This window comes from Flavobacteriales bacterium TMED191 (assembly GCA_002171975.2).
Classification (GTDB): domain Bacteria; phylum Bacteroidota; class Bacteroidia; order Flavobacteriales; family TMED113.
Map to the genome: position 1 here is coordinate 1 of NHIO02000029.1, position 52,374 is coordinate 52,374.

Below are 52,374 nucleotides of genomic sequence, written 5' to 3' on the forward strand. Positions count from 1 at the left end.
ATAATATTTTGAACATTTTTATTAAATATACCTGATGGTACAGTGTGTAGTACGTGTTTTTTTTTATTTATATAAATTGTGTGACCTGCATTTGGTCCTCCCTGAAATCTAGCTATTATGTTATATTTCTTACTTATAAAATCAACAATTTTACCTTTTCCTTCATCACCCCATTGTAGGCCTAATAGTACATCAACACTCATTTTTCACAGTTTTCTTTATTACAATTTCCAAACACATTTAATGAATGGCTTTCTATTTGAAAGTTAGTTGTTTTTTCAATACCAGATAAAATATTTTGAATTCTTGGGTCACAAAACTCATTTATTTTTCCACAGTCATTACAAATTAGATGATCATGCTGTCTTTTTTGTAGTGATTTTTCATACAAGATTTTATTATTATTGAATTGTAATTGTTTAATTAATTTGGCTTTAACAAATATTTCTAAATTATTATATATAGTTGCCTTACTAATCTTTTCTTTTTTATTAATAAAACTATATAAATAATCTATATCAAAATGAGTATTTATTTTATATATATATTTAAGAACAATATATCTTTCAGGAGTTTGCCTTAAATTCTGATTTTTTAAATATTGATTTAATAATGTTTTTTCGTTCATAAATTATTCATTCAATCTGTTAACGGTTTTTACTCCGTCTATTTTCTGTATTTGTCTCATTACTTTATTAAGATGAGTATTATTCTTGACTAAAAGTGTGATTCGTCCGTAAAATAAACCATCATTGCTGTTAAAATTAACTAATTTCATATTAACATTCATATGACTTGATATAATATTAGTTATTTTATTTACAAGTCCAACAGAATCGATCCCTTTTATTTCTATTAAGGCGTCAAAATCAATACTATTAATACTTTTCCATTTACAATTAATTATTCTATAAGAAAAATTAGCACGAAGTCTTATTGCATTTGGACATGATACGGAATGTATTTTAATTCCATCTTTTATTGTAACAAAACCAAATACTTTATCGCCAGATATGGGTTGGCAACATGATGCAATTTTATAATCTAGAACCTCATCTTCTTCTCCAAACACTAATAATTTATTCTTTTCTTCTTTAATAGTTGGAGACGTTTGTTTGTTTTTTCTAATAAACTTTGATTTAATAAAATCATACCAACTATCTCTGTTGTTTTTAAACTCTTTGAGTTGTTCATTAGAGATTTTCCCAATTCCTAACCTATAAAATAATTCCAAGCTGTCATTTAATTCAAAATATATTTGTAATTCGTTAACAGTAGATTCAGAAAATATAATTTTTAAATGTTTTAATTTTCTTATTAAAATTTCCTTACCATTATTTGCAATTTGTTTTTTTTCTTGTTTTAAGGAATTCTTTATTTTATTTCTTGCTTTTGCAGTTACCACAAAATCTAACCAATTTTCTTTAGGAGTTTGTTTGCTAGAATTAATTATTTCAATTTGATCACCACTTTTAAGTCTGTGACTTAGTGGAACAAGTTTGCCATTTACTTTTGTTCCTAAACAACTTTTCCCTAAATCAGTATGAATTTGAAATGCAAAATCCAAAGATGTAGCACCATTTGGAAGAGTTACTAAGTCACCTTTTGGTGAAAAAACAAATATTTCTTCTGCAAAAAGATTTAGTTTAAAATCTTCAATAGTTTCTTCTGCTGAAGTTTTATCATACTCTAGTGTGTCTCTAACTCTGTTAATCCAACTGTCTAAATTCTTTTGAGTTTTTTTATTTGCATGCTTATTTTGTTTGTATTTCCAGTGAGCAGCGTAACCTTTTTCTGCTACTTCATCCATTCTGTTGCTTCTAATTTGAACTTCAACCCACGAACCATCAATTCCCATAACAGTTGTATGTAATGATTCATAGCCATTAAGTTTAGCATTGGAAATCCAGTCTCTCAGTCTGTCAGGGTTTGGTTTGTAAAAATCGGTAACAATAGAGTAGACTTTCCAGCATAATTCTTTCTCTTTTGGAATAGGACAATCTATAATAACTCTGATGGCAAATTTATCAAAGACCTCCTCAAAATCTATCTCTTTTTCTGTCATTTTTTTTCTAATTGAAAAAATTGATTTGGGTCTTCCTTTTATTGAGCAATTAATACGCTCAATTTTTAATTTTTCTTTAATAGGTCGGATAAATTTTTTAATGTATTTTTCTCTGTTATTTTTTGTTTCATTTAGTTTTTTCGAAATATCAAAATAAATATCTGGGTCTGTATACTTCAAGCTAAGGTCTTCTAGTTCAGTTTTTATAGAATATAATCCTAAACGATGAGCAAGTGGTGCATAGAGATATAGTGTTTCAGAAGCAATTTTTTGTTGATTTTTTAAAGTAAGATAATCTAATGAACGCATGTTATCTAACCTATCAGCAATTTTAATTAGAACTACGCGAATATCATTAGAAATAGTTAAAATCATTTTTCTAAAATTTTCAGCTTGAAGTGAAATTTCAGCATCAACAACTCCAGATATTTTGGTTAGTCCATCAATGATTAACTGTACTTGTTCTCCAAATTGGTCTTTAATGTCAGTAGAAGTTATTTCGGTATCTTCTACTACATCATGTAACAGACTACAAATAATAGAGGTAGATCCTAAACCAATATCTCGAGCAACTATTTTTGCAACAGATATAGGATGAGTTATAAATAGATCGCCCGATTTTCTTCTTGTGTCACTATGTGCTTTTATTGCCAAGTTGAAAGCTGCTCTAATACGCTTTTTTTCTTGAGTGTTGATATTAGGATTTAAATTGCGAATCAACGACCTATATTGATTAATAATAATTTTTTTTTCTATTTGTTCATTATTATTTTTCATGCTTTATTTAGATAAAATTGATTACTTAATCAATAACTTTATTTCTAACTTCTCCAAATCCAATTTTCACGTCTTTATTTTTAGCAAATCCTTTCATTATAACTGTGTCATTATTTAATAAAAATTTTCGTATTGTTCCATTATTTAATTTTATTTCTTGTGTCCCAGCCCAGGATAGTTCTAACATAGATCCAAACTCACTTTTATCTGGACCAGATATTGTTCCTGAAGCCATCATATCTCCAGCTTTAATATTGCATCCGTTAATTGTATGGTGAGCCAGTTGTTGACACATATTCCAATACATATATTTAAAGTTTGAGGATGAAACCTTAGTTGGAGATTCATTATTAGGCTGAATAAAAACGTCAAGTTTAATATCATAGTTTTTAGGACCTGTAAATTTTAAATATGAAGTTACCTCTGGTTTTTGTTCTTCTCCATAAATTTTAAATGCTTCTAAAGCATCTAGAGTTACAATCCAAGGAGAAATACTAGATGCGAAACTTTTACCTAAAAATGGACCTAAAGGGACGTATTCAAACTTTTGAATATCTCTGGCTGACCAGTCATTAAAAAGACATAGGCCAAAAATATAATTTTCTGCTTCTGAAGTGGAAATAGATTGCCCCAAGGGTTTTCCTTCACCAGTAATAAATCCCATTTCCAATTCAAAATCTAATAATCTTGTTGGAGATAAAGTTGTTTGATTAGTTGATTTGTCAATTATTTGACCTGACGGTCTTTTTACATTTGTTTCAGAAATTATAATTGAGGATGATCTCCCATGGTATCCTACAGGGATATGTAGCCAATTTGGTAATAATGCATTTTCTGGATCTCGAAACATTTTGCCTACATTTGTTGCATGATCTTTACTTGAGTAAAAATCCGTATAATCACCAATATTGACCGGTTTTATTAGTTGAATATTTTCGAGCTTAAATAGTGTTTGTTCTTTATGGATAAGATTATGTTGTAACTCAGTATTGTTGATATCAAATATTGTGGCTATTTCATCTCGAACTTCTCTCCATATTTTCTTTCCTTGCTTTAAAAATTTATTTAAACTTTTATGAAAAGTTTTGGGAATTAATTTTGTTTCTTTAAAATATCCAAGTTCTTCTAGTTTAGTTAAACTTATAACAGTGTCTCCAATAATTGAAGCTAAATGTATTTCGTTATTATTCAGTTTAAATGCACCAAAGGGAATATTTTGAATTGGAAAATCTGAATCATCATTATATTTGATCCAGGATTTTCTATTAATGTCATTTGCTTTTATCATCCTATTATTATTTTAATGAAAATAAATATATTTAAATTTTATTTGAATATCGAAAATTATGAAAAACTTAGATAAAGATATCTTTTCTTTAATTGAAAATGAACAAAAGCGTCAAATTCAAGGAATTGAATTAATAGCTTCAGAGAATTATGTTAGTCAAAATGTGTTAGATGCAGCAGGTTCAATTTTAACCAATAAATATGCTGAAGGATATCCCGGTAGAAGATATTATGGTGGATGTCATATTGTTGATAAGATTGAAAATGAAGCAATTAAAAGGTTAAAGATTTTATTTAATGCTGAATATGCAAATGTGCAACCTCACTCAGGTTCTCAAGCAAATAGTGCAGTTTATTTAGCATGTTTACATCCAGGAGACAAAATCCTTGGTTTTGACTTATCTCATGGTGGGCATTTAACACATGGTTCGCCTGTCAATTTTTCAGGAAAATTATATAAACCTTATTTTTATGGTGTAAGTAAAGAAACTGGACTAATTAATTATGCTCAATTAAAAGAAACTGCTCTCAAAGAGATGCCTAAAATGATTATTTGCGGTGCATCTGCCTACTCAAGAGATTGGGATTATTCGTTTTTTAGGAAGTTAGCTGATGAAATTGGAGCAATTTTATTAGCTGACATTTCACATCCATCAGGATTAATTGCTAAGGGCTTGTTAAATGATCCTCTCGATTTTTGTGATATAATTACTACAACTACTCATAAAACTCTAAGAGGTCCACGTGGTGGTGTAATAATGATGAAAAAAGATTTTGAAAACCCTTGGAAACGAACAAACAAAAAAGGTGATCTTTTGATGATGTCAACAATTTTAAATTCTGCAGTTTTTCCAGGTTCTCAAGGAGGTCCATTAGAACATATTATTGCAGCTAAAGCAGTTGCCTTTAGAGAGGCATTACAAGATGATTTTTTTCAATATATGGTTAGGGTTCAAAAAAATGCAAAAAGATTATCAGATGGTTTATCTTCTTTAGGTTATGATATTGTATCAAATGGAACAGATAACCATTGTATTTTAATTGATTTAAGGTCTAAAAATATTACAGGCAAGGATGCGGAATATGCTCTTGGTATGGCAGATATTACTGTAAATAAGAATATGGTTCCCTTTGACACTATGTCTCCATTTATTACTTCAGGTATTAGAATTGGTTCAGCAGCAATTACTACAAGAGGAATGCAAGAAAACGATATGGATAAAGTTGTAGAGTATATTGATGAAGCAATTACGCTATTTCAAAACAAAAAAACCTTAAGTGATTTATGTAAAAATATTAATACATTTATGAAGCAGTTTCCAATTTTTAAATATTAATAATTATGAAGTGTGGTATAGTTGGACTACCTAACGTAGGCAAATCAACATTGTTTAATTGTTTATCAAGTGCAAGAGCAATGGCAGCAAATTATCCTTTTGCAACAATAGAACCAAATGTTGGTATTATTCCCGTTCCAGATAAGAGATTGGATCAATTAGCAGATTTAATAAAGCCTCAAAATGTGCAACCTGCAATAATTGAGATTGTAGATATTGCGGGCCTTGTTAAAGGGGCTAGTAAAGGAGAAGGTTTGGGTAATAAATTCTTAGCTAATATTAGAGAAACTAATGCAATTATTCATGTTTTACGTTGTTTTGAAGACACAAATATTACACATGTTGATGGTTTGATAGACCCAGTGAGTGACAAAGAAACTGTTGAACTAGAATTACAACTAAAAGATTTAGAGACTCTTGAGAAAAAGAAAGACAGTCTAAAACGTCTTGCAGCTTCTGGTGATAAAAATGCTAAAAAAGATGTTGATATTATAAATCTGTATTACAATCATTTATTATCAGGTAATTCTGCGAGAACTTTGGATGTGGTAAATGATGACTGTGTTGTCGATTTAAACTTACTAACTAATAAACCAGTCTTATATGTTTGTAATGTTGATGAAGCATCAATAAAAGGTAATACTTTCACCAAAATGGTTGAGCAATCAATTTCTAATGATGTTGCAGAAATATTAATTATTTCTGCTGCAATAGAAGCGGATATTAATGAACTTGAATCATCTTCTGATAAAAAAGAATTTTTAAATGAAATTGGATTAGAAGAACCAGGCGTAAATAAAATTATTCGTTCTGCATATTCTTTATTGGGATTGCAAACTTTTTTTACCGCAGGAGAGAAAGAGGTTCGTGCATGGACTATTAAACAAGGAGCATTTGCTCCACAAGCTGCCGGAGTAATTCACTCAGATTTCGAAAAAGGCTTTATTAGAGCCGAAGTTATTTCTTATGAAGACAGACTAGCTTATGAAACTGAGCATGCTTGTAGAGAAGCTGGTAAAATTGCAATCGAAGGTAAAAACTATCTTGTGAAAGATGGTGATGTAATTCATTTTAGATTTAATGTATAATAATCTTTATTGTTTTCATTGTTAATAAGTTTTAAATGTTCCATGTATGTTTAATTTTTATTCTTTTGTAGATTTAAATCTATATTTATAATAATTCATAAATTTCAATGCCTCAACATCAATATACAGAACAAAGTATTAAATCACTTGATTGGAAAGAGCATATTCGTATGCGTCCAGGTATGTATATTGGAAAACTCGGTGATGGAAATTCTCATGATGATGGCATTTATGTTTTACTAAAAGAGGTACTAGATAATTCCATGGATGAGTTTGTAATGGGGTTTGGTAAAACAATTGATGTAAGTGTGAGAGGGCAAAAGGTAATTGTAAGAGACTATGGAAGAGGAATTCCACTTGGTAAGGTAATTGATTGTGTATCAAAAATTAATACCGGTGGTAAGTATGACACAAAAGCCTTTAAAAAGGCAGTAGGTTTGAATGGTGTAGGAACTAAAGCTGTAAACGCATTATCAGAATATTTTAAAATCCAAAGCAATAGAGATAAGAATACAAAGCTTGCTGAATTTGAGCGTGGAAAGATAGTCAATGATGCTCAAATTACCGAAACTTCTCAAAGAAATGGTACAAGGGTTGCATTCATTCCTGACACAAATATATTTGGTCAGTTTCGATTTTTAGATGATCATATTGTAAGTATGATTTGGAATTATGTTTATTTAAATCCTGGTTTAACAATTGTTTATAATGGTGATAAGTTTTTTTCTGAAAATGGTTTACATGATTTATTAACTGCAAATATTGAGTCTAAATTGAATTATCCAATAATTCATTTAAAAGGTGAAGATATTGAAATAGCTTTAAGTCACTCAATTCAAAAATATGGTGAAACATACTTTTCTTTTGTAAATGGACAACACACTGCTCAAGGTGGCACTCACCAATCAGCATTAAGAGAGAGTATTGTTAAAACTATTAGAGAATTTTATAAAAAAAATTATGATGCTTCTGATATTAGACAATCAATTATTGCTGCAATAAGTATTAAAGTTATGGAGCCAGTCTTTGAGTCACAAACAAAAACTAAATTAGGTTCTGCTGATATGGGGGGGGCTTTACCTACTATAAGAACATATGTAAATGATTTTATTAAGACAAGTTTAGATAATTTTCTTCATAAGAATCCTGAGTTATCAGATTTGTTGCATAAAAAAATCCAACAATCTGAACGTGAAAGGAAGGAATTGTCCGGTATTAAAAAAATCAGCCGAGAAAGAGCTAAGAAAGCCAATTTGCATAATCGTAAATTAAGAGATTGTAAAATCCATTATAATAATTTAAAACAAGACAGAAGACTTGAAACAACCATTTTTATTACTGAGGGTGATTCTGCTAGTGGTTCAATAACAAAATCTAGGGATGTCCAAACCCAGGCTGTTTTCAGTTTAAAGGGAAAACCATTGAATTCTTATGGTTTAACAAAAAGAATAGTTTATGAAAATGAAGAGTTTAATCTATTGCAAAATGCTTTAAATATTGAGGAGGATTTGGATAATTTGAGATATAATAATATTGTAATCGCAACAGATGCGGATGTAGATGGTATGCATATAAGACTTCTTTTAATTACATTTTTTCTACAATTTTTTCCTGATTTAATTAAAGAAAAGCATTTATATATTTTACAAACTCCTTTGTTTAGAGTTCGTAACAAAAAGGCAACAATTTATTGTTATGATGAAAAAGAGAAAAAAGAAGCTGAGGATAAATTAAATGGTAATCTTGAAGTTACAAGATTTAAAGGTCTAGGAGAAATTTCCCCTTCCGAATTTAAAGCATTTATTGGACCTGATATGAGACTTGACCCAGTTGTTTTAAAAGGGGAAACAATTGATGATTTATTAAAATTTTACATGGGAAAAAATACACCAGATAGACAAAGCTTTATAATTGATAATTTAAAAGTTGATGATACTTTAAATGAAAATTAATGATGGATAATGAAAATATAGTTGAATTTTCAAATAATGATGATATGTTGGTTAAACTAGTCCCCATTTCTGAAATGTATAAGGGTTGGTTTTTAGACTACGCTTCTTATGTTATTCTTGAAAGATCAGTTCCTCTAATTTACGATGGTTTAAAGCCTGTTCAACGTAGAATACTTCATTCTTTAAGAGAGCTTCATGATGGTAGATATCATAAGGTGGCAAATATAATTGGTAATACAATGAAGTATCATCCTCATGGTGATGCTTCAATTGGCGATGCACTTGTAAAAGTAGGTCAAAAAGAACTCCTTATTGATATGCAGGGGAACTGGGGAAATATTACTACAGGTGATAGAGCTGCTGCCCCTAGATATATTGAGGCTAGATTAACAAAATTTGCATTAGATGTAGTATTTAGTCCAAAAGTAACAGATTGGCAATCTTCATATGATGGTCGTACTAAAGAACCAACTTCTTTACCAATTAAATTTCCTCTTCTTTTAAATCAAGGTGCAGAAGGAATTGCTGTTGGTCTCTCTACCAAAATTTTACCACATAATTTTATTGAATTAATTGATGCTTCTATATCTATCCTAAAAGGCAAGGGGAAACGTATTTTTCCTGATTTTTTAACTGGCGGTGTTGCAGATTTTTCTGATTATAACGATGGAAAAAGAGGAGGAAAGGTAGTTGTTAGAGCTAAAATTATTAATTCTGAATCTAATGTTTTAAAAATAAATGAGATTCCTTACAATACTACTACTACTAGTTTAATTGAATCAATTTTAAGAGCAAACGAAAAAGGTAAAATAAAAATTAAAAAGATTGAAGACAATACAGCTGAAAATGTTGAGATTTTAATTTATTTACCCTCTGGTGTATCTGTTGATAAAACAATAGATGCTTTATATGCATTTACAGATTGTCAAGTTTCGATTTCACCTCTTTCTTGTGTGATTTTAAATGATAAGCCCGTCTTTTTGGGTGTTAGTGAAATCTTAAAAATATCAACAGATAATACTAAGAATATTTTACTTAAAGAACTCCAAATTAAATTATCAGAATTAGAAGATAGGTGGCAATTTTTATCTCTTGAGCGGATTTTTATTGAAAATAGAATTTATAGAAAGATTGAAGAGTTAACCTCTTGGGATGAAGTAATTCAAGTTATATATAATTCCATAATTCCTTATGAAAAAACATTAATAAGAAAGGTTACTAATGATGATATTGTTCAATTGACTGATATTAAAATTAAAAAAATCACAAGATATGATTTAAATAAAGAACAAGAAAAGATCAAATCTATTGAGTCATTAATTAAAATCACTAAAGAAAACATCCAAAATATTACAGAATATTCAATTAGTTATTTCAAAAATATTAAGAAGGACCATAGTAATGGAAAACAAAGAAAAACCGAAATTAGGATCTTTGATAAGATTATAGCAACAAAAGTAGCTATTGCTAATCAAAGGTTATATGTTAATAGAAAAGATGGCTTTGTTGGAACATCTTTAAGAAAAGATGAATTTGTTTGTGAATGTTCGGACATAGATAATTTAATTGTCTTTAAAAAAGATGGAAATATGGTTGTTACAAAAACAGCTAATAAATCTTTTGTTGGAAAAGATATTATTCATGTAGCTGTTTTTAAAAAAAATGATGAGAGAACAATATACAATATGATTTATCGTGATAATATTTCTAATAAAACATATGTTAAACGTTTTCCTGTTAAAGGTGTTACAAGAGATAAGCAGTATTTGCTTGCTGGTTCTGGAAAGTCAACAGTTTTATATTTTACAGCAAATAAAAATGGGGAAGCAGAAGTAGTTTCAATAATTTTACGGGCAAAGTCTAAATTGAAAAAATTAAAATTCGATATTGATTTTAAAGATATTTTGATTAAAAATAGATCAGTACGTGGAAATATAATAACTCAGCATAGCATTAATAGAGTTGAATTAAAAACTCAAGGAATATCTACTTTGTCAGGTAAAAAAATATGGTATGATAATTCAATTAATAGATTAAATGAAGATGAAAGGGGTGAGTTTTTAGGTGAGTTTATGGCTGATGATAAAATTATTATTGTTTCCTCATCTGGTTATTTTGATTTTGTATCTTATGACCTTTCTACCCACTTTCCAGAAGATATGGTATTAATAGAAAAATTTTCTTCAAATAAATCAATTACGGCAGTATATTTTTATGGCAGTAAAAATCAATTTTATATAAAAAGATTTACTCCTGAATTAAAAACAAAGAAAGTTTACTTTATTGATCAAGGCAAAGAAAGTTATTTAGAATTTATATGTTCTGATTCAAAACATGGATTAGAATTGTCATTTCTTAAGCCTAGAAATAAGAATGCTAGAGAAAATCAAATTATTAATCCAATAGATTTTATTTCTATTAAGGGAGTAGCAGCTGTAGGAAATCAATTATCAAAACACCCTGTAAAAAAGATTTCTAAAGTTAAATTAGAAAACATTGAGCATATTAATAGTGAAGTAGAAGATGTTAGTTTTTCTCATAATGATAAGAATGAAATAGATAATGTTAACAAGGATGATTTAAATTCGAAAGGTGGTCAAATACAGATGAATTTTTAATTTATTTGTATTTTATAACTTTTAAAAATGTATATTAAACTATAATTTTGATAAAATGGGTAGTAAAATTAAACAAAATATTATCGCACAAATTTATAAGTATTGTTTTGGCATTTTATGTTTACTGAGTTTTTCATTTCCTAGTTTAATACTTGGTCAACAAATTCCTTTACATAATCAGTATATTTATAATCCATTAATTATCAATCCCTCATTTGCAGGTGTCAGTGCGATTTCTTCTGTAAATTTAACTAGTAGAAGCCAATGGATAGGTTTTGCTGATGGCATTAATACAATTTCTTTGTCTGGTAACTATGCATTAAGTGAGACCCAAGGTGTAGGTGGTACTTTATTTCAAGATAATACTGGAGCAATTCGAATCACTGGTTTAGAGTTGGATTATTCTTTTAAATTTCCTTTAATTTCTGATTACAACCTTTCATTAGGTTTAGGCTTAGTTCCATATCAGTATTTGTACAATGCAGATTTAGTTAATCATAATATGGAAGGAAATTTAAATAGTGATCTCCAATATGATCCTGCTCTAGATAATTCAGAGAAAAAAACGAATTTAGATGCTAATTTTGGTTTATTTATTTATAATGACTTTTTATATGCAGGCTTTTCTGTATTAAATTTATTACAATCCTCTCCGTTATCAAATGTAGGTAATGGACCTCCCAATCAACTAGTTCGTCATGTATATGCTTTATTAGGTTATAATTATTTTAATACTAGTTCCAAGATTGGCTTAGAGCAAACTATTTTAATGCGTAACACCTCCTATTCGGGTGCACAATTTGATTTTAATATTAAGGCTAGCTTTAATGAACTTTTTTGGTTTTCTTGCGGCTATAGAACTAATAAAGAAGTATTAGCTGGATTTGGTGTAAAGTATGGTAGATTTGGTTTTGTTTATGCAATTGATATAAATAATGGACCGATTGGTCAATTTTCAAATTCTTCTCATGAGTTTGGACTTGTTTTTTACTTGAATAATACTAAGTTTTTCAATTGGAGTAATGATATCAATTTACAATATCAATAAGTTTCTAATCGATATCTAGGTTTTATATCAACTTTTAAATTCGTAAAATCTTTCATTTGATATTTGTAATGACCAGCAATTGCAATCATAGCACCATTATCTGTAGAGTATTCTTTTTTTGGTATATATATATATACTTTGTAGCGTTTTTTTAATAATAGTATTTCGTTTCTAAAACTTTGATTTGCAGCGACTCCACCAGAAATTGCGATGTTTTTTACATTGAATTTTTTTATTGCTAATTCTAATTTCTCAATAAGTACTCTGATAATTGTATGTTGTATCGAAGCACACAAGTCTGATTTTTTTGTTTCTAAAGAATTATCACTATTAACTTCTTTTTCAATTAAACGTTTAATATTAGTTTTTAATCCACTAAAACTAAAATTTAAACCTTTTACTTGAGGTTTTGTAAAATGAAAAGCATGTGGATTCCCATTAAATGCGTTTTTTTCAATTTCAGGTCCACCAGGATAGTCTAGTTTTAACATTTTCGCACATTTATCAAATGTCTCACCAGCAGAATCATCCAATGTTTCACCTATTAGTTTAATATTATTTACGTCTTCAACATATACTAATTGCGTATGCCCTCCTGAAACAGTTAGACAAATTAGGGGGAAATCAGGTTCATTGTCAATACAATTTGCTAGTACATGTGCCTCCATATGATTTACTTCAATTAAAGGTTTTTTTAATGCTAATGATAGACTTTTAGCAAATGAGCTACCTACGAGTAATGAACCCATTAGTCCGGGTCCTCTTGTAAAAGCAATCGCATTAATCATGTTTAGAGAAATTTTAGCTTTTTTAAGCGCTAAAATTAAAGTTGGTATTATATTTTTTTGATGCTCTCTAGATGCGATTTCTGGAACAACTCCGCCATATTTTTTGTGAACTATTTGGTTAGACACTATATTTGATAGTATTTTTTTGTTTTTTGAAATTGAGATTGATGTGTCATCACATGATGTTTCAATACCTAAAATAATAATATCTTTATTAACTTTGTTTATCATAATATAATATCATTGAATATAAACCTACAAAAAATATTATTCGCATCTTTATTTTTATTTTTAATAATTATTTTAATTATTAATAATTCTTTTTTTCAAAAAAAAATTATTGAAAATTATTTTAATCAGTTATCTATTGAAAATAACAGTGTTATTAAACTAGATGAGATTCAATATGATTTATTGAGTGGTGGTTTGTATGCAGATTTATCTTTATTTGAAGAGAAAAAAAATGATACTATATTACATGTTCCAAATTTATCTTTTAAGTTATCATTACTTGATGTATTTTTTTCTAAAACTATAGTAATAAATAAAATATTAATTGATTCCCCTAGCTTTAATATATTAGAAAAATCTAAAAATAATAAAAAATCACTTTTCACCTTTCTATCTAAAATTAATTCACTTAATAGAGATATTACTATATCTGAAATTAAGTTTAATAATACTTGTTTGTCAAGTATTTCAACAGGTCAAATGACTTGTTTAGACTTAAAACTTAGTGATGTCAAAATTAATGATATAGATTTTTCTATTCAAAATATTTTAATTAAACATAATGATTTATATATAAATACAGATCTTCTTCTTCGGGACTCCATTCTTTTTTTTCAAATTGATAGTGCTTTAATTAATACTGATGAGAAACTATTTAATTCCTTTAGTTTTAAGGATTCTGTTTTCAATTCTTCTTATATAAATTTTTCTGGTGATTTAAAACTCCTCAATGACTCGATTGACTTTAAAGGGAATTTATTTACAGAAAATAGTAATTTAGATATACATGTCACTAAAAATTACAATGAGATTCGTCTTAATTTTTTAAACATAAAATTGGGCTTGATAGATTTTAATGTCTTACCCAAACATCAAAAATTTTCAAAAAATATAATTTTTCAAGGAAGTTGCGTATTTAATGATTACGCGTCCAATGAGTTTAAAGGATACGGAACTATAAATATGGATTACGGTGAAATCACTTATTTATTTAACAAAGATTCTTTAAAAACAACTAATTTACACGTTGATTTAAAGGATTTTAATTTAGGTGGTTTAATTGATAATGATCTTTTTAGTCTGACTAACTCTCACGCTAAATTTAAGTTTGTTGATAATCACATTGATGATTTTTCATGTAATATATCTAATATATATTATAATGATTACAACTACAAAAATATTGTTTTAAGTGCATATTTAGATAATCAAATTTATAATATTTTTGGAAAAATCTCTGATGATTTGGTTAATGCTCAATTTTCAACATCTTTAAATAAATCTATAGCAAATAATTCGTTCAACTTTTCAGAAATATCAAGTATTGATGGATTAATTAATTATGCAAATTTAAATGCACTAAAATTTCCAGTTAATAGGTCTTTAGATTTTATATCAACAGAATTTGAAGTTAATAATATTAATATAGATAGTTGGAGTTCAAATATTAAACTAAAGAATTTTAAATATAATTTTGATAATCAAATTAAATTCATTGATTATTTTGATTTAACAATTCACGAGAAAAGTTCTAATTCTATGAAACTTAATTTAGTTTCATCAATTGGTAATATTATTATAGATTTTAAAAAGAAAAATAATCATCTTGCAAATTTATATTGTGATGTTAATCTTTCAAAAGCATCTGTTGTTTCAGAAATATTTTCAAATCAATTTCAATTTGATGATATTTTAAATTTGTCTATTTTATATGATGATTTTAATTTATCGCATTTTAATTTAAAATCACCTAAACTAAATTATTTAAATACAAATTTTTATAATGTTAATGTATCATCACATAATAATAATGATTTAAACATTGTTTGTTCGATTGACTCAGTTGTTTTTTCAGATAAATTATCCCTTAATGATTTTTCTTTATTAAGTGATATTACTAATAATAGTAAAGGAAATTATAATCTGACATATTCTGAAGAATTAAATAAAAAGAAAGGGGTCATCAAAGGAAATTTTGATATTTATGACAGTAATTTGGTGTTTTATTTTGATAAAAACTCTTTTATTAATTTTTCCAATAAGTCCTGGTTTATAGATTCGTTGTCTCAAGTTATATTAGATAAAAAAGGATTAGAGTTTAAGGATTTTTCAATTAACTTAAATCAGGAATCTTTGATTGTAGATGGTTTTTTAAATAAACAATCAAATTTAAATTTTTCATTTCAAAAATTTGCATTACATCATCTTAACCCCTTTTTGCCCAATTCTAACATGAGTTTTGATGGTTTGGTTCATGGAAATATTTTTTATAATAAATCTTATTTTCCAAGTTTAGTCGGCAACTTCGAGGTTGATGAGTTTACATTTAATAATGTAAATCTAGGGACATTAAATTTAAATAATTCTTTTAATGAAAAAAATGATTCATTATACTCTTATGGAACTATTAGTAATAAGGAAAATATTATGAGTTTTGATGCTCAATATCCTTTTGATGGAACTAATTATATTAATGCAGAAATTAATTTTAATAATTTCCCAATAGATGTTTTAGACGATTTACTAAATCCAATTTCTAATTTATCAGGGAATACAAATGGTAATATTCGTGTAAATGGTATTATTGATAATTATATTTTATCAGGAAGTACAAAAACCAATAATTTAAATTTTAATGTACCTTATTTACAACAAACTTATTTTAATGATTATGATACATTAGAGACTTATTTCACAAATGATTCTATTATTATCCAAGAATTTTCCTTTTTCGACATTCAGTATCAAACAGAGGCAGTTTTAAATGGTACTATTGAACATAAAGCTCTAAGAGATATGGAATATCAATTGTCTATTAAGACTGATAGTTTATTTACTTTTAATACGTCTAAGTTTGATAATAACAATTATTATGGCAGAGGATTTTTAGCAGGTAACATGATGATTAATGGTAATAATAATAATACAACATTAAATATTGATGCAGAAGCTAAAGATGGTTCAGTTGTTATGATTCCATTATCAAAATCTAGAAATATTAGAGATAATCAGTTTATAAAATTTTTAAATAATGAGCTCATTCAAGATGAGCAAGTTATTGTTGATGAAAAATCAAAATTTAATATGAATTTTAATTTAGATATTAAAAATAACTCACAAATTCAGTTAATTTTTGATGAAGAAATTGGTGATTTAATTAAGGGTTACGGTCAGGGAAGTTTATATTTAAAAATTAACGATCTTGGAGATCTAGAGGTTTTTGGAGATTTTATTATTGAAGAAGGTAATTATTTATTTACTCTTCAAGATGTGATTACTAAAAGTTTTCAAATCAATGATGGAGGATTAATTAGATTTAATGGTCATCCTCATAATGCTAAAATTGATTTAGATGTTTTATATAATGTTCAAGCGTCATTAAATCCTTTGAATTTAAATTATGATCGTCAAGTTAAATCCCCTGTAATTTGTGGTATGAAAATGTCTCAAGATTTATTGAATCCGGATATTGAATTTTTTATTGATATTCCAAATTCTGATCAAATTATAGAAACTTCCTTGGAAACTTTAACTAATACAGATCAAAAGTTATTAGAACAGTTTTTGTATTTGTTACTTGCAAATAGCTTTTTAATAGAAAATGACCCTAGTATAGATTATTTAGGAAATACTTTAGCTACAACAGGGACAGAATTATTATCTAATCAACTTTCTAATTGGTTATCACAAACAACCGATGCTTTTGACTTAGGATTTAAATGGGTTCCAGGAACTGGAGATTCATTAAGTTATCAACAAGTTGAACTAGCAGTTAGTAAAAAGTTTTTAGATGATAGGGTAGTAGTTAATGGTAATGTTGGTACACCCCCAGAACAATCTCAAGCTGATATTATTGGTGATTTAGATATTGAGTATAATTTCTTTAAAGACGGTAGACTTAAATTAAGAGTTTTTAATCGAGCTGAAAATTATGACCCTTTGTCCGAGTCACTAGGATATGAACAAGGATTTGGCATATTCTTTAAAAAACAATTTAATAGTTTTAGGGAGTTATTTCGACGAAACAAAAGGGAGAAAAATTAATTTTTTATAATCTATGCTGCATTTTATCTTTTTTTGTTTTTAAATATTTTTCATTATGTTCATTTTTACATGTTATTAAAGGCACATTTTCAATAATTTTAAGCCCATATGAGATTAGTCCTGTACGTTTTTTAGGGTTATTCGTTAGTAACTTTAGTTTAGCTATGCCTAAATCTCTAAGTATTTGGGCACCAACTCCATAATCTCTTTCATCCATTTTAAAACCTAATTGAATATTAGCCTCCACAGTATCAAGCCCTTTTTCTTGTAATTTATATGACTTTAATTTATTAAGCAACCCAATACCTCTACCTTCCTGATTCATGTATAAAACAACGCCCTTTCCTTCTTTTTGAATCATTTCAAGTGCTAAAGATAATTGGTCACCACAATCACACCTTAATGAGCCTAGAATATCTCCAGTGAAACATGATGAGTGTACTCTAGTTAAAATTACTTCATCATATTCCCACTTTCCTTTTACTATCGCTAAATGTTCTTCTCCAGTATTAATTTGTTTGTATGCAATCAGTTTAAACTGGCCATATTTTGTTGGTAATTGAACTTCTACCTCTTTACGAATTAAGCTTTCATGTTTTAATCTATATGCAATTAAATCTTCAATTGAAATTATTTTTAATTTATATTTTTTTGCAATTTTTTTTAAATCAGTTAGTTTCGCCATACTCCCGTCCTTATTCATAACTTCAACGATAACACCACATGGTTCTAAACCTGCTAATCTTGCTAGGTCAATTGCAGCTTCAGTGTGTCCAGCTCTTCTTAAAACTCCTCCTTCCATTGCTTTTAGTGGAAAAATATGTCCTGGCCTAGACAAGTCATTTATCTTGGTTTTAGAGTCTGCTAAAGCCATAACAGTTTTACATCTATCATGGGCAGATATTCCTGTACTGCATCCATCACCAATTTTATCAACAGATACAGTAAATTGTGTCTTCATTGGATCAGTATTTTTACCAACCATTAAATCTAAATCTAGTTCCTCGCATCTTTTTTGAATTAATGGAACACATATTAAACCTCTTCCCTGAGTTGCCATAAAATTAATCATATCAGGTGTTACTTTTTCTGCAGCACCAATAAAATCACCTTCATTTTCTCTATTTTCATCGTCCACCACAATAACTAACTTTCCTTTTTTAATATCTTCAATAGCCTCAGATATGGTATTTAATTTTTCTTTCATTTTTTTTAATTAAAAAGCTCACCCAATTTATTATTAATTTTTTTCCAATCATATGTTTTTTTAACAAATTTTAATCCGTTATCTCTTAATTTATTATATAATTCTTTGTTTTTTAGAATTTTAATACAAGAATTTGCAAATTCATTCTTAGAATTAGCAGTTATAATTTGTTCTTTACTAGCTAATAATGCATTATTAGCTAAGTCAGTTGTAATACATGGAATTCCCATTGACATAGCTTCTAATAGTTTATTTTGTAAACCCGTACCAATAAACATTGGAGCTACAAAAACACGTCCTAATGAATAAAGATCTCTTATATCCTCCACCCATCCAGAAATATGGATGTTTTTTTGTCTTAAGCTTAAAACTTTGTTACTTGGGTTAGTGCCACCTATCAATATATTACATGATTTATGTTGTTTTTCAATCAAAGGAAGAATCTTTTTACAAAGATAAGTTGCTGCCTCTACGTTGGGTGGATAGCTCATATTCCCGATAAATACTATATCAAATTTTTTTTGAATTTCAGTATTAGGTTTAAAGAATTTAGTGTCAACTCCATTAGGTATTATTTGGATAATTTTGTTGTTTTTATGAGAAATATACTGTTGATCATTTTTAGTTATTATTGTATGCTTTTTAAATTTATCAAAAATATAGTTTTCATATTTTTTTGTAATATGAAATTCATGATTAATCAATGGCTGAATAATTTTTGGAAAATTTGATATTCGACGTTCAATTCCTTTAGACATAGTATCCATGTAATCAATAATATTGTTTTCATATTTTGCTAAGTATTTAGAAGTTCTAATTAACTGGCTAAAAACCCAATCTGGTCTAATCTTTTTAATAATCTTATTAATTTTACTTTGATTTTTTTTGGAGTAAAAATAACCTACTTGCAGAGGTTCCTTAATTATAAAAGATTTTAAAGTATTAAATAAAATAGTAAATGAATCAGTATTTAATACATGAACTTCTTTACAGAATTTTTTTAATTCTTTTATTTTGTGTTTTTGTATTGGGGATTCGGTATTTATTGAAATTAAGTAAATATCATGAACAATTGATAAATTTTTAATTTGATGGTATATTCGTAGTTTATCACCCTTGTCTAGGGGAAATGGATATCTAGATGTTAAAATGATAATTTTTTTTCGACTCATTTTAAAATTTCATTTATTTTGGTTACAACATTCATTTCAGAAAAATGTTCTTGAATAATTTTTTGACCATTGGTTCCAATTTTTTTAGCATAGTTTTTGTCATTGATTAATAGTTCAATGGAATCAAAGAAATCATCAGCATTGTCTGCAATTAATATATTTTTTCCACTAGAACATGGAATTCCTTGTGCTCCTTTAGTTGTTGTGATAACTGGAATCCCCAAAGCCATACCTTCAAGGATTTTAATTCTTATACCGCTTCCAGAAAATAAAGGAACAAATAAAACCTCTTTATTGGAAATATATGATTCTGCATTTGCAATTTCAGATTGGATTTTTGTATTCTTAAGTTGTTTTTTTAAGTATTTTGCAGGCATTTTTTTTCCTGCAATATATACGTTAATTCTATGCTTTGAATTAAGTATTTTTGGGAAAACAGATTTTAAAAACCAATTTATTCCTTCTAAATTTGGTTTCCAATCCATTGCGCCTAAATGCACAATGCTGTTTTTTATTTTTTGTTTTTCGCTTTTTTTTACATTAAAGGTAACAGGTATATTATGAGTTTTTTTTGGATAAAGTTTTTTAAAGAACTTAAAATCTTCGTTTGAAATTGTAAAAATATAATCAACATCCCTAGGAATAGTTTTTTCCATTTTTTTTATTTGCAATGCTAACACAAAGTAAATGCTTTTTTTTAAAAAGTTTTTTCCTGAAAGATTCTCCCATATTTCATGTTCTAAGTTATGTGCTCTTAAAATAATTTTAACAGAACTTTTTATCTTAATTTTATTCAGGAATACTGTTGTGAAAATACTTTCAAATAGGATTATTTCATAGTCATTTTTATCTATCATCATTTGAATGTAATCTTTTATATGTCGACTATAAAATCGATTTGCTTGATATGAATTATTGCAAAGAAGACTATTCATTAATGCTTTTAAGTTTAATGACATGTTTTTATAAAAAACAATTTGATTTATGTTGTTGTTAATTGTTGACTTAAAGATTTTTTTATTTAATGAGTCATTTTTTTTTGTTATAGCTAGAAGATCTATTTTATAGTCAAGTTTAATAAATTTTTGAGCTAAATTTTGAATTGCAAGTGATCCTCCATCTAGGGCCGGAAATACCTCTTTATTAGCTATGATAAGTAGTTTTTTCATTCTTCATCGTTTCGTAATTAAGTAGTTTTTATTGACAATTGTCAATAAAAAAATACCAATAATTAACATTATATATGTTGATCCCCACATACCTATTAGTGGATCTATTAAATCTTTTTTTACCATTTTTTCACCTGTAATTGATACTATATGATAAACGAGAAACAAAATGATTGAAAAGACAACCGGAAGACCAAATCCCCCTTTTTTAATAATTGCCCCTATCGGAGCGCCAATAATGAGCATTACTATACAAGCAATTGATAATGTGAATTTTCTATGAAGTTCAACCTTAAATCTATTTATTTTTTTAATTAAAATATTTNGTTGATTTTGAAAATTTGCAAGGTTTTTTTTCTTCTTATTAATACTTGTTATTATTTGTGTTTTTGATGGATCTGTAGGTTCATAAACTCTTGAATCTGTATTTTTTGCAATAATTTTCTTTTTAATACCATTTTGTAGACTTAGTTTTTCATTTTGCAATGAGTCTAGACCAATTAGTAATTGTTTGATATTCATTGTTTTTGCTCTATTACTAAATCTATCAGAATTTGTGCGTTCCATTTGAAAGGATGATAGGTCAAGTTTTAAGTCATATGTGTCGAATTTGGTTGTTAATATATATTCATCATTTTTATTTGTGACTTCACTGTAACTTTCTCCATTTATTAAGTTAATTAGTAGATATTGGTTATTTTCTGTAGTTNCCATTTTAGCATTTTCTGAAGTGAAAATTTTTTTAATTCCTTTTTTGTCAGAATAATCATATATAATAACATNNTNNANNATGCCATTTTGTTCCTTTTTATCAATTCTTATACTATATCCCTCAATATCTGAAAAAAAGATTTTTTCTTGTATGTTAACATTAAGTTTTTTCTGCATAATATCATACATTAAATTTGTTGCTTTTAAATTTGAAAAGGGTATTGCATAATTTGAGATAATAAAAGAAAAAAATGCAATTAATAGACTAAAAGTTATTAATGGCTTAAATAAATATAAAAATGGCTTTCCAAGCGAATTTAGTGCAGTAATTTCTGATCTTTCAGCCATCCCACCAATTAACATAATTGATGCCAATAAAACAGATAGGGGCAGTGCTATTGGAATAAGTGTAATTGATGAATACCATAATAGTTCTAAAATTATGTCAAACTCTAGACCTTTTCCAATTAAATCATCAATATATTTCCAGAGAAATTGCATTAATAGAATTAACATTACAGTTGTAAATGTTAATATTAATGGCTTTATAAAAGATGAAAATATAAATTTTTTAAAAATGTTCACATTAACTAATGTTATGTGTTATGAACCAAGATGTTTCATTAATGTGTGTATTTGACTAGTCCATAAATCTTTTCCTTCTTGTACTTCTTCTGTTTCAGCAAAATCAGTTACTTTTAGAATTACATCATTTGTTATCTCATCAACTTCAATTCTGAATTCAAAAAATGTGTTATGAGGATAATCAACCCATCTAAACTTAATAAAGTAATTATTGGAGACAGTAATAAGTTCGGCTTCTTGTTCAGAATTATCCCAAAAAAAAGTATATGTTTTTTTTGTGCAATTTACATCATCTGCAAACCATTCTGATAAACCGCTTGGAGTACTTAGGCAGTTGAATAAAATATTTACTGAGGATCTGATTTGAAATTCTAATTCATATTTTTCCATCTAAAATAATTTTTGTGTCAATATACATTTATTTTATTATAATTTTATTCCTAATTCTTGGAATTTCCAAATCATATGTCTAAATTTTAGTATGTTCAGATTGAAAATTCTTTTTTTCTTACTAATTACCATTAATTTATCATTTGCACAACAGAATTATAATTTAATTGTTGATTTAGGTAGTAATCAATCACTTAATTTTCGTAGCATGTCTACTCAAGATAGCTTAGATATATTAATTGATTCAGATACAATTCTTAATATTAACTGTGCTATTAATAGTATGTTTTATTTAGAAAACAATAATGGAAATAAATATTATTTGTATTTGACTGAAAACTCACCTCATCCTACATCTTTTAAACTAAATGATACTGTTAGTATTAGTGGATATAATTCTAATTTTATTAAATTTTTTAATGAGTATGTAAAATTATATCAGTCAAATTTTGATATACAATCTTTAATGTCTGATTATACTAATTTAGACGAATTAGAAATCTATTTATATAATCTAATTAATGATGATATTTATGTTTTTTTTAATAATCATCAATACTTTGATTTTTTTTCAACAGAAAGTAGGGATTATTTTAGAACATTATTAAAGTATGAGTATTTAAGTTCTATTAGTAATTTTTTATTTAATGTCCAACATAAAAAAATTAATCTTGATTTAGATAATGCCAAATTAGATTTAGACTTAGTTGATATTAGATTATTGAAAATAGATGCCTTAATAGATAGTTTTGATGACAGCAGGTTTTTTGGAATGCAAACATTCCAGGATTACTCATTTAATTCATTATTCTTACTTGCTTTAAATGACTATAATGAATCTTTTAGGGATATTAATGATTTTCAGAATTTCACCTTATATTTTTTAAATTTTATTAATCAGTATTCTCCATATAGTTTAAGATATATTTTCATTCAAAAAATGATTAAAAACTTTTCAGCTTTAATAAAAAAAAATACTATTGACTATATAATCCAATTTTTGGATAACTCTAATTTATCATTACAAGAAATAGAATCAATAAGTAATATATTTTTGGAGAATTATAATCAAAATCTTGATAGTGATTTTAATTTAGATTCTCAGTCTTTAACACATGATTTTTATATTGAAAATAAATTTGGCGAAACATATAATTTAGATGATTATTTGGGAAGTGTTTTATATGTTGATATATGGGCCAGTTGGTGTGGTCCTTGTAGAAAACAATTTCCATATTCTAAGGATCTAAAAAGTAAATTTTCAAAGCGTCAACAAAAAAAAATTAAATTCGTTTACATATCTATTGATAATGATCTTAATAAGTGGAAGGAAAGTTTAGAAAAATTAGATTTAGAAGGTGAACATTTTATTTCTCCTGCAAGCCACCCCAAAAGTGCAGCAAATTACTTCCAGGCTTTTAGTATACCTAGATATATTTTAATTGATAAGAATGGAAATATATTAAATATGAATGCTAAAAGACCTAGTGATATTGCAATTTATGATGAATTACTAGAACTATTAGATTAAAAAATAAATGATTTCTAGAACAATAAGTAGCGAGGGGGAGATTTGAACTCCCGACCTCAGGGTTATGAATCCTGCGCTCTAACCAACTGAGCTACCTCGCCATGTTTTGGTGAACAAATATAATTATTTTTTATATTTAGTGTTAACTATGAACATTTTTCAATTAATTCTTTACATCTTAATACTTGTATTATTTTCGTGTTCTTCAAACAAAATCACCACTCACGATAATATATTTAGATATAATGAATCCTCAACAATAACTTCTCTTGACCCAGTATTTTCTAATAATCAGTCTAATATATGGGCTACGAATCAAATATTTAGCACTCTAGTTCAATTAGATAGTAGTATGGTTATAAAGCCTTTAGTTGCTAAAGATTGGTTTGTGACTGATAATGGACATAGATATACTTTTATTTTACGTGATGATATATATTATCATAAATCCGAATGTTTTGGAATTGATTCTACACGAAAGCTCGTTGCCAATGATTTTATTTATAGTTTATCTAGATTAGCTAATAATGATATTTTATCACCTGGAAGATGGACATTAGATTATTTTGATTTAGAAAATGTAATTGCTTTAAATGATACAGTTTTAGAGATTAATTTACCTAAACCTTTTCCTGGATTTTTAGGTTTATTGACAATGAATTATTTTTCATTTGTTCCTCAAGAAGCTATTAATCATTTTGGTGAAAATTTCTCTTCCCAGCCTATTGGTACTGGTCCTTTTTGTTTCAAAAAATGGAAGTCTAATGAAAAATTAATTCTTTTAAAAAACCCTGACTATTTTGAGTTTGAACAGAATTTAAGGCTTCCTTATTTAGATGGTATTTCAATTTCATTTATTACACAAAAAGAGTCTGTTTTTATGAATTTTATGTTAGATAATATAGACTTTATCTCTGGTTTAGATAGTAGTTTCAAAGATGAGTTAATTGATAATCAAGGTGAACTTTTGGAAACTCATAATAATAGATTTTCAATTTTATCTAACCCATATTTAAATACTGAATATTTAGGTGTGCATTTACCAAAAGTTAATAATGAAAATAGTCCATTAATGTATAAGGATTTTAGAAAAGCTCTAAACTCTTGTTTTAATAAATCTATAATGGTTAAATATCTCAGAAATGGATTAGTATATCCTGCAGATGCTGGATTTGTTCCACTTTCGTTAAAAAAATGTTATAATATTGAGTCAAATACTTTGTCTGCCGATAGTATAAAAAAATTAATATCAAAAACACCAAATAATGATAAAAAAATTATATTAAATACAACTTCAGAATATCTTGATGTTTGTGAATTTATTCAGCATAGTGCTCTTGAATATGGTATTAATATTGAAATTGAAATATCTTCTCCTGCTGTCCATAGAGATTTATTTTCTTCGGGTAATGCAAGTTTATTTAGAGCTTCTTGGATTGCTGATTATCCTGACCCAGAAAATTTCCTATCTCTTTTTTACTCAAAAAACAAAAGTCCTTTTGGACCTAATTATACTCATTTTAATAATGAATTATATGATAAGTTATATGACCAATCATTTATTACTAGTGATATGGATAGTAGATGTGATTTATTTAAGAAAATGGAGATAATTCTTCTTGAAGAAGCTATTGTATTCCCATTATATTATGATTATGTTTTTAGATTAGTTTCTAATAAAGTTAAGGGAATGTCTATCAATAGTATGAATACACTTTGTTTAAAAAGAGTCAAAAAAAATTAGAAATTATCTATTTTTAAATAATATATCTTTTTCTTGTTTTGATAGACTATCATACCCAGATCTACTTATTTTTTCAAGTATCTTATCAATTTCCATCTCTTCTTTTCTTTTACGAGCATTGTACTCGTAATCATTTTCTTTTTTTTTATGTATGTATTTTGGTGAATAGCTAATTAATTCAATTATGTTTTCAACTAAATAATTGGAATTAAAATTTCTTTTGTACAAAACGATGTACACATATCCGTAGAGAGCTCCTCCAATATGTGCTATATGTCCACCGGCATTACCTTGTGGTATACTTAAAATGTCAATAATTAATACACTAATAGCAATATGTTTTAATTTAATTGAACCAATTAACATTAGAGAAATAGAATAGTTTGGTACATATGTCGCAATTGCAAATACTATAGCAAGCACAGATGCAGATGCCCCAATCGCTAATGAATTTACTTTAAGACTATAAAAAACAGGAAATAAATTAAAAGCAATTATATATATTACACCCCCAATTATTCCCCCCATTAAATATGTTGAAAATAATTGTTTTTGTGATAAGTATTGAATGAATATTTTACCACCAAAATATAAGCAGAATAAATTAATTAATAGATGTAAAAGGTCTACATGAGTAAACATATACGAAATCAATGTCCAAGGTCTTTTGCTTAGTATTTCTAAATTCGATGAAACACCCAAATAATAAATAATATTATCTTCTTTTTCTAGTAAAAAATTTGTTACATGAACTAGATTTATTATTACAAATACAAAGATATTAGCATATATAATTGTTGTAAATAAGTTATTACTTTTCATTGTTTTAGAAAATATCATTTTATAAATTTTTCCATTGCCAATATTTAATGATAATGAATCCAAAAATCATCCCCCCTAAATGAGCAAAATGGGCAATATTATCATTATCTTGGATACCAAGATATAATTCTACTAAACCATAAATAAGTACAAAATATTTAGCTTTTATTGGAAATGGGAAGAATAAAAACATTAATAATGCATTAGGAAACAAAACCCCAAATGCTAAAAGCAATCCAAACAATGCACCTGATGCACCAACAACAGGAGTGTTATATAGACTATTTAATTTGCGCATATTTTGGTTAATATAATTTTTTCCCTCGTTTAGTATCAAGTGCCCCTCTTCGAATACAGTATTTATATTATCATAGTTCATTGTGTTTTCAAGAATTTTAATTTGCCAATGAATAATTGTAAAATGTAAAAATGCAGCACCTAATCCAGTTAAAAGGTAATAGTTTAAAAATCTTTTTGATCCCCATAAATTTTCTAATTGTGACCCAAACATCCAAACTGCAAACATGTTGAATGCAATATGTGTAAAACTTCCATGCATAAACATATGTGAAATAATTTGCCATGTTTCAAAGTTTTTAGAAGTCCAATAATATAGTCCAAGAATTTTTCTTAAATCAATACCAGAACTCCACAAGGTTAGGGTTGCTAAAAATAGTAACCCATTAATAATTAAAATATTCTTAACAACTGGCGGTAAAATAGAAAATTTTTGAGGTTGAAAAAACGACATTTTAGTTGAAAATTTTATTTGGTTCTACAGAAATAACAGACGGTTTGCCATCAATGCCGATAAACGGGATCTCACATTTCATAAGTTTATTAATTAATCTAATTAATAAATCTTTATTATTAGGATATTTTTCGTGTGTTGTTTTTTGATAGGTAATTTTTTTTGCAATCTCCTTGGTTATTTGGTTATCAGTAATTGTATTTGATTTTTTTATTGATTCAATGATTAGTTCAATAAATTCTTGAGTTTCATCTTGATTTAAATAAAATGGTATTCCACTAATTATAATATTTTCTTTTTCAATACTCTGAATTTTATAGCCTAAATTTTCAATAGTAGTATTGTTCTCCTTCATAATTTGCATATCGATTGCATTCAATTCCACAGTTGTTGGATTTATAGTTAATTGGCTATTTATTTCTCGATTATTCAAAGATTGAATTGTTTGGTCATAAATAATCCGTTCTATTGCTTTTTTCTTATCAATAAGATTAATGATATTATCATGATTTATTTTAAATAAGGCATATCGATTATCAATATTAAATACTTCATATATATCACTTGTGTTTTCTTCTTTAAATAATTTTTGAATATTTTGTGTATTTTCTTTGTCTCTAGCAAATTTTTTCCTAAATGGATTGAAGTCACTATTGACATTTATTTTCGGCTCTTTAGGCGGATTATTTTGTATGTGTATAGGAACCTCAAAACTTTTTTCAATCGAAAAATCTAAACTTGGTTTTATATTGGACATACCAATTGTTCTTTTACATGCAGATTTAAGAATTTGATAAATAGATTTCTCGTCTTCGAATTTGACTTCAGTTTTATTAGGGTGTACATTTACATCGATATATTGATGGTCTATATTTAGAAAAATAAAATAGGAAGGATGTTGATCTGTTTGAATTAGATCGGCCATAGATTCTTTAATAGCATGATTTAAATATGGCGATCTAATAAATCTATTATTTACAAATAAGTACTGTTCGCCCCTTGTTTTTTTAGCGTCTAATGGATTTCCAAGGAAACCATCAATTGCAACTATAGTAGTCTGTTCTTTAATTTGTAGTATTTTTTGCTTGTATCTTCTACCAAATAACTGAATAATTCTGTTTTTAAAATTTTCAATCGAGAGATTATATAATTGTTTACCATCATTTGTGAATTGAAAATTGATATGATGATGAGAAAGAGCTATTTGTATAAATGTCTCTATAATGTGTTTTAATTCTATCTTNTNNGATTTTAAAAAGTTTNTTCTTGCAGGTATATTAAAAAAAAGATTTTTAACAATTATGGATGTGCCTCTTTTACATGCAGTTTGTGTGATCTTATTTATTTTTGAATTATCAATACAAATAAGAGTTCCAATTTCTTCATCNTGGGTTTTTGTTTTTAATTCGACCTCTGCTACCGAAGCAATAGATGCAAGAGCTTCACCTCTAAAACCCATGGTGGATATTTTAGTAATATCGTCGGTAGATTCAATTTTAGAAGTAGCATGTTTTATAAAACATACTTTTGCATCTTGTATGTTCATTCCGATTCCATTATCAATAATTTGTATTAAACCTTTTCCTGATTTTTTAATAATNATATGAATATTATTNGCTTGCGCATCAATAGAATTTTCCAGTAATTCCTTAATTATAGAGGATGGTCTTTGAATTACTTCTCCTGCTGCAATTTGATTAATAACATTATCTTTTAATATTTGAATAGTTTGTTTCACACTTGANAATTAATAATAACGTATCCCAACAAAAATAATACTATTATCATCATTAAAAGAAAAAAAGTTGATTTATAACTTTTGTTATTCTTTCTAAAATCTAACAGACTTTTCTTATCAAACCTTCTATAAAAATTAATTTTTTTATTTTTTTTAGCCATTTCGTTTTTTTATTCTAATATTAAAATAAGCAAATAATAAAGTCATAAATGGAGAAATAATATTAAAAAAACAATATGGAAGATATGCTAATGGATTAATTGAAAGTATTTCAGCATGATATGCAGCACATGAATTCCATGGTACTAAAACTGATGTTACAGTACCTGTATCTTCAATTGTTCGACTTAAATTTGTAGAGTGTAATTTGTGGTCCTGATAAATTTCTTTATACATTCTTCCTGGAATGACAATAGCNAAGTATTGATCACAAGTTGTAATATTAAAGAATATACAAGAGCCTGCTGTTGATTGAATTAATTTTAGATTAGATGATGACTTTGATAATATTAAATCAGTTATTCTTTTAAGAAAACCGCCTGCATGCATTACACCACCGAATATCATTGCTGTGATAACTAGGATAACAATCCAAACCATTCCTAAAACACCACTTTTTGATAATAATTTGCTAACTGCATCATGTTCTATTTGAATATTTGTTCCAATAAAAATTGTTTCTATTAATGTAGAAAGTGTTGTAGCATTAGTATGTAAATTAATTTCTTTAATTAATTCTTGTTGAAATAGTANAGCAATAATTAGACCTGTGAATAAACCAATTAACAATGTTATTCTGGCCGATATTCCATTATATATTAACACTATTATTATCAAAGGAAGAGTAAATAGCTCCCATCCTACGTAAAATTTAGATTCTATAGCATCTAAGAAGGATTTAGTTTCATTAATTGAAATATCTGTATAATTGGAATTGATACCAATAAAAAAGAAACATATTAGAGTAATAAAGATTGAAGGTATAGTTGTATATGTCATATATTTTATATGCTCCATTAAGCTACTTCCAGATACAGATGGAGCAAGATTTGTTGTTTCAGACAGCGGAGACATTTTATCTCCAAAATAAGCTCCTGAAATAATTGCCCCAGCTGTTAAACCTCTTGGTATTAATAATAATTCTCCAATACTCATAAGTGCAATTCCAATTGTTGCTGCAGTTGTCCATGAACTTCCTGTTGAAATTGATACTATAGCGCAAATAATACATGTGGAAAATAGAAAGTATTCTGGGTTTATTAACTCGATTCCATAATAAATCATTGCTGGAACAACACCAGATAATATCCAAGTTGAAGTCAATCCACCGATAATTAAAAGAATTGTTATAGCATTAATTGATGAGTATATGCTTGTTTTGACACCAAATATAATTTCCTTGATATTATAGCCTCTTTTTAATGCAATTAATGAACCTAAAAAAGCGGTCACTAATAAAGCAATTTGATTAGGACCATTCATTGTATTTTCAAAATATATTAAATTAGAAAATAATAAAAATATTAAAGTTATGATTGGTAAGAAAGTTAGAATGCTATTCATTTAATAATTTGATTAATTGTTCGTATACTTTGTGTGTAGGTAGTCCCATAACATTATAAAAGGATCCTGAAATTTTTTTTATTGCAATTAATCCTATCCAGTCTTGAATTCCATATCCACCAGCTTTATCTAGTGGATTAAAATTTTCTATATAATATCTAATCTCTTTTGTAGATAGTTTTTTAAAATAGACAGAACTTTTGTCATAAATAGAAACACTTTTGTTAATTAATTTAAATGTTACACCAGTGACAACAAAATGCTGTTGATTGGAGAGATGTGATAACATAATCTCAGCTTCATTATTTGACTTAGGTTTGCCAAGTATCATATTATTGTTATATACAATTGTGTCAGCACAAATTAAAATTTCGTTTTTTTTTACTGAGTAGTTGTTAGCTTTTTTTTCTGATAAGTAAACAGCTACTTTAGATGGTGATAGTGACTTTGGATAATCCTCATTTACTTCTAGTTTTTTTACTTTGAAAGGGAACCCCATTAGCTTCATTAATTCAGTTCTTCTTGGAGATTTAGAACCTAAAGTAATGGTTTTTTTAGTATTTAATATTTCCATCTAAATTCCATTTATCGGTTACTCTTAGAGTTTGCTCAATCACATCACGAACACAACCTTCACCTCCTTTTTTCATAGAAATATAGTCGCATATATTTTGAACATCAAAAGATGCATCAAATGGACAGCAACTGAAACCTACATGCTTTAGTACTTCTAAATCAGGAATATCATCACCCATATACATTACATCATCTTTGTGTAGGTTATGTTTTTTTAAAAATTCTTTTAATATAGGTANTTTATTGTGTGCTCCTAAAAAAACTTCTTTTACACCTAGATGNTCTAGCCTTGTTTTTATATTTTGCTCTCTGCCACCAGTAATTACACCTATAATATATCCGTGTTTAATAGCCAATTTTATTGCATATCCATCTTTTGCATTCATTTGACGTAAAAATTTNCCATCTGGATAAATAATCAAACCACCATTTGTTAAGACTCCGTCAACATCTAATATAAATGCTTTAATTTTCTTTAATTTATTTTTATAATTACTTTTCATATTATTTTATAATTTTTTTTTATATTCATTTAAAATGCTGTCAGATAACAATTTATATATTTTTTTATATTTTATATTGTTTATTAAATCTATATGATTCTGTATAGTCATTAAATCACCTCTTCTAGCTGGTCCTGTTAGATTTTCATATGCTTTGCTTTTTGTGTTTTTATCTGCTGTGTGTTTAATTAAATGATTTAATAAATTAAAATCAATATTTTGTTCTTCTAAAATATTTTGTGCAATTAAATAACAGTAATTAGAGAAGTTACATGAAATAACAGCCGCTAAATGTAATAGTTTTCTATTTTTTGAATTCATTATATTTATACAAGNAGAGACTTTTGATAATAATTTATTCAGTTTTTTTTCTGTTATTTTATTATTGGCTTCAATGCAAATTGGAATTTTTTTAAAGTCAACTTTAATATCTTTTGTTAAAGTTTGTATAGGGTAAATTACACCAAAATTATTTTTATTAACGAAAACATCTAANGANGTACATCCTGATGTATGAATCATTAATACATTAGGGAGNATATCTGCAATTTTTTTGATGCTATCATCATTTACACAGATCATAATTAAATCACATTCTTTTATATTTTTAATTTCACTTATATAATTAGCATTTACTTTTCTAGCTAGTTGTTTGCCGGTAATTTTGTTCCTTGAAAAAATATTAATTATTTTAACACCAACAGAGTGAAATGATAATGCAAATTGTGTTGCAACATTACCGGATCCAATAAATGAAATACTATTAATCATAAATGATGTTATTTAATCACATTTTTAATATAAAAATAAATACTTTTGTTGTCTAATAAATTTAAATTTTGAATAAATATTTTAATTATTTTTTTTCAATCCCATCTGCACTCTTCTTAATGTGTTGTTTTGCTGTTTCTATTGGAGTTGCAACATTTGTTGAAAATGATTATGGAACTATAGCAGCAAAAGCCACTATATTTAATAGTTGGTGGCTTGAGTTATGTCTATTTTTACTTGCAACTATTTTTATATTTAATATTTTTAGATATAAGCTTTTTAGTTTAAAAAAATTACCAGTTTTATTATTTCATTTATCATTTATACTGATTCTTTTAGGAGCTGCAATTACTCGTTACACTGGTGAAGAAGGCATGATGAGAATTAGAGAAGGTAGTTTCAATAAGCAATTTGTTTCTGAAACTACTTTTTTGGATTTTAAGATTCACAATAATAAAAGTGAATATATAGGTAAAAAGCCTCTCTTATTATCTACTATTTCTAATAATAATTTCTCCATTCCTATCAATTTTGATAATAAAAATATTAGTATTGAATATGTTAATTTCATTAATGATCCTGTTGATAAATTNGTATTAGATGATATAAATGGCTCACATATTTTGGAGATAATTGTTCCCTCCGTTCGTGGTGGCATGCAATCGGAATACATTAAGTTTAAAACTGTAAAAAAAATTAATAATTTAGATGTATCATTTAACTCNAATTTAAATTCTGATCTTGAAATTTATCTTGAAGACTCTTCATTTTATTTTTCCTCAAAATTTGATGTTGAATTTATGAAAATGTCTAATCAAGAAAAAGGTCTGTTAAAAAAAGAAACAAAGCATATATTAAGTAAAAAAACATTATATACTATTGATGGTAAAAATATGGTTTTTAAAAATCATTTTTCAAACGGATCAATTAGTCAGGTTCCTGGTAGCATGAAAAATAATCAAGAGAAATCAGATTTGTTACAAATTAAATTAACTGTTAATAATAATGACACCCTAATTAGTTTATTCGGGAATAAAGGGGTTATATCACCTAAAAATTATTTTTCTTTTGCAAATTTATTTTTCTCTTTTGGTTATGGTTCACAGACAATGAATTTGCCTTTTGCAATTTATTTACATGATTTTCAACTTGAGCGTTACCCCGGATCTGATAGTCCATCCTCATTTGCAAGTGAAATTAAAGTTATTGATGGTGAAAACTCTTTTGATTATAGAATTTTCATGAATAATGTTTTAAATTACAAAGGTTATAGATTTTTTCAATCCTCATATGACTCTGATGAAAAAGGAACTATTCTTTCTGTAAACAAGGATAAGGCTGGAACTATTGCTACTTACATTGGGTATTTATGTTTATTATTGTCTGTTATAAGTTTAATTGTATCTAGGTTTTCTAGATTTAATATATTGTCTAAAAAAAATAAGAAAATTAGTTAAATGCTTTTTAGGTTATCTCTCATATTATCATTTCTATTTTGTTCAGTAAACTTTGCTCAAACCTCGGATTTATCTCTTGATAGCTTAATCATAAATAGAACCATAAACAAACAACATGCTAGTATTTTTGCAAAGCTATTAACTATTGACAATGAAGGAAGGGTTAAACCTTTCCATACAACTTCTTCAGAAATTTTAAGAAAATTATGCAGAAAAACTAAATTATATAATCAAGACCCATGTCAAATTGTTTTAGGCATGACCGTTGATCCATTATTATGGCAAATAATTCCAATAATTAAAGTTGCTGATAATGATATTTTAAAGATTCTTGGTAAAAAAGAAGAGCTTGTTTCTTTTGTGTCTTTTTTTCAGGATAATCAGTATTTACTAACACCTTATGTAGAAAGTGCATATTCAAAAAAGCCAATTGATCGTACTAAATTTGATAAAAAGATTATTGAAACCGATGAAAGGGTTAATATATGTTCAATGATTTTTTCAGATAGACTTGTTAATATTTTTCCTCAAGAGGAGGGAGTGTGGAATTCGGATGCTTCGATGGATATTCCAGGTGTTGACTCAATAAAAACTAAAAGTTTTAAACAAATATATCGTGATTTAGTTTTTTCGTCTTTTGATAATAAATCTTGGAAGGAAGCAAATTTAATTTTAGGCTTTGTGAAAAAATGGCAAAATAATTATGCTGAGTCTACCGTTTTGCCCTCTGCAAAAAAAATTAATGCTGAAATCTTTTATAATAATTTAGATCCATTTGGATGGACTCGATTATTTTTAGTTTATTTTCTGTCAGGTTGTTTATTACTATTATTTTTATTAATTAACATATTTTATTCAAATCAACTTGTCAATTATATTTTATCATTTCTACAGATTACAATTTGGTCAGGATTTGTTTTTCATCTTTTTGCATTGTCATTAAGATGGTATGTTTCGGGTCATGCACCTTGGAGTAATGCATATGAATCAGTTATATTTATTGCATTTGCAACTATGATTGCGGGGATTTTATTTACTCGTAAATCTAGTTTTGCATTATCTGCTGCATGTTTAGTTTCAGCTATGTTACTTGTTGTTGCTAATTTAAACTGGCTTAATCCAGAGATGACAAATTTAGTGCCAGTTTTAAATTCATATTGGTTAATGATTCATGTTTCAGTTATTACTTCTAGTTACGGTTTCTTTGGTTTATGTGCATTTTTAGGATTTTTTAATATGTTATTGATTATTCTTAGTAATAGAAAGAAGATTAAAGAAAATGTCAAGGAATTAACTATTATAAATGAACAGTCCATGATGTTGGGTTTATTTTTATTGACAGTAGGTACTTTTTTAGGGGGTGTTTGGGCAAATGAGTCTTGGGGAAGATATTGGGGTTGGGATCCAAAAGAGACATGGGCATTAGTTAGTATTTTAGTTTATTCAATAATCTTACATATTAGATTATTGAAATCAAGGAGGTATAATTATTTCTTTAATTTTTTTGCTTTATTTGGCTTTGCCTCAATTTTAATGACTTATTTTGGAGTTAATTACTATTTAGATGGTTTACATTCATATGCAGCAGGTGACTCATTTCCTATTCCTTCATTTGTGTTCCCTACTTTATGCATTTGTTTATTAATTTCAATTATAAGTTTTTTCAGATTTAATAAATGGCTTAATTAAATTATACATGGAACAGATTGATATTCTTGTTTTTGGTGCACACCCAGATGATGTTGAGTTAGGTTGTGCTGGCACAATACTTTTACAGGTCTCCTTAGGATATAAAGTTGGAGTTATTGATCTAACAAGAGGAGAGCTTGGAACCCGAGGATCTGTTAATATAAGAAATTCTGAAGCTGAAATAGCTTCTAGAAAAATGGGAATTAGTTTTAGAAAGAATTTAGATTTCAAAGATGGTTTTTTTGAGAATAATGAAAATAATAGATTAGAAATAATTAAATGTATAAGATATTATCAACCCAAAATTATTATTTGTAATGCACCAGACGATAGACATCCTGATCACGGTCGTGGTGCTAGCTTAGTTTATGATGCAAGTTTTCTTGCTGGTCTTGATAAGATAGTTACTAATTATAATGGAGTTTTACAGACACCCTTTAGGCCTAATATATTATATCATTATATTCAATATAAAGACTTGAAGCCGGATTTCATTGTAGATATATCTCAATTTATGAACAAGAAAATGGATATTATTAAATCCTATAAATCTCAATTTTATAATCCTGTATCAGATGAAAAAGAGACTTTAATTTCTCAAAAAAATTTTTTAGAATTAATTACTAATAGGGCTTCAGACTTAGGTAGATTTATTTCTGTAGATTATGCTGAGGGTTTTTTAGTTCGTAGATATATAGGTGTAGATAATCTATTTAGTATTATTTGATTTTAATTTCCAGTATTTTTTTTTCTCCAATAAATCCTTGTAAAATATCATTTTTGTATATTTTGTCGACTCCGCTTGGAGTTCCTGTGAAAATAAGGTCTCCTTTTTTTAAAGTTATATATTTAGATATATAAGAGACAATCTTATTGATTGAAAAAATCATATTTTTTGTATTATCTGATTGTTTAATTTGATTATTAACTAAAAGTTTAAAATTAATATTCTGTATGTCTTTAAATTCACTTTTATTAATAAAATCTCCTACTGCAGCTGAACCATCGAATGCTTTTGCTTTTTCCCATGGCTCTTGATTTTTTTTTAATTGTTTTTGTACATCTCTAGCTGTGAAATCAATTCCTAAACTTATTTCGTTATAATAATTTGGTGCATATAATTCATCAATATGTTTTCCAGTCTTATTAATCTTTATAATTAATTCAATTTCATGATGTATCTCATTAGAAAAGTCGGGAATAAAAAAAGGTTGATTCTTTATTGGTATAGCAGTTTCAGGTTTTAAAAAAAATAAAATTTCATTTGGGAAATTATTATTTAATTCTTCTATGTGTTCATTGTAATTTCTACCAACACAAATAATTTTCATAGTTCTCTATTAATATCAAAATCTTCTAAGTAATTTGCTATTTGTTGTAAAAATTGACCACCTAATGCACCATCAACAACTCTATGGTCATAAGATAGAGAAAGAAACATTTTTGATCTTATAGCTATGACATCACCAAATTCAGTTTCTAATACGCTTGCTTTTTTTTGTATTTTACCTAAAGCAAGAATCGCTACTTGAGGTTGGTTAATTATAGGTGTACCCATTATACTGCCAAATGACCCAACATTTGTTACAGTAAATGTTCCATTTGCAATTTCATCGGGGTGAAGTTTATTATTTCTTGCTCTTTGAGCTAAGTCATTGACAGATTTTGTTAAACCTAATAAATTTTTTTCTTGTGCATTTTTAATTACAGGTACAATTAGATTCCCGCTGGGAAGTGCAGTTGCCATTCCTAAGTGGATATTTTTATGTTTAATTATATTATCATCATTGACTGAAATATTAATTAAAGGAAAGTCAATTATTGCTTTAATAACAGATTCGAATATTATAGGAGTATATGTTATTTTTTTTCCTTCTCTATTAAAAAATTTATCTTTTATTTTATTGCGCCACTGAACGACTTTTGTCATGTCTACTTCTACAAAAGATGTAACATGAGCTGAAGTTGATTTACTAGAGATCATATGCTTAGCAATAATTTTTCGCATTCTATCCATTTCAATAATTTCAACATCATTGTCATGAGAATTAAAATTAGAACTTGGCATGGGAGGGGTTGTTGCTTGTGGAGAGGGAGTAACCTTGGCTTTAGCGTGATTTTCACCTTTTTTTTCAATATAATTTATTATATCTCCTTTTGTTACACGTTTATCATGTCCTGTACCAATAATTGTATCAAGTTCAGCTTTAGAAATGTTTTCTTTTTTTGCGATACTTTTAACAAGTGGAGAGTAGAAACGATGTGAATTACCTTTTTGGGTTTGCTTTGTCAAATTTGAAATAGACATTATTTCTGTGTTTGATTTTTGGGGAAGTGATTTATTAAGTTCTGCATTACTTTCCTCCACTTTATTTTCAACTTCATTTTTAGATTTTTCTTTTTCATGCATAATGTCTGCAAGATCATTTTCTATTATAGCAATTACTTCTCCAACTTTTACAACATCATTTTCTTTATATAATTGTTCAATAAGTATTCCTTGAGCAATAGATGGAATTTCAGAATCAACTTTATCTGTAGCAATTTCTACTACTGTTTCATCAATATCAATTTTATCACCAATATTTTTAGACCACTTTATAATGGTTGCTTCTGCAACACTTTCACCCATTTTAGGCATTATTAGTTCTATTTTAGCCATTGAAAGTTTGTAATATTATTTGGACAAAACTAATTAAAAAAGTCAATATATTTTTTAAAATATGTGATTATAGGATTCTTTTTTTGTTGCCTATTGTTTAGTATGTATAAATTACCCTGAGTATGAATAGAATTACTACCTATTACAAATGTGCTTTCAGTAGGAGCGATTTTAATTTCAATATTATTGGTTATTTTTTCCATATATCTAATAATTTCATTTGATGTAATATCCTTAGCAGAAAAAATTATTTCATCTATCTTATGTATTTTGATTATTTCTTCTAGCTGTGAAATGTGTCCTATATGATTATTTTTATTAAGATTTGATTTTTTTATTATTTCAATTTGATATACGTCTTCGGCATTAGCATTAGTTGTTTTAATAATCTTTTGAATTCTTTGAAATTCTATCTTATTACTGATTATTGCTATTCTTTTAGGTCTTGTTGATTTGATTTTTAAGTTATCAATATTTAATAGATTGAATAATTTTCTTGTTATGTAGGTTGTTATTAAGGTCCAGATTGTTCCAAATAATATTAAAGCTCTTGAAAATCTTAGTTGTTCAGGCAAAAGTCCATATATAATTAATAAGAATATTGTGCCTGAAATAATCCCTTTTACAAGGTTTGCTATTTTTACTGGAACTTCATAACCCTTTTGAATGTAAATGCCAATTATCCAAAAAGTAATATAGCTTGGTATACCAAATTTTAAAAATAAGTCACTATAGTAATTTTCATTTAAAAAATATGTTTTTGCCCATATTGTTTTAATCACTAGTAATCCGAAAAAAATTATAATTCCATCAATTATTGGATATGTTATTTTTAAAGCAAATCTTTTTAGAAGTGATATTGATGCTCTTAATAAAATAGCTAGTTGAATTAAAAAAATCAATGGATTTGCATTTTGTTGTTTATAATGTTTTTTAACAAAAAGAATCATTGCTTTATAAAATGTAATTATATAATTTACACTAGTTTTTTTTGTGCTTTCTCCTTTATAGTGTATTATGCTCGTAATAGGTACATAATAATTTTTATAGCCCATCTTTTGAATTCTGTATGATAAATCAATATCCTCTCCATACATAAAAAATCTTTCATCTAATAAGCCAATCTCATCAAGTATTTTTTTTCTAGTCATAAAAAAAGCTCCAGATAAAACATCTACTTCATGCACTTCGTTATTATTTAAATAGTTTAAGTGATATTGTCCAAATGTTTTTGAATTCGGAAATAATTTACTTAATCCAAATATTTTATAAAAAGCAGAAGCTGGACTAGGAAGCGATCTTTTGGATTCGGGTAAAAACAATCCATTTCCATCTAGCATTTTAACTCCTAAAGCACCAGCTTTTTTATTTTGTTCTAAAAAGCTTATTGTTTTAATTAAAGTATCTTCTTGTATTACTGTGTCAGGATTAAGTAGTAATATATAATTTCCCTTGGCTTGCTTTATTGCTTGATTATTAGCTTTTGCAAAACCAACATTTTTATCGTTAATAATTAATTTTAATTTAGGAAAATGTTCACGTAACATTTCAATAGATTTATCAACAGAATTATTATCAACTACAATAATTTCAACTCCTAGATCTCCTATTGATTTATATACGGATTGTAAACATTGTTGCAAGAAATGTTTTACATTGTAATTAACTATGATAATCGATAATATCATTATTTTAATGTTTTTTCAAAAGAGTATCGATTTGTAATAGCCCTTCCTAATGTAATTTGATCTGTATATTCAATTTCTCCCCCAATCGCAACCCCTTTTGAAATAGTTGTTATATTTTCTGTGTAATCTTTTATCTTCTTGTAAAGATAGTAACTAGTTGTTTCCCCATCCATTGATGCGCATAATGCAAAAATAATTTCACTTTTTTCTTTTTGTTTTATTCTTTCAATTAAACCTTCAATATTTAAATCGTGAGGTGAAACACCCTCTATTGGTGATATTAAGCCTCCTAATACATGATAATGACCTTTATACTGAAGTGTGTTTTCTATAGCAATAATATCCCTCAAATCTTCTACAACACAAATAATAGATGGATCTCTATCTAAATTATTGCATATATCACATAAATCCGACTTAGAAATATTATAGCAATTTTTACAGTATGTAGTTTCATTAACTAATTTTTGAATTGAAATTGCAATATTTTGAGCAATATTTTTATTCCTTAATAAATATATTACCAGTCTAAGTGCAGTTTTTTTTCCAATGCCAGGAAAGTTTGATATTGCATCAACTGCGTTTTGTATAAGATGGGATGGAAAATTCATTTTTCAAAAATAGACAATTATCATAGATATTATAAGTAATTTTTTTTTCTTTGTTCTATGATGTCTCCAATTACTATAACTTTAATTATTGTTGTATATTTTTCAATTCTAATTTTTATTTCAAAAAAAACATCAAAAAATTCTAGCGATGAGGCATTTTTTGTAGGTGATAGACAGTCTCCTTGGTATATAGTTGCATATGGTATGATAGGAGCTACATTATCAGGTATTACTTTTTTGTCCGTTCCTGGTTGGGTGTGCGATTCAGAGTTTTTTTATATGCAAATGGTTTTAGGCTATGTCCCAGGTTATTTATTTGTTGCCTATGTTCTTATGCCTATATATTATCGTATGAAAGTATATTCAATTTATGAGTATCTAAGTTTCAGATTTGGTTATTATTCACATAAAAGTGGTGCAGGTTTCTTTTTTTTATCTAGATTATTGGGTGCATCCTTGAGGTTGTACTTGGTAGCATTAGTTTTGCAATCATTACTATTTGATCAACTTGGTATTCCTTTTTGGATGACTAGTTTTATTACCATTGCGTTAATTTGGCTGTATACATTTAGGGGAGGAATTAAAACAATTATATGGACAGATACTTTACAAACTACTTTTATGCTAACAACCGTTGTAGCTTGTCTTTTTGTTATTTTTAATAATTTAGGATATAATACTATTGCAGAAAGTATTACTAGCAATAGTATTAGCTTAAATGTATTTTCATTCTCTAATTTTAATAATAGTTCTCATTTTGCACGTGCTTTTTTATCAGGCATGTTTATTGCAATTGCAATGACTGGGTTGGATCAAGATATGATGCAGAAAAATTTGTCCTGTAAGAATTTAAAAGCTGCACAAAAAAACATGGTTTACTTTAGTATTATATTGGTAGCTGTAAATGTTTTATTCTTATATCTCGGTGCTCTGATTTATCAGTATGCAGATATAAACGGCATATCATCCAAGGGTGATGATTTATTTGTTGATGTTATAAAACATGGTCAACTAGGTTCTTTTGTTTTTGTACTATTTCTTTTAGGCTTAATTTCTGCAGCATATTCTAGTGCAGATTCGGCTTTAACATCTCTAACAACTTCTTTTCGTGTTGATATTTTAGGAGTTAAAAATGAGAAAAAAATATCACAATTTTTTTCAATGAGAACAATCATTCATATTTTCATTTCCATCTTATTATTTGTTGTTATTTTAATTGTTAACTATTTAAATAATGATAGTATTATTTCAACATTATTTTTATTAGCTAGTTTTACTTATGGTCCTTTATTAGGTTTATTTATGTTTGGTTTGTTTACTGACAGAAAAATAATTGATAAGTATGTTCCTATTCTTGTTTTAATAGCTCCTCTCTTGTCATACATATTATATGTTCATGACACCAAAATACTTAATGGTTTTGATTTTGGTCCTGATTTAATCATTATAAATGGTTTGCTTACTTTTTGTGGATTATTTTTTCTAATAGATAAGAAAAATATCTAACCTAATTTTTCATATGAAGTTAATACAGTAATAATATTTTAGACAATAAATATTAGTTTAACAGTTTAGTATTTTTTTTTAATAGTTTTAAAATACAAGCTATGCAAATACTTAAAATGATTGTTTTTAAGGTTGTGTTACTAATATATAATCTTTCTTGAAAGATATAATAGATTAAAATATCAATAAATATAAATGACATAATTGTACTAAGAGTTGATGAGTATTCTTCTCTAAGTACTTTCTTGATAGAAAATTTAGAATTTGATGGTAAAAAATTATTTATATTAGGAAAAAAACATGGGGTCTTTAAAGAGTATTCTTCATATTTCTCACCATATTTTTTAGTTAAAAAAAATTCCTCAACAAGAATAATTTTCTCATAAATTATAAAAAAAAATAAAGATGATATAGCAATTAATATATAGCTTAAAGAGTATATTGATATTCCAAGCCAAATTAAATAATTTGCAAGATATAACGGGTTTCTAACAATTGAATAGACTCCAGTAGTATTTAATTCATTAGCTACTTGTTTTTTTCTATTTTTACCTGATGTTCCATCCGGAGAAGTTGCTACTGTATAATATCTCAAGCATAGTCCACAACAGGCAATAAATATAGCTGTACATTGAAAACTAGATTGTAATTCAACTCCTATTGAATTATAATAACTACTATTAAAGATAACTGGTATGGCAGCTAAAAGTAAAATTAAAGGCATTTGACCTCTGTATTTAAACAAGGTTTCACCTCTATTAATTATCTGGTCTTGTAGTTTCATTTATTTATAATTTAATATCTATTTTTATCTCATTAAATGTATAAATTTTATTAATGACATGTATAAATCATTACACAAATAAAAAATTAATAAAAAAAATATGATTTTATAGATAAGAATTGCCTAATAATTATTATATTCATTCTGAAATTTAATTAAAAATTTAAGTATTATGGCTTATTCACACAAAAATAGTAAGGGAAAAACTTACTGGTTACATTCAAAAGATGTTACTCTAAGAGGTGGCAGAAATCAAACTATTTATTACTTTGCAGGAGATCAAAGATCAAATGCTTGTGATTTACCAGCTGGAAAACAAGTTGTTGAAAGCGCTAGAACGGGATTACCGTTGGTAAAGAAAGCATAAGTAAATAAATTACTGAAATGAAAGGGGGGCTATAGCCCCCCTTTTTTATTCAAAGATGTCAATGGCATGTTCCTTATTTATTGTGATTTGATTAATTGTACTAGAACTTGATTGTGCATTTTTACCATTTATAATTATAGTTTTTGTTTCTTTAAATGGAAAAATAATATCATCATACTCTGTATAATCATAATACTCAATTATCGTAGTATTGTTAGGATTGATTTTTTCTTTTTTTCTGAGAAGAAATTCTTTTGAATCGAAATATAAAAAAATACTATCTCTGATGTTCGCTTGATTTTGTAGTATTTTATATATTTTCTGTGTTTCATCTTGAATAATTTCTTTTAATTCAAATTTTGTATCATTTAATTTTTGAGTTAGAATTGGAAAAGGATAAAAATCTTGTATCTTTTCTTTTAAAAGTTCTTCTTGAATTATTGTGTTAGTTTCATTATCATTGTAAATCTGACTTATAGTACATTTTTTTCCATTATATTTTGTAATATAAACCTGTTTCAAATCAGCAATCTCTCTATTGACATATGAATAGTATAGATTGGGACTTTGATATATTATTTCTGAATTTATTTTTAAACTAGATAGTCCTTCAAGTTCTATACTTACTTTTTTTTGTAATGATTTAACTTTTTGGAGTTTCTTAATTCCTCCAATACTTTTTATATAATTGTCAATAATTGATTCAGCATTTAAAATATTTTTTTTTTCTTTTTGAGCATATAAATTAACATGTGACATTAAAAAAATCAAGATTAGCAATAAAGGAGTATATTTTTTCATTTTTAATTTTTTTATTAAAACAAAATTAGTATATATAAATTATAACACTAAAGTTTGTTTATTTTTATAGTCATTAATTGATTTTTTATGAAAAAAAATTATTCACTTAGTGGAATGCCTGATTTTAATTCTTTAGAAAATTTGAAAAGGGATTATTTACTTTCAATTATTAAAAAACAATTTGAATCTTTTGGTTTTCTTCCCATCTCAACTTCTGCACTTGAGAAGAGATCTAATTTAATTGGCAGTTACGGAGATGAAGGAGATAAGTTAGTTTTTCAAATTCTTAATAGCGGTGATTATTTATCAAAAATAGACATAAATCAATCTGAATTAACATCTAAGAAGCTTTCTTCTAAAATAAGCACAAAAGCATTAAGGTATGATTTAACAATCCCACTTGCTAGATATGTTGCCCAGAATCAATCGAAATTAGTTTTTCCATTTAAAAGGTATGAAATAGGTAAGGTTTGGCGGGCAGATCGACCTCAAAAGGGTAGGTTAAGAGAGTTCGTTCAATGTGATGCTGATATAGTTGGAGATACCTCATTATGGTCGGAATTTGACCTTCTTTCTTTATTAAGATCAATTTTCAACATTTTAGGTTTAACTAATATGGTAATTAAGATTAGTAATAGAAAAATCTTAGAGGGCGTTTTTAATTCTTTTGAAACAAACAGCATTACATTTTTTGATTTTTGTATTATAATTGATAAGCTAAATAAATTGGGATTAGAAAAAATATGTGATATTTTATCTCAAAAAGGCTTTTCAGAATACAAAGTGTTAAAGATTAAAGATTTATTTCTATTAAAAGGTATGTTTTTTAAAAAAAGAGATTATTTATTAAAAAATTTTAAGGTCAATAAGGAATTAAGGAATGGTTTAAAGGAATTGGAATTTATTTTTAATCAGTGTGAACAAAATAAAATGTTAAAATCTGTAGACTTCGACTTATCATTAGCTAGAGGTTTAGACTATTACACAGGTTTTATTTTAGAAGTCCCCTCAAAAAATAACCAATCTATCAGCTTAGCTGGTGGAGGACGCTATGATAATTTAACTCATAAATTTGGTTCTAAAAACTTAAGTGGTGTTGGACTTTCATTAGGGTTAGATCGTCTATTTCTTGAACTTGAATCCTTTAATTTATTTCCAGAAACTCTTGTAAGTGATTTGGATGTTCTTTTTATTAATTTTGGTTTGAAGGAAGCTGAAGCAGCTCAATTATATATTTCAGAAATTAGAAAATTTGGTAAGTCAGTAGAATTATATCCCACTGATTTGAAAATTTCTAAACAAATGGCTTATGCTAATAAAAGATTAGTAAAATTTGTTGTTATAATTGGTGAAAATGAATTAAAAAATAAAAAGTTAACTGTAAAAAATATGCAAACAGGAGATCAAAAATCAATGACTTTTGCGGAGTTTAAAAAAATACTTTAAGCTGATGAGTAAAAAATATTTTGACATATCAAAAAAAAATCTTTATTTAACTGAATTTGAATCTTTATTAAATACTCAACAAAAGATTTTAATAAATCCAACATCAATTTCTAAAATTAACAAGTCAAATATTTTTTTAAATGATACTATTAATCAAGAAGATTCACTAATCTATGGTGTTAATACTGGTTTTGGGTCTTTATGTGAGACTGAAGTAGAAAAAGATAAAATTAAACTTTTACAGGAAAATTTAATTCTATCTCATGCGTGTGGTACTGGTGAAATTGTTCCTGAACACATTGTACAGCTAATATTACTATTAAAAATCAGATCATTAAGTTTTGGTTTTTCGGGTGTTCGAATAGAATTAATATCGGAACTCATAGATTATTATAATCTTGGTCTTTTACCTGTTATTTATGAACAAGGTTCACTTGGTGCTTCAGGTGATTTAGCTCCTCTTGCGCACCTATCTCTTCCTTTACTTGGTAAAGGAGAAGTAAGTTTAAATGGGAAAGTTTTAAAAACCTCAAATGCATTTAAGAAAATGAATCGGAAACCGATTGCTCTTTCTTATAAAGAGGGGTTAGCTTTGTTAAATGGAACACAGTTTATGACTGCTTATGGTGTTTGGTGCACTTTATCAGCGAAAAGACTATATTATTTATCTAATCTAATTGCTGCTATCTCTCTAGAGGCATTTCAATGCAATAATAATCCATTCATTAATTTAGTTTCTAAAATAAGACCTCATCCAGGCCAAATTTATACTTCTGAATTAATTTTAAGTATTTTAAAAGATAGCGATGTCTTTAACTCTAATAAAAAATATGTCCAGGATCCATATTCATTTAGATGCATTCCTCAAGTTCATGGAGCTTGTTTTGATGTTATTAGTCATGTTGAGTCGGTTTTCAATACTGAAATAAATTCAGTAACAGATAACCCTAATGTTTTTGCGGAAGAAAAAATAATTGTTTCTGCAGGTAATTTTCATGGTCAAATTCTAGCAATGGCTATGGATTATCTTGCAATTTCATTATGTGAAATTGGTAGTATTTCGGAAAGAAGAGTCTATAAGTTAATATCAGGTGATCGCGAGTTACCCCCTTATTTAATTGATAATCCTGGGTTAAATTCTGGCTTTATGATATCTCAATACACTGCAGCTTCAATAGTTAGTCAAAATAAACAATATGCAACACCAGCGTCTGTAGATAGTATTATGTCTTCAAATGGTCAAGAAGATCATGTTAGTATGGGTGCAAATGCTGCCACAAAACTTTATAAAGTTGTTGATAATTTAAATACAATTTTATCAATTGAACTACTAAATGCTGCTCAAGCTATTGATTTGAGAAATATTAAAAAATCGTCTATTATAAGAAGATTTTTAAATTCATATAGAAAAGAAGTGCCATTTATTAATTCGGATACTCAACTTAGTTTATATATTAATAAAACTAAGTCTTTTATTGATGATTACGATATTAATAAATTACTCAAAATTCGCAATTAGTTCTGAAAATGTAATTCGAAGAATTGTATATACAGGCATTGCAATAATCATCCACATTATTCCTCCAATAAATCCTGCTCCCATAGCAATGAAGAATATTTCTAACGGATGTGCTTTAAATGCTCTTGAAAATATAGTCGGTTGTATAATAAAGTTATCAAATGTTTGTACTGAGCCAAATAGGATGAAACTTTTTATTATTAATGGTAAAATTAAGTCTATCATATTTTGATCTATATAAAATGTCCCAACCATTGTTACAGTAAAAATAAGTCCTATTAATGGGCCAAAATAAGGAATAATATTTACAACAGCAGCAAATAAGGCTAGTGTCCAAGGATTAGGTAGTTTTAATATCATCATACCAATTCCAAATAATATAAACAAGATACTTGTTTGAATAAATAATCCTGCACAATATCTTCTTATAAAGTAAATAATCATATTGATTTTTTGTTTTGATTTTGGCAAGAAATATCCAAGACTTTTAGTTGCATAATCTTTTAATAATGCTTTGTCTCTAATTAGAAAAAAAGATATAAATAAAATAGAAAATACTGCCATGAAAATATTTCCAAGTATACCAATCATGGATTGAAAAACACCACCTATTGATGTAACATCTAACATGTTCATTATATCCTTTAGATTGAGTTCTAAATCCATATTAATGGATGTAAATTTTTTATTTATTTCTAACGATAATATGTTTAAAAAATTTTGAACTTCGGTTAGTTGTATAGAACTTAAAATTTGTACTTCTTCAATAACAATAGGGGATAGTATATATCCAATTAACAATCCATTTGTTGAAATTATTAGTAAACAAATGATTGCAGCAATTGTTTTATTAAGTTGCCGTTTAAATAATTTCATTTTACATAAAAAATTATTTAATGGATTAATTGTTATGGATAAAACTATTGCAATAAAAAAATATATGATTAATAATTGTATTTGTGTTATTAAAAAAAACATTAGTCCAATTACTGCAATAGCGATAATATTTTGAATAGAATTTTTCATTTGATTGAGTTTTGATCCATTACGTAGCCAATAATATTTGCACCCATTTGTAATGCTTTTATTCTTATGTCTTCAGGGTTATTATGAACAGATTGATCTTCCCATCCATCACCTAAGTCAGATTCATATGAGTAAAAGCAGACTATTTTATTTTCATGTATAATTGCTAATCCTTGAGGAGCCTTATTGTCATGTTCATGAATTTTTGGTAATCCATTTTGGAATTTGTAAATATTGTTGTAGATATTATGATTATATGGAATTTCAATAAAATCACTTTCTGGAAACACTTTTTTCATTTCTGTTCTTATAAACTTATTCATGCCATAATTATCATCTATATGTAAGAAGCCCCCGCCAGTTAGATATTTTTTTAAATTTTCTATATCCATATCGCTAAAAGAAACATTTCCATGACCAGTCATATAAACATAAGGGTATTCAAATATTTTATTACTGGATGGCTCAATAATATCATAATTCTCATCAATATTCATATTTAAGTTTTTATTACAGAAAATTGCTAAATTTTTTAATGAACTTGGATTTGCATACCAGTCTCCACCTCCAGAATATTTTAGTGTAGCAAGTTGATAACTGCTTTGTGAAAAACTTAAAATGGAAATTGAGATGAAAAAACAAAATATGTTACGCATATATTTTAACTAAGTATTCAAATTTACACATTATAATAATAAATTCATCGTATGGCATGCAACAATACCAGCTGTTTCAGTTCTTAATCTTTGATTGCTTAGTTTGACTGCTTGTATATTAAATTTTTCACTTAAAATTATTTCTTCCTCAGTAAAATCACCTTCAGGGCCAATCATAACAGTAAGTGAATTATTTTTTTTTTGATCTTTTATATGTTCTTTTAAATCTATTTTTGATTTTTTATGGCAATGTGCAATGCATGTGTTTTTTGAATTTTTAGATATAAAATCTTTATAAAAAGTAATATTATTGATTTTAGGTAGTTTGGGATTTAAAGATTGTTTTAAAGAAGATATTAATATTTTTTGTACCCTTTGTAAGTTAAGTTTTGTTCTTTCAGAATTAGAGCAAATTAATGGAGTTACTTCATCTATTCCAAGCTCAGTTACTTTTTCTAAAAACCATTCAAATCTTGATCTATTCTTTGTTAATGAAATAGCAATATGAGTGGTTATTTTTCTTTTATTGGAATACAACTCCTTAAGTTGACCTATTTGAACTTTATTATTGTTTATATTCATTATGTGAGTACTAAAGATGGTACCTTTTCCGTCGGTTATAAAAATTTCATCATTAATTTTTTTACGTAAAACAATTATGCAATGAGTGCTTTCCTCTTTAGAAAGATGATTGTCTTTTGTTAAATTTTCTAAATAAAATAGTTGCATAGTAATTCTATTTAATTTTTTAGAATTGAATAGGACCACCTTTTGATATCAATGCAAGTTGTTCTTTGTTTATGTTAGCATTATCATTAGTAGATTCAGAAATATTAAAAAAATTAGCTTGGAATAATTTAGCTAATGTTTTAGCTTTTTCTTGATATGATTGAGTATTATTCCAGGTGTTTATGGGGTGCAGTATTTTTGAAGGTACATTTATGCAGGTTTCAGGCATATAAAGTCCAAAAATTTCGTGTTGAATGTATTTTATATCATTTAGTTTATTATTCATTGCAGCATTGATCATTGCTCTAGTATAATTTAATTTGATACGTTTACCTATGCCATATTCGCCACCAGACCATCCTGTATTTATTAACCAAACATTGACATTCTCATTTTCTATTTTTTCACCTAACATTTGTGCATACATTGTTGGGTGAAGAGGCATAAATGGGGCTCCAAAACAAGCAGAAAATGTAGCTTGAGGCTCAACAATACCATCCTCAGTTCCTGCAATTTTAGAAGTGTAACCAGAAATAAAATGATACATTGCTTGTTGTTTTGTTAATTTAGATATGGGCGGAAGTACTCCAAATGCATCTGCAGTAAGAAAAAATATATTTTTAGGAGATGGTCCAATTGATGGTCTAGCAATATTTTCGATGTGATTTATCGGGTAGCTTACCCTTGTGTTTTCAGTTTTTGAGCAGTTTGAAAAGTCGATTTCATTATTTTTATCAAAACATATATTTTCTAAAAGCGCACCTTTTTTAATGGCTTTGAAAATATCTGGTTCAGAGTCAGCTGAAAGATTAATACACTTTGCATAGCATCCACCTTCAAAATTAAATATCGAATTATTAGACCAACCATGTTCATCATCACCAATTAATTTTCTATCAGGATCTGCAGATAGGGTAGTTTTTCCAGTACCTGAAAGACCAAAGAATAATGAAGTGTCATTATTTACACCAATATTTGCTGAGCAGTGCATTGATAGTACTTTTTCTTGTTGAGGAAGTGTATAATTAAGTACAGAGAAAATTCCCTTTTTAATTTCACCAGTATATCCAGATCCGCCAATTAAAATCACTTTTTCTTTAAAATTAATAATTGAAAAATTTTCCTGCCTGACCCCATATTGAGATGGGTTATTTGCTTTGAATCCTGGAGCACATAAAATTGTCCAATTATGTTTAAATTTTATTAAATCTTTTTTAGATGGTCTAAGAAACATATTGTATCCAAATAAATTAGACCATGGATATTCTGTAATTAAACAAATATTAAGTTGGAATTTTTCTTCGGCACATGCATATGCTCTTCTTCCAAAAGTATTTTTATTAGTTAAGTATTTAATTAAATCATTTTTTAATTTATTATAGTTTGTTTCTTCACATATTTGATTAATATCTCCCCAGTCAACATTTTTTGATGTCTCGCGATCTTTTACAATAAATCTATCTTTAGGTGATCTCCCGGTAAATGCACCAGTATCAATTGCTAGTGCACCATTTTTACATAATTTACCCATATTCATAGATATGGTTTTATTAACAAGTTCTTCAGAAGATAAGTCCCATGTTATATTTTTATTATTGGTAATAAAATTATTAATATCAACCGGTAAATTTTTTCCAATCGTATTCATCTTAAAATTTTTATTTTGAATAAAAAATTATTTGAATTTAATTTGGTTGTAATTTTCTAAGTCAGTTATGAAGTCTTTGGAATAAAGAAAAAAATCATCTTTAGTTTCTTTAGAGTCAAAAACTTGTTGAATAGACAGCATTTGATTTGTATCAAAACATAATCTTTGTAAATAAGTTTTAATAATATTTAATTTTTTGTTGTCATCAGATTGTTTATTCATTTGATTAATAATTATTTCCATCCTTTCTTGGTCCATAATAAAGTTGCAATCATTTGCATTGGAAATAGATGGGTATAACATTAATGCAGTAAAAACTAGAAGTATTTTTTTCATCTTATAAATTTTAGATAAAACTAATTTATGTATTTATTTTATTTAGTTGTCAAATAAAATTATTATTTTTTTAAAAATTATGAAAACAGTTTTATTATTAGGGCTTGGTAGATCGACACATACTTTAGTTAAGTATTTAGCTGTCAATTCCAAAAGACTTAATATAAATCTAGTTTTAGCAGATTATAATCATAATAATTTCATACAATCTTTTATTCACCAAGATTTATGTTCATTTATAAATCTTGACATTAATAATCATCTTTTAAGAAAAAAATATATTGCAAAATCAGATCTAATTATTTCTATGCTCCCCCCAAAGTTTCATTATATAGTAGCAAAAGATTGTATAGAATTTAAAAAAAATTTAATTACGGCATCATATGTTTCTGATGATATTGCGAAATTAGATGAAGAGGCAAAAAAAGCGGACATTCTCATTTTGAATGAAATTGGTCTTGATCCAGGTATTGACCATATATCCGCCATGGATATGATAGATAAATTAAATGAAAAAGGTGCCCGTATTACTGTATTCAAGTCATTCTGTGGAGGACTAATAGCTCCTCAATCTGATAATAATCCTTGGAATTATAAATTCACTTGGAACCCAAAAAATGTTATTCTTGCAGGAAATGCTGGGGCATCATATCTTAAAAATGGCTCTATAAAGACCTTTGATTATAATCAGGTTTTTTCAAATTTAGAAAAAGTTAGTATTCCTAATCATGGTTTGTTTGAATCATATGCTAATCGTGATTCATTACATTATCAAAAGAAATATAATCTATCTGATGCTAAGACTATTGTTAGAGGAACCTTAAGAAAAGTTGGTTTTGCAAAAGCTTGGGATGTATTTGTGAATCTAGGTATGACATCAGAGTCGATAAATAATAAACTGATCGATGAAAAAGTTTTCAACTCATATATAGAAAGTTTAAACGATTCTGATATTAAATCTAAAATGGATTACTTGGACTT

At 27.0% G+C, this 52,374-nt stretch carries 43 protein-coding genes, 1 tRNA gene and 1 pseudogene; 16 read left to right on the forward strand and 29 right to left on the reverse strand.

What is annotated here, in order from left to right; translation table 11 throughout:
* The 4 genes from CBD51_002745 to fahA all read right to left on the reverse strand — a co-directional run.
* Positions 1-203: adenylosuccinate synthase (locus CBD51_002745; protein RPG59543.1), on the reverse strand; the 203-nt coding region annotated here is incomplete at its 3' end.
* A complete protein-coding gene (locus tag CBD51_002750) occupies positions 200-628 on the reverse strand; it encodes a transcriptional repressor (GenBank protein RPG59544.1) in 429 nt (142 codons plus the stop codon). The genes CBD51_002745 and CBD51_002750, both read right to left, overlap by 4 nt.
* Positions 629-631: 3 nt before the next feature.
* Positions 632-2,842 (reverse strand): bifunctional (p)ppGpp synthetase/guanosine-3',5'-bis(diphosphate) 3'-pyrophosphohydrolase, encoded by a 2,211-nt coding sequence (locus CBD51_002755; GenBank protein ID RPG59545.1) that lies wholly within the window; start codon positions 2,840-2,842, stop codon positions 632-634.
* A gap of 25 nt (positions 2,843-2,867) precedes the next feature.
* Positions 2,868-4,130: a fumarylacetoacetase gene (gene fahA / locus CBD51_002760; GenBank protein ID RPG59546.1), complete on the reverse strand. Its 1,263-nt coding sequence runs from the start codon at positions 4,128-4,130 to the stop codon at positions 2,868-2,870.
* Positions 4,131-4,188: 58 nt separating this feature from the next.
* Here fahA and CBD51_002765 point away from each other — a divergent pair, with 58 nt between their 5' ends.
* From CBD51_002765 to CBD51_002785, 5 genes are all read left to right on the forward strand, one after another.
* A complete protein-coding gene (locus CBD51_002765; protein ID RPG59547.1) occupies positions 4,189-5,466 on the forward strand; it encodes a serine hydroxymethyltransferase in 1,278 nt (425 codons plus the stop codon).
* Between the two features lie 5 nt (positions 5,467-5,471).
* On the forward strand, positions 5,472-6,554 hold the full coding sequence (gene ychF, locus CBD51_002770; GenBank protein RPG59548.1) for a redox-regulated ATPase YchF: 1,083 nt from the start codon (positions 5,472-5,474) through the stop codon (positions 6,552-6,554).
* A 107-nt stretch (positions 6,555-6,661) separates the two neighbouring features.
* Entirely contained in the window at positions 6,662-8,506 is a 1,845-nt protein-coding gene (locus CBD51_002775; protein ID RPG59549.1) for a type IIA DNA topoisomerase subunit B, read from the forward strand.
* The gene (locus tag CBD51_002780; protein RPG59550.1) at positions 8,506-11,124 is read left to right on the forward strand and encodes a DNA gyrase/topoisomerase IV subunit A; all 2,619 of its coding nucleotides are present in this window, start codon (positions 8,506-8,508) and stop codon (positions 11,122-11,124) included. The genes CBD51_002775 and CBD51_002780 overlap by 1 nt, the downstream gene beginning before the upstream one ends.
* Before the next feature lie 55 nt (positions 11,125-11,179).
* On the forward strand, positions 11,180-12,172 hold the full coding sequence (locus CBD51_002785) for a type IX secretion system membrane protein PorP/SprF (protein ID RPG59551.1): 993 nt from the start codon (positions 11,180-11,182) through the stop codon (positions 12,170-12,172).
* Here CBD51_002785 and tsaD read toward each other — a convergent pair.
* Positions 12,166-13,191: a tRNA (adenosine(37)-N6)-threonylcarbamoyltransferase complex transferase subunit TsaD gene (gene tsaD / locus CBD51_002790; GenBank protein ID RPG59552.1), complete on the reverse strand. Its 1,026-nt coding sequence runs from the start codon at positions 13,189-13,191 to the stop codon at positions 12,166-12,168. The two genes, CBD51_002785 and tsaD, sit on opposite strands and share 7 nt — an antisense overlap.
* A 12-nt stretch (positions 13,192-13,203) precedes the next feature.
* Between tsaD and CBD51_002795 the strand changes: the two genes are divergently transcribed.
* Entirely contained in the window at positions 13,204-17,235 is a 4,032-nt protein-coding gene (locus CBD51_002795; protein ID RPG59553.1) for a hypothetical protein, read from the forward strand.
* A 4-nt stretch (positions 17,236-17,239) separates the two neighbouring features.
* Here CBD51_002795 and CBD51_002800 read toward each other — a convergent pair whose 3' ends face one another.
* The 5 genes and pseudogenes from CBD51_002800 to CBD51_002820 all read right to left on the reverse strand — a co-directional run bounded on the left by CBD51_002800 (position 17,240) and on the right by CBD51_002820 (position 22,469).
* Positions 17,240-18,442: a bifunctional 3,4-dihydroxy-2-butanone-4-phosphate synthase/GTP cyclohydrolase II gene (locus tag CBD51_002800; GenBank protein ID RPG59554.1), complete on the reverse strand. Its 1,203-nt coding sequence runs from the start codon at positions 18,440-18,442 to the stop codon at positions 17,240-17,242.
* 5 nt (positions 18,443-18,447) lie between these two features.
* Entirely contained in the window at positions 18,448-19,614 is a 1,167-nt protein-coding gene (locus CBD51_002805) for a glycosyltransferase (protein ID RPG59555.1), read from the reverse strand.
* Positions 19,611-20,783: a glycosyltransferase gene (locus tag CBD51_002810; protein RPG59556.1), complete on the reverse strand. Its 1,173-nt coding sequence runs from the start codon at positions 20,781-20,783 to the stop codon at positions 19,611-19,613. The genes CBD51_002805 and CBD51_002810 overlap by 4 nt, the downstream gene beginning before the upstream one ends.
* Positions 20,784-20,786: 3 nt before the next feature.
* A pseudogene (locus CBD51_002815) lies at positions 20,787-21,995 on the reverse strand (YjgP/YjgQ family permease).
* Between the two features lie 102 nt (positions 21,996-22,097).
* Positions 22,098-22,469 (reverse strand): SRPBCC domain-containing protein, encoded by a 372-nt coding sequence (locus CBD51_002820; GenBank protein RPG59557.1) that lies wholly within the window; start codon positions 22,467-22,469, stop codon positions 22,098-22,100.
* A 91-nt stretch (positions 22,470-22,560) separates the two neighbouring features.
* Between CBD51_002820 and CBD51_002825 the strand changes: the two genes are divergently transcribed.
* Positions 22,561-24,000 (forward strand): TlpA family protein disulfide reductase, encoded by a 1,440-nt coding sequence (locus CBD51_002825; protein ID RPG59558.1) that lies wholly within the window; start codon positions 22,561-22,563, stop codon positions 23,998-24,000.
* Positions 24,001-24,027: 27 nt separating this feature from the next.
* Here the strand turns inward: CBD51_002825 and CBD51_002830 are convergent.
* Positions 24,028-24,101 (reverse strand) — tRNA-Met (locus CBD51_002830).
* Positions 24,102-24,148: 47 nt separating this feature from the next.
* Here CBD51_002830 and CBD51_002835 point away from each other — a divergent pair.
* A complete protein-coding gene (locus CBD51_002835) occupies positions 24,149-25,744 on the forward strand; it encodes an ABC transporter substrate-binding protein (GenBank protein ID RPG59559.1) in 1,596 nt (531 codons plus the stop codon).
* Between the two features lie 3 nt (positions 25,745-25,747).
* On the opposite strand, the gene CBD51_002840 is transcribed toward CBD51_002835, so the two are convergent.
* The 7 genes from CBD51_002840 to CBD51_002870 all read right to left on the reverse strand — a co-directional run bounded on the left by CBD51_002840 (position 25,748) and on the right by CBD51_002870 (position 32,468).
* A complete protein-coding gene (locus tag CBD51_002840) occupies positions 25,748-26,584 on the reverse strand; it encodes a rhomboid family intramembrane serine protease (GenBank protein RPG59560.1) in 837 nt (278 codons plus the stop codon).
* A 1-nt stretch (position 26,585) separates the two neighbouring features.
* Entirely contained in the window at positions 26,586-27,317 is a 732-nt protein-coding gene (locus CBD51_002845; protein RPG59561.1) for a rhomboid family intramembrane serine protease, read from the reverse strand.
* Position 27,318: 1 nt separating this feature from the next.
* The gene (mutL, locus tag CBD51_002850) at positions 27,319-29,055 is read right to left on the reverse strand and encodes a DNA mismatch repair endonuclease MutL (protein ID RPG59562.1); all 1,737 of its coding nucleotides are present in this window, start codon (positions 29,053-29,055) and stop codon (positions 27,319-27,321) included.
* Positions 29,056-29,208: 153 nt separating this feature from the next.
* On the reverse strand, positions 29,209-30,618 hold the full coding sequence (locus CBD51_002855) for a sodium:proton antiporter (protein RPG59563.1): 1,410 nt from the start codon (positions 30,616-30,618) through the stop codon (positions 29,209-29,211).
* A complete protein-coding gene (gene maf / locus CBD51_002860; protein RPG59564.1) occupies positions 30,611-31,192 on the reverse strand; it encodes a septum formation protein Maf in 582 nt (193 codons plus the stop codon). Before maf ends, CBD51_002855 begins: the two co-directional genes overlap by 8 nt.
* The gene (locus CBD51_002865; protein ID RPG59565.1) at positions 31,173-31,697 is read right to left on the reverse strand and encodes a 3-deoxy-D-manno-octulosonate 8-phosphate phosphatase; all 525 of its coding nucleotides are present in this window, start codon (positions 31,695-31,697) and stop codon (positions 31,173-31,175) included. The genes maf and CBD51_002865 overlap by 20 nt, the downstream gene beginning before the upstream one ends.
* Positions 31,698-31,703: 6 nt before the next feature.
* The gene (locus CBD51_002870) at positions 31,704-32,468 is read right to left on the reverse strand and encodes a DUF2520 domain-containing protein (GenBank protein ID RPG59566.1); all 765 of its coding nucleotides are present in this window, start codon (positions 32,466-32,468) and stop codon (positions 31,704-31,706) included.
* A gap of 68 nt (positions 32,469-32,536) precedes the next feature.
* Between CBD51_002870 and CBD51_002875 the strand changes: the two genes are divergently transcribed.
* Genes CBD51_002875 through bshB1 form a run of 3 tightly spaced genes read left to right on the forward strand, consistent with a single transcriptional unit; the run spans position 32,537 to position 36,341 of the window.
* Entirely contained in the window at positions 32,537-33,925 is a 1,389-nt protein-coding gene (locus tag CBD51_002875; protein RPG59567.1) for a hypothetical protein, read from the forward strand.
* The gene (locus CBD51_002880; protein ID RPG59568.1) at positions 33,926-35,614 is read left to right on the forward strand and encodes a hypothetical protein; all 1,689 of its coding nucleotides are present in this window, start codon (positions 33,926-33,928) and stop codon (positions 35,612-35,614) included.
* A gap of 7 nt (positions 35,615-35,621) precedes the next feature.
* Positions 35,622-36,341: a bacillithiol biosynthesis deacetylase BshB1 gene (bshB1, locus tag CBD51_002885; GenBank protein ID RPG59569.1), complete on the forward strand. Its 720-nt coding sequence runs from the start codon at positions 35,622-35,624 to the stop codon at positions 36,339-36,341.
* Here bshB1 and CBD51_002890 read toward each other — a convergent pair.
* From CBD51_002890 to recR, 4 genes are read right to left on the reverse strand one after another with little or no spacing between them, the layout of a single operon-like run.
* Positions 36,334-36,945 (reverse strand): FAA hydrolase family protein, encoded by a 612-nt coding sequence (locus CBD51_002890; GenBank protein RPG59570.1) that lies wholly within the window; start codon positions 36,943-36,945, stop codon positions 36,334-36,336. The genes bshB1 and CBD51_002890 overlap by 8 nt on opposite strands.
* Positions 36,942-38,276, reverse strand: coding sequence for a 2-oxo acid dehydrogenase subunit E2 (locus CBD51_002895; GenBank protein RPG59571.1), 1,335 nt, complete (start codon positions 38,274-38,276; stop codon positions 36,942-36,944). Before CBD51_002895 ends, CBD51_002890 begins: the two co-directional genes overlap by 4 nt.
* A 29-nt stretch (positions 38,277-38,305) precedes the next feature.
* Positions 38,306-39,964, reverse strand: a complete 1,659-nt coding sequence (locus CBD51_002900; GenBank protein RPG59572.1) for a glycosyltransferase — start codon at positions 39,962-39,964, stop codon at positions 38,306-38,308.
* Positions 39,964-40,575: a recombination protein RecR gene (gene recR, locus CBD51_002905; GenBank protein RPG59573.1), complete on the reverse strand. Its 612-nt coding sequence runs from the start codon at positions 40,573-40,575 to the stop codon at positions 39,964-39,966. Before recR ends, CBD51_002900 begins: the two co-directional genes overlap by 1 nt.
* 60 nt (positions 40,576-40,635) lie before the next feature.
* Here recR and CBD51_002910 point away from each other — a divergent pair, with 60 nt between their 5' ends.
* Positions 40,636-42,081, forward strand: coding sequence for a sodium:solute symporter (locus CBD51_002910; protein ID RPG59585.1), 1,446 nt, complete (start codon positions 40,636-40,638; stop codon positions 42,079-42,081).
* A gap of 52 nt (positions 42,082-42,133) precedes the next feature.
* Here the strand turns inward: CBD51_002910 and CBD51_002915 are convergent, their stop codons facing one another.
* Positions 42,134-42,865, reverse strand: coding sequence for a DUF1295 domain-containing protein (locus tag CBD51_002915; protein RPG59574.1), 732 nt, complete (start codon positions 42,863-42,865; stop codon positions 42,134-42,136).
* Positions 42,866-43,037: 172 nt separating this feature from the next.
* On the opposite strand from CBD51_002915, the gene CBD51_002920 reads away from it, so the two are divergent.
* Positions 43,038-43,232, forward strand: coding sequence for a hypothetical protein (locus CBD51_002920; GenBank protein ID RPG59575.1), 195 nt, complete (start codon positions 43,038-43,040; stop codon positions 43,230-43,232).
* Between the two features lie 45 nt (positions 43,233-43,277).
* Here the strand turns inward: CBD51_002920 and CBD51_002925 are convergent, their stop codons facing one another.
* Complete coding sequence (locus CBD51_002925; GenBank protein ID RPG59576.1) at positions 43,278-44,033, reverse strand: hypothetical protein; 756 nt, start codon at positions 44,031-44,033, stop codon at positions 43,278-43,280.
* An 87-nt stretch (positions 44,034-44,120) separates the two neighbouring features.
* Here CBD51_002925 and hisS point away from each other — a divergent pair, with 87 nt between their 5' ends.
* Together hisS and hutH are read left to right on the forward strand one after the other, a co-directional pair.
* The gene (gene hisS, locus CBD51_002930; protein RPG59577.1) at positions 44,121-45,479 is read left to right on the forward strand and encodes a histidine--tRNA ligase; all 1,359 of its coding nucleotides are present in this window, start codon (positions 44,121-44,123) and stop codon (positions 45,477-45,479) included.
* Positions 45,480-45,483: 4 nt separating this feature from the next.
* Positions 45,484-46,998 (forward strand): histidine ammonia-lyase, encoded by a 1,515-nt coding sequence (gene hutH, locus CBD51_002935; GenBank protein ID RPG59578.1) that lies wholly within the window; start codon positions 45,484-45,486, stop codon positions 46,996-46,998.
* On the opposite strand, the gene CBD51_002940 is transcribed toward hutH, so the two are convergent.
* The 5 genes from CBD51_002940 to CBD51_002960 are packed head-to-tail and all read right to left on the reverse strand — an operon-like array spanning position 46,978 to position 51,393.
* The gene (locus CBD51_002940; GenBank protein ID RPG59579.1) at positions 46,978-48,024 is read right to left on the reverse strand and encodes an AI-2E family transporter; all 1,047 of its coding nucleotides are present in this window, start codon (positions 48,022-48,024) and stop codon (positions 46,978-46,980) included. The genes hutH and CBD51_002940 overlap by 21 nt on opposite strands.
* The gene (locus CBD51_002945) at positions 48,021-48,680 is read right to left on the reverse strand and encodes a DUF4159 domain-containing protein (protein RPG59580.1); all 660 of its coding nucleotides are present in this window, start codon (positions 48,678-48,680) and stop codon (positions 48,021-48,023) included. Before CBD51_002945 ends, CBD51_002940 begins: the two co-directional genes overlap by 4 nt.
* Positions 48,681-48,710: 30 nt before the next feature.
* A complete protein-coding gene (locus tag CBD51_002950) occupies positions 48,711-49,409 on the reverse strand; it encodes a 16S rRNA (uracil(1498)-N(3))-methyltransferase (GenBank protein RPG59581.1) in 699 nt (232 codons plus the stop codon).
* A gap of 19 nt (positions 49,410-49,428) precedes the next feature.
* Positions 49,429-51,057, reverse strand: coding sequence for a phosphoenolpyruvate carboxykinase (ATP) (pckA, locus tag CBD51_002955; protein ID RPG59582.1), 1,629 nt, complete (start codon positions 51,055-51,057; stop codon positions 49,429-49,431).
* Positions 51,058-51,084: 27 nt separating this feature from the next.
* Positions 51,085-51,393, reverse strand: coding sequence for a DUF4476 domain-containing protein (locus CBD51_002960; GenBank protein RPG59583.1), 309 nt, complete (start codon positions 51,391-51,393; stop codon positions 51,085-51,087).
* A gap of 79 nt (positions 51,394-51,472) precedes the next feature.
* On the opposite strand from CBD51_002960, the gene CBD51_002965 reads away from it, so the two are divergent.
* Positions 51,473-52,374, forward strand: a 902-nt coding sequence (locus CBD51_002965) for a saccharopine dehydrogenase (protein RPG59584.1), incomplete at its 3' end; no start/stop codon positions are given.

Coding starts and splice junctions, on each gene's coding strand:
- CBD51_002805 (RPG59555.1), bottom strand. CDS start 19,614: ATGAGTCGAAAAAAAATTATCATTTTAACATCTAGATATCCATTTCCC.
- CBD51_002820 (RPG59557.1), bottom strand. CDS start 22,469: ATGGAAAAATATGAATTAGAATTTCAAATCAGATCCTCAGTAAATATT.
- tsaD (RPG59552.1), bottom strand. CDS start 13,191: ATGATAAACAAAGTTAATAAAGATATTATTATTTTAGGTATTGAAACA.
- CBD51_002845 (RPG59561.1), bottom strand. CDS start 27,317: ATGTCGTTTTTTCAACCTCAAAAATTTTCTATTTTACCGCCAGTTGTT.
- bshB1 (RPG59569.1), top strand. CDS start 35,622: ATGGAACAGATTGATATTCTTGTTTTTGGTGCACACCCAGATGATGTT.
- CBD51_002950 (RPG59581.1), bottom strand. CDS start 49,409: ATGCAACTATTTTATTTAGAAAATTTAACAAAAGACAATCATCTTTCT.
- CBD51_002800 (RPG59554.1), bottom strand. CDS start 18,442: ATGAAAGAAAAATTAAATACCATATCTGAGGCTATTGAAGATATTAAA.
- CBD51_002810 (RPG59556.1), bottom strand. CDS start 20,783: ATGAAAAAACTACTTATCATAGCTAATAAAGAGGTATTTCCGGCCCTA.
- CBD51_002775 (RPG59549.1), top strand. CDS start 6,662: ATGCCTCAACATCAATATACAGAACAAAGTATTAAATCACTTGATTGG.
- pckA (RPG59582.1), bottom strand. CDS start 51,057: ATGAATACGATTGGAAAAAATTTACCGGTTGATATTAATAATTTTATT.
- CBD51_002755 (RPG59545.1), bottom strand. CDS start 2,842: ATGAAAAATAATAATGAACAAATAGAAAAAAAAATTATTATTAATCAA.
- CBD51_002940 (RPG59579.1), bottom strand. CDS start 48,024: ATGAAAAATTCTATTCAAAATATTATCGCTATTGCAGTAATTGGACTA.
- CBD51_002925 (RPG59576.1), bottom strand. CDS start 44,033: ATGAAAAAATATACTCCTTTATTGCTAATCTTGATTTTTTTAATGTCA.
- CBD51_002840 (RPG59560.1), bottom strand. CDS start 26,584: ATGATATTTTCTAAAACAATGAAAAGTAATAACTTATTTACAACAATT.
- CBD51_002960 (RPG59583.1), bottom strand. CDS start 51,393: ATGAAAAAAATACTTCTAGTTTTTACTGCATTAATGTTATACCCATCT.
- CBD51_002920 (RPG59575.1), top strand. CDS start 43,038: ATGGCTTATTCACACAAAAATAGTAAGGGAAAAACTTACTGGTTACAT.
- CBD51_002825 (RPG59558.1), top strand. CDS start 22,561: ATGTTCAGATTGAAAATTCTTTTTTTCTTACTAATTACCATTAATTTA.
- CBD51_002750 (RPG59544.1), bottom strand. CDS start 628: ATGAACGAAAAAACATTATTAAATCAATATTTAAAAAATCAGAATTTA.
- fahA (RPG59546.1), bottom strand. CDS start 4,130: ATGATAAAAGCAAATGACATTAATAGAAAATCCTGGATCAAATATAAT.
- hutH (RPG59578.1), top strand. CDS start 45,484: ATGAGTAAAAAATATTTTGACATATCAAAAAAAAATCTTTATTTAACT.
- CBD51_002900 (RPG59572.1), bottom strand. CDS start 39,964: ATGATATTATCGATTATCATAGTTAATTACAATGTAAAACATTTCTTG.
- hisS (RPG59577.1), top strand. CDS start 44,121: ATGAAAAAAAATTATTCACTTAGTGGAATGCCTGATTTTAATTCTTTA.
- CBD51_002915 (RPG59574.1), bottom strand. CDS start 42,865: ATGAAACTACAAGACCAGATAATTAATAGAGGTGAAACCTTGTTTAAA.
- ychF (RPG59548.1), top strand. CDS start 5,472: ATGAAGTGTGGTATAGTTGGACTACCTAACGTAGGCAAATCAACATTG.
- CBD51_002785 (RPG59551.1), top strand. CDS start 11,180: ATGGGTAGTAAAATTAAACAAAATATTATCGCACAAATTTATAAGTAT.
- CBD51_002910 (RPG59585.1), top strand. CDS start 40,636: ATGTCTCCAATTACTATAACTTTAATTATTGTTGTATATTTTTCAATT.
- CBD51_002765 (RPG59547.1), top strand. CDS start 4,189: ATGAAAAACTTAGATAAAGATATCTTTTCTTTAATTGAAAATGAACAA.
- CBD51_002780 (RPG59550.1), top strand. CDS start 8,506: ATGATGGATAATGAAAATATAGTTGAATTTTCAAATAATGATGATATG.
- CBD51_002895 (RPG59571.1), bottom strand. CDS start 38,276: ATGGCTAAAATAGAACTAATAATGCCTAAAATGGGTGAAAGTGTTGCA.
- CBD51_002945 (RPG59580.1), bottom strand. CDS start 48,680: ATGCGTAACATATTTTGTTTTTTCATCTCAATTTCCATTTTAAGTTTT.
- CBD51_002835 (RPG59559.1), top strand. CDS start 24,149: ATGAACATTTTTCAATTAATTCTTTACATCTTAATACTTGTATTATTT.
- recR (RPG59573.1), bottom strand. CDS start 40,575: ATGAATTTTCCATCCCATCTTATACAAAACGCAGTTGATGCAATATCA.
- maf (RPG59564.1), bottom strand. CDS start 31,192: ATGGAAATATTAAATACTAAAAAAACCATTACTTTAGGTTCTAAATCT.
- CBD51_002890 (RPG59570.1), bottom strand. CDS start 36,945: ATGAAAATTATTTGTGTTGGTAGAAATTACAATGAACACATAGAAGAA.
- CBD51_002880 (RPG59568.1), top strand. CDS start 33,926: ATGCTTTTTAGGTTATCTCTCATATTATCATTTCTATTTTGTTCAGTA.